This window comes from Pseudomonas sp. ZS1P83, from assembly GCF_054897825.1.
This window is the reverse complement of the sequence record NZ_CM142706.1, coordinates 626,920-682,581: the sequence shown is the minus strand read 5'-3', so window position 1 is coordinate 682,581 and position 55,662 is coordinate 626,920. Positions and strand designations below refer to the sequence as shown.

The 55,662-nt window shown below is 59.3% G+C and carries 54 protein-coding genes and 3 pseudogenes (1 of these 57 only partly in view); 23 read left to right on the top strand and 34 right to left on the bottom strand.

The genetic code is table 11. The features are described 5' to 3' along the window. The first annotated feature begins 330 nt into the window (after positions 1–330). Both ACYZT0_RS03310 and ACYZT0_RS03305 read left to right on the top strand, forming a co-directional pair. Complete coding sequence (locus ACYZT0_RS03310) at positions 331–594, top strand: short-chain dehydrogenase (protein ID WP_462044614.1); 264 nt, start codon at positions 331–333, stop codon at positions 592–594. A gap of 259 nt (positions 595–853) precedes the next feature. After that, a complete protein-coding gene (locus ACYZT0_RS03305; RefSeq protein ID WP_462044613.1) occupies positions 854–1,582 on the top strand; it encodes a class I SAM-dependent methyltransferase in 729 nt (242 codons plus the stop codon). Positions 1,583–1,843: 261 nt separating this feature from the next. Here the strand turns inward: ACYZT0_RS03305 and tam are convergent, their stop codons facing one another. Further along, a complete protein-coding gene (tam, locus tag ACYZT0_RS03300) occupies positions 1,844–2,614 on the bottom strand; it encodes a trans-aconitate 2-methyltransferase (RefSeq protein WP_462044612.1) in 771 nt (256 codons plus the stop codon). Between the two features lie 472 nt (positions 2,615–3,086). On the opposite strand from tam, the pseudogene ACYZT0_RS03295 reads away from it, so the two are divergent. Further along, positions 3,087–3,292, top strand: a pseudogene (locus tag ACYZT0_RS03295) (AidA/PixA family protein); the annotation flags it as partial. A 5-nt stretch (positions 3,293–3,297) separates the two neighbouring features. Then, positions 3,298–3,783, top strand: a complete 486-nt coding sequence (locus tag ACYZT0_RS03290) for an AidA/PixA family protein (protein WP_462044611.1) — start codon at positions 3,298–3,300, stop codon at positions 3,781–3,783. Between the two features lie 62 nt (positions 3,784–3,845). On the opposite strand, the gene ACYZT0_RS03285 is transcribed toward ACYZT0_RS03290, so the two are convergent. Then, positions 3,846–4,931 carry a type I restriction endonuclease gene (locus ACYZT0_RS03285; protein WP_462044610.1) on the bottom strand — a complete coding sequence of 362 codons (1,086 nt, stop codon included), beginning with the start codon at positions 4,929–4,931 and terminating at the stop codon, positions 3,846–3,848. Between the two features lie 511 nt (positions 4,932–5,442). Here ACYZT0_RS03285 and ACYZT0_RS03280 point away from each other — a divergent pair. Continuing rightward, positions 5,443–5,853 (top strand): low affinity iron permease family protein, encoded by a 411-nt coding sequence (locus ACYZT0_RS03280; protein ID WP_462044609.1) that lies wholly within the window; start codon positions 5,443–5,445, stop codon positions 5,851–5,853. A gap of 42 nt (positions 5,854–5,895) precedes the next feature. Here the strand turns inward: ACYZT0_RS03280 and ACYZT0_RS03275 are convergent, their stop codons facing one another. The 5 genes from ACYZT0_RS03275 to fos all read right to left on the bottom strand — a co-directional run bounded on the left by ACYZT0_RS03275 (position 5,896) and on the right by fos (position 9,317). Next, on the bottom strand, positions 5,896–6,399 hold the full coding sequence (locus ACYZT0_RS03275; protein ID WP_462044608.1) for a DUF4142 domain-containing protein: 504 nt from the start codon (positions 6,397–6,399) through the stop codon (positions 5,896–5,898). Positions 6,400–6,472: 73 nt separating this feature from the next. Continuing rightward, a complete protein-coding gene (locus tag ACYZT0_RS03270) occupies positions 6,473–6,631 on the bottom strand; it encodes a stress protein (RefSeq protein WP_462044607.1) in 159 nt (52 codons plus the stop codon). Positions 6,632–6,746: 115 nt separating this feature from the next. Then, positions 6,747–8,096 carry a sensor domain-containing protein gene (locus ACYZT0_RS03265; RefSeq protein ID WP_462044606.1) on the bottom strand — a complete coding sequence of 450 codons (1,350 nt, stop codon included), beginning with the start codon at positions 8,094–8,096 and terminating at the stop codon, positions 6,747–6,749. A gap of 102 nt (positions 8,097–8,198) precedes the next feature. Then, entirely contained in the window at positions 8,199–8,837 is a 639-nt protein-coding gene (locus tag ACYZT0_RS03260) for a LysE family translocator (protein WP_462044605.1), read from the bottom strand. Positions 8,838–8,900: 63 nt separating this feature from the next. Further along, on the bottom strand, positions 8,901–9,317 hold the full coding sequence (fos, locus tag ACYZT0_RS03255; protein WP_462046498.1) for a fosfomycin resistance glutathione transferase: 417 nt from the start codon (positions 9,315–9,317) through the stop codon (positions 8,901–8,903). A gap of 199 nt (positions 9,318–9,516) precedes the next feature. On the opposite strand from fos, the gene ACYZT0_RS03250 reads away from it, so the two are divergent. Together ACYZT0_RS03250 and ACYZT0_RS03245 are read left to right on the top strand one after the other, a co-directional pair. Beyond that, positions 9,517–9,756 (top strand): CopG family ribbon-helix-helix protein, encoded by a 240-nt coding sequence (locus ACYZT0_RS03250; RefSeq protein ID WP_462044604.1) that lies wholly within the window; start codon positions 9,517–9,519, stop codon positions 9,754–9,756. Next, positions 9,746–10,027 (top strand): annotated as a pseudogene (locus ACYZT0_RS03245) (type II toxin-antitoxin system RelE/ParE family toxin); the annotation flags it as partial. The gene ACYZT0_RS03250 and the pseudogene ACYZT0_RS03245, both read left to right, overlap by 11 nt. A 32-nt stretch (positions 10,028–10,059) precedes the next feature. On the opposite strand, the gene ACYZT0_RS03240 reads toward ACYZT0_RS03245, so the two are convergent. Continuing rightward, entirely contained in the window at positions 10,060–10,971 is a 912-nt protein-coding gene (locus ACYZT0_RS03240; RefSeq protein ID WP_462044603.1) for a LysR substrate-binding domain-containing protein, read from the bottom strand. A gap of 77 nt (positions 10,972–11,048) precedes the next feature. Here ACYZT0_RS03240 and ACYZT0_RS03235 point away from each other — a divergent pair, with 77 nt between their 5' ends. Next, the gene (locus ACYZT0_RS03235) at positions 11,049–11,537 is read left to right on the top strand and encodes a DMT family transporter (RefSeq protein ID WP_462044602.1); all 489 of its coding nucleotides are present in this window, start codon (positions 11,049–11,051) and stop codon (positions 11,535–11,537) included. Positions 11,538–11,720: 183 nt separating this feature from the next. On the opposite strand, the gene ACYZT0_RS03230 is transcribed toward ACYZT0_RS03235, so the two are convergent. From ACYZT0_RS03230 to ACYZT0_RS03215, 4 genes are all read right to left on the bottom strand, one after another. Continuing rightward, positions 11,721–13,052 carry an MFS transporter gene (locus tag ACYZT0_RS03230; protein ID WP_462044601.1) on the bottom strand — a complete coding sequence of 444 codons (1,332 nt, stop codon included), beginning with the start codon at positions 13,050–13,052 and terminating at the stop codon, positions 11,721–11,723. Between the two features lie 193 nt (positions 13,053–13,245). Continuing rightward, the gene (locus ACYZT0_RS03225) at positions 13,246–14,172 is read right to left on the bottom strand and encodes a hydroxymethylglutaryl-CoA lyase (protein WP_462044600.1); all 927 of its coding nucleotides are present in this window, start codon (positions 14,170–14,172) and stop codon (positions 13,246–13,248) included. Continuing rightward, positions 14,169–15,362: a CaiB/BaiF CoA transferase family protein gene (locus ACYZT0_RS03220; RefSeq protein WP_462044599.1), complete on the bottom strand. Its 1,194-nt coding sequence runs from the start codon at positions 15,360–15,362 to the stop codon at positions 14,169–14,171. Before ACYZT0_RS03220 ends, ACYZT0_RS03225 begins: the two co-directional genes overlap by 4 nt. A gap of 232 nt (positions 15,363–15,594) precedes the next feature. Next, positions 15,595–16,503, bottom strand: coding sequence for a LysR family transcriptional regulator (locus ACYZT0_RS03215; protein ID WP_462044598.1), 909 nt, complete (start codon positions 16,501–16,503; stop codon positions 15,595–15,597). Between the two features lie 225 nt (positions 16,504–16,728). Here ACYZT0_RS03215 and ACYZT0_RS03210 point away from each other — a divergent pair, with 225 nt between their 5' ends. Together ACYZT0_RS03210 and ACYZT0_RS03205 are read left to right on the top strand one after the other, a co-directional pair. Next, on the top strand, positions 16,729–17,964 hold the full coding sequence (locus ACYZT0_RS03210) for an aminotransferase class I/II-fold pyridoxal phosphate-dependent enzyme (RefSeq protein WP_462044597.1): 1,236 nt from the start codon (positions 16,729–16,731) through the stop codon (positions 17,962–17,964). A gap of 21 nt (positions 17,965–17,985) precedes the next feature. After that, positions 17,986–19,152: a multidrug effflux MFS transporter gene (locus ACYZT0_RS03205; protein ID WP_462044596.1), complete on the top strand. Its 1,167-nt coding sequence runs from the start codon at positions 17,986–17,988 to the stop codon at positions 19,150–19,152. On the opposite strand, the gene yiaY is transcribed toward ACYZT0_RS03205, so the two are convergent. Beyond that, positions 19,149–20,297, bottom strand: a complete 1,149-nt coding sequence (gene yiaY / locus ACYZT0_RS03200) for an L-threonine dehydrogenase (protein ID WP_462044595.1) — start codon at positions 20,295–20,297, stop codon at positions 19,149–19,151. The two genes, ACYZT0_RS03205 and yiaY, sit on opposite strands and share 4 nt — an antisense overlap. Positions 20,298–20,453: 156 nt before the next feature. On the opposite strand from yiaY, the gene ACYZT0_RS03195 reads away from it, so the two are divergent. Further along, positions 20,454–21,473: a DUF4917 family protein gene (locus ACYZT0_RS03195; RefSeq protein ID WP_462044594.1), complete on the top strand. Its 1,020-nt coding sequence runs from the start codon at positions 20,454–20,456 to the stop codon at positions 21,471–21,473. Between the two features lie 117 nt (positions 21,474–21,590). Here ACYZT0_RS03195 and ACYZT0_RS03190 read toward each other — a convergent pair whose 3' ends face one another. The 4 genes from ACYZT0_RS03190 to ACYZT0_RS03175 form a co-directional block, all read right to left on the bottom strand. Continuing rightward, entirely contained in the window at positions 21,591–22,760 is a 1,170-nt protein-coding gene (locus ACYZT0_RS03190) for an IS4 family transposase (protein ID WP_462041955.1), read from the bottom strand. Between the two features lie 128 nt (positions 22,761–22,888). After that, entirely contained in the window at positions 22,889–23,233 is a 345-nt protein-coding gene (locus ACYZT0_RS03185; protein WP_462044593.1) for a YegP family protein, read from the bottom strand. Between the two features lie 57 nt (positions 23,234–23,290). Next, positions 23,291–23,596, bottom strand: coding sequence for a ribbon-helix-helix domain-containing protein (locus ACYZT0_RS03180; protein WP_008025707.1), 306 nt, complete (start codon positions 23,594–23,596; stop codon positions 23,291–23,293). A gap of 14 nt (positions 23,597–23,610) precedes the next feature. Continuing rightward, complete coding sequence (locus ACYZT0_RS03175) at positions 23,611–24,192, bottom strand: DJ-1/PfpI family protein (RefSeq protein WP_258620479.1); 582 nt, start codon at positions 24,190–24,192, stop codon at positions 23,611–23,613. A gap of 281 nt (positions 24,193–24,473) precedes the next feature. Here ACYZT0_RS03175 and ACYZT0_RS03170 point away from each other — a divergent pair, with 281 nt between their 5' ends. Then, entirely contained in the window at positions 24,474–25,364 is an 891-nt protein-coding gene (locus ACYZT0_RS03170) for a DMT family transporter (RefSeq protein WP_462044592.1), read from the top strand. A gap of 74 nt (positions 25,365–25,438) precedes the next feature. Here the strand turns inward: ACYZT0_RS03170 and ACYZT0_RS03165 are convergent, their stop codons facing one another. The 5 genes from ACYZT0_RS03165 to ACYZT0_RS03145 all read right to left on the bottom strand — a co-directional run bounded on the left by ACYZT0_RS03165 (position 25,439) and on the right by ACYZT0_RS03145 (position 30,409). Beyond that, complete coding sequence (locus ACYZT0_RS03165; protein ID WP_462044591.1) at positions 25,439–26,653, bottom strand: class I SAM-dependent methyltransferase; 1,215 nt, start codon at positions 26,651–26,653, stop codon at positions 25,439–25,441. A 471-nt stretch (positions 26,654–27,124) separates the two neighbouring features. Next, positions 27,125–28,183 carry an IS110 family RNA-guided transposase gene (locus ACYZT0_RS03160; protein WP_462046497.1) on the bottom strand — a complete coding sequence of 353 codons (1,059 nt, stop codon included), beginning with the start codon at positions 28,181–28,183 and terminating at the stop codon, positions 27,125–27,127. Between the two features lie 154 nt (positions 28,184–28,337). Then, positions 28,338–28,955 carry a TPM domain-containing protein gene (locus ACYZT0_RS03155; RefSeq protein WP_462044590.1) on the bottom strand — a complete coding sequence of 206 codons (618 nt, stop codon included), beginning with the start codon at positions 28,953–28,955 and terminating at the stop codon, positions 28,338–28,340. Positions 28,956–28,998: 43 nt separating this feature from the next. Continuing rightward, a complete protein-coding gene (locus ACYZT0_RS03150; protein WP_462044589.1) occupies positions 28,999–29,754 on the bottom strand; it encodes a TPM domain-containing protein in 756 nt (251 codons plus the stop codon). 43 nt (positions 29,755–29,797) lie between these two features. Then, positions 29,798–30,409 (bottom strand): LemA family protein, encoded by a 612-nt coding sequence (locus tag ACYZT0_RS03145; RefSeq protein WP_462044588.1) that lies wholly within the window; start codon positions 30,407–30,409, stop codon positions 29,798–29,800. A gap of 237 nt (positions 30,410–30,646) precedes the next feature. Here ACYZT0_RS03145 and bglX point away from each other — a divergent pair, with 237 nt between their 5' ends. Then, positions 30,647–32,938, top strand: a complete 2,292-nt coding sequence (gene bglX, locus ACYZT0_RS03140; RefSeq protein ID WP_462044587.1) for a beta-glucosidase BglX — start codon at positions 30,647–30,649, stop codon at positions 32,936–32,938. A gap of 68 nt (positions 32,939–33,006) precedes the next feature. Here the strand turns inward: bglX and ACYZT0_RS03135 are convergent, their stop codons facing one another. The 9 genes from ACYZT0_RS03135 to ACYZT0_RS03095 all read right to left on the bottom strand — a co-directional run bounded on the left by ACYZT0_RS03135 (position 33,007) and on the right by ACYZT0_RS03095 (position 42,436). After that, on the bottom strand, positions 33,007–34,164 hold the full coding sequence (locus tag ACYZT0_RS03135; RefSeq protein ID WP_462044586.1) for a phospholipase D-like domain-containing protein: 1,158 nt from the start codon (positions 34,162–34,164) through the stop codon (positions 33,007–33,009). A 1-nt stretch (position 34,165) separates the two neighbouring features. Then, entirely contained in the window at positions 34,166–34,756 is a 591-nt protein-coding gene (locus ACYZT0_RS03130; protein WP_462044585.1) for a YceI family protein, read from the bottom strand. A gap of 188 nt (positions 34,757–34,944) precedes the next feature. Then, entirely contained in the window at positions 34,945–35,715 is a 771-nt protein-coding gene (locus tag ACYZT0_RS03125) for an IclR family transcriptional regulator (protein WP_462044584.1), read from the bottom strand. A gap of 83 nt (positions 35,716–35,798) precedes the next feature. After that, the gene (locus ACYZT0_RS03120) at positions 35,799–37,241 is read right to left on the bottom strand and encodes an amidase (protein ID WP_462046496.1); all 1,443 of its coding nucleotides are present in this window, start codon (positions 37,239–37,241) and stop codon (positions 35,799–35,801) included. Between the two features lie 2 nt (positions 37,242–37,243). After that, positions 37,244–38,554: a citrate-proton symporter gene (locus ACYZT0_RS03115; RefSeq protein ID WP_462044583.1), complete on the bottom strand. Its 1,311-nt coding sequence runs from the start codon at positions 38,552–38,554 to the stop codon at positions 37,244–37,246. Between the two features lie 81 nt (positions 38,555–38,635). Then, positions 38,636–39,811, bottom strand: coding sequence for a M20 aminoacylase family protein (locus tag ACYZT0_RS03110; RefSeq protein ID WP_462044582.1), 1,176 nt, complete (start codon positions 39,809–39,811; stop codon positions 38,636–38,638). Positions 39,812–39,956: 145 nt separating this feature from the next. Further along, on the bottom strand, positions 39,957–40,286 hold the full coding sequence (locus tag ACYZT0_RS03105) for an amidase (RefSeq protein ID WP_462044581.1): 330 nt from the start codon (positions 40,284–40,286) through the stop codon (positions 39,957–39,959). Next, on the bottom strand, positions 40,283–41,377 hold the full coding sequence (locus ACYZT0_RS03100; RefSeq protein WP_462044580.1) for a serine hydrolase domain-containing protein: 1,095 nt from the start codon (positions 41,375–41,377) through the stop codon (positions 40,283–40,285). The genes ACYZT0_RS03105 and ACYZT0_RS03100 overlap by 4 nt, the downstream gene beginning before the upstream one ends. 171 nt (positions 41,378–41,548) lie before the next feature. Continuing rightward, entirely contained in the window at positions 41,549–42,436 is an 888-nt protein-coding gene (locus ACYZT0_RS03095) for an acyl-CoA dehydrogenase middle domain-containing protein (protein ID WP_462044579.1), read from the bottom strand. Positions 42,437–42,590: 154 nt separating this feature from the next. On the opposite strand from ACYZT0_RS03095, the gene olsB reads away from it, so the two are divergent. Further along, positions 42,591–43,346, top strand: a complete 756-nt coding sequence (gene olsB, locus ACYZT0_RS03090) for an L-ornithine N(alpha)-acyltransferase (protein ID WP_008152922.1) — start codon at positions 42,591–42,593, stop codon at positions 43,344–43,346. Further along, positions 43,346–44,140: a lysophospholipid acyltransferase family protein gene (locus ACYZT0_RS03085; RefSeq protein ID WP_462044578.1), complete on the top strand. Its 795-nt coding sequence runs from the start codon at positions 43,346–43,348 to the stop codon at positions 44,138–44,140. Before olsB ends, ACYZT0_RS03085 begins: the two co-directional genes overlap by 1 nt. 105 nt (positions 44,141–44,245) lie before the next feature. Here the strand turns inward: ACYZT0_RS03085 and ACYZT0_RS03080 are convergent, their stop codons facing one another. Next, entirely contained in the window at positions 44,246–44,815 is a 570-nt protein-coding gene (locus tag ACYZT0_RS03080) for an acyl carrier protein phosphodiesterase (protein ID WP_462044577.1), read from the bottom strand. A gap of 154 nt (positions 44,816–44,969) precedes the next feature. Here ACYZT0_RS03080 and ACYZT0_RS03075 point away from each other — a divergent pair, with 154 nt between their 5' ends. The 4 genes from ACYZT0_RS03075 to ACYZT0_RS03060 all read left to right on the top strand — a co-directional run bounded on the left by ACYZT0_RS03075 (position 44,970) and on the right by ACYZT0_RS03060 (position 48,123). Further along, the gene (locus ACYZT0_RS03075; protein ID WP_282381682.1) at positions 44,970–45,272 is read left to right on the top strand and encodes an ArsR/SmtB family transcription factor; all 303 of its coding nucleotides are present in this window, start codon (positions 44,970–44,972) and stop codon (positions 45,270–45,272) included. A 34-nt stretch (positions 45,273–45,306) separates the two neighbouring features. Next, positions 45,307–46,473, top strand: a complete 1,167-nt coding sequence (locus tag ACYZT0_RS03070) for an MFS transporter (RefSeq protein WP_462044576.1) — start codon at positions 45,307–45,309, stop codon at positions 46,471–46,473. Positions 46,474–46,494: 21 nt separating this feature from the next. Next, positions 46,495–47,544 carry an alkene reductase gene (locus ACYZT0_RS03065; protein ID WP_462044575.1) on the top strand — a complete coding sequence of 350 codons (1,050 nt, stop codon included), beginning with the start codon at positions 46,495–46,497 and terminating at the stop codon, positions 47,542–47,544. A 354-nt stretch (positions 47,545–47,898) separates the two neighbouring features. Further along, complete coding sequence (locus tag ACYZT0_RS03060; protein WP_462044574.1) at positions 47,899–48,123, top strand: hypothetical protein; 225 nt, start codon at positions 47,899–47,901, stop codon at positions 48,121–48,123. A 198-nt stretch (positions 48,124–48,321) separates the two neighbouring features. Here ACYZT0_RS03060 and emhR read toward each other — a convergent pair whose 3' ends face one another. Further along, complete coding sequence (emhR, locus tag ACYZT0_RS03055) at positions 48,322–48,954, bottom strand: efflux system transcriptional repressor EmhR (RefSeq protein WP_461965565.1); 633 nt, start codon at positions 48,952–48,954, stop codon at positions 48,322–48,324. Between the two features lie 265 nt (positions 48,955–49,219). On the opposite strand from emhR, the gene emhA reads away from it, so the two are divergent. The 4 genes and pseudogenes from emhA to ACYZT0_RS03035 all read left to right on the top strand — a co-directional run. Then, entirely contained in the window at positions 49,220–50,377 is a 1,158-nt protein-coding gene (gene emhA / locus ACYZT0_RS03050) for an efflux RND transporter periplasmic adaptor subunit EmhA (protein ID WP_462044573.1), read from the top strand. Positions 50,378–50,380: 3 nt separating this feature from the next. Next, entirely contained in the window at positions 50,381–53,545 is a 3,165-nt protein-coding gene (gene emhB / locus ACYZT0_RS03045; protein WP_462044572.1) for an efflux RND transporter permease subunit EmhB, read from the top strand. Beyond that, complete coding sequence (gene emhC / locus ACYZT0_RS03040) at positions 53,542–55,002, top strand: efflux RND transporter outer membrane subunit EmhC (RefSeq protein WP_462044571.1); 1,461 nt, start codon at positions 53,542–53,544, stop codon at positions 55,000–55,002. The genes emhB and emhC overlap by 4 nt, the downstream gene beginning before the upstream one ends. A 221-nt stretch (positions 55,003–55,223) precedes the next feature. After that, positions 55,224–55,460: pseudogene (locus tag ACYZT0_RS03035) on the top strand (OprD family outer membrane porin); the annotation flags it as partial. 139 nt (positions 55,461–55,599) lie between these two features. On the opposite strand, the gene pcaC reads toward ACYZT0_RS03035, so the two are convergent. After that, a protein-coding gene (gene pcaC / locus ACYZT0_RS03030; RefSeq protein WP_033060940.1) for a 4-carboxymuconolactone decarboxylase crosses the window boundary here: on the bottom strand, positions 55,600–55,662 show its 3' end. The gene runs 330 nt beyond the window's last position; the window shows 63 of its 393 coding nt (coding positions 331–393); its start codon lies off the right edge, out of view — the gene reads right to left on this strand; its stop codon occupies positions 55,600–55,602.

Sequence of the window (55,662 nt, the reverse complement as noted above, 5' to 3'; positions counted from 1 at the left end):
CCGGCTTCCAGATAGGCAACGTCCTACACGACTCTGGGAATTGTCCGTACACTTGCGCATTGCTGTGCCTTTGTCACGAGGCCTATAGTCCGGTCCACGCCCAAATGGCGTATCGGGTTTGGCGACTCGATGACAACGACCCAGAAGCCTCGGAGTTTTTCGTAGCTTTTCTGACTGCACTTTGCTGCGCTTTTTTGGTGGCTGTGCGTGGGAGACCTTCGGGTCTGCCGGTTTTACCGTTGTCCGGTTCGCCAACCCGCGTACAGCTACCACCCTTTTGTTTGGCGACGATTGAGTGGTAGGTCTTTCACCTACTAACGGTAATCACTCATGAACGAATATATGGCTTTAACCAGCAACGCCGACGACCTTCCCTCGCTGTATGTAAATACCACCCAACCGCTGCATTCACTGCTGAGCACTGCCCGCTACAGAATTGGCGCGGTAACGCAGATCCTGGAAAACCTCGCAATGTGCGGCGACATCACCACCGATTCGGTGATTCTCAGCGACTTCGCAATGCTCTGCTGCATTCCCTTGCGCGATGGCTGCGATGTGCTGGACGTCATCGCTCGTCGCATGGATGCGAAATAGTTCTGACGTGATTCGGGATTGCCCCTTTCGGGGCGTCCTCAATTTGTAGCAGCTGGCGAAGCCTGCGTTCGGCTGCGCAGCAGTCGTAAACCCTGTACGCGCGGACCTCCTGAAGCACCACATCGCCTCATTTCACGTCTGCTTCGCAGCCGAACGCAGGCTTCGCCAGCTGCTACAAAAAGTGTGTGTTGCCTGCAATTTTCCAATCGACCGCACATCAGGTGCTGCCCGTGAACGATCTCAACAGAGCCCCCAAAATATGACTCAAAACATCTACGACGAACCAGAATTTTTCCAGGGCTACAGCCAAATAGCCCGCTCCATTGGCGGCCTCGACGCAGCACCGGAATGGCCTGCGCTCAAAGCAATGCTGCCATCAATGAAAGGCCTGAAGGTCGTAGACCTCGGCTGCGGTTACGGCTGGTTCTGCCGCTGGGCCAGTAATCAAGGTGCCGATAGCGTGCTCGGCCTGGATGTCTCGGAAAAAATGCTGGAGCAGGCACACAACACTACGTCGGCGACGAATATCCAATACGCCCGTGCCGATCTGGAACAACTCGCCTTACCCGCAGCCAGTTTCGACCTCGCCTATAGCTCTCTGGCGCTGCACTACATCAAGGATCTCCCAGGACTGTTCGCCAAAATCCACGCGGCACTTAAACCCGGTTCACGCTTCGTATTTTCGATCGAACACCCGATCTTCATGGCCCCGCGCAATCCGGGTTGGCTGATTGACAGCGAAGGTAACAAGCGCTGGCCGGTGGACAGTTATCAACTGGAAGGAGAGCGTGTGACCAACTGGTTGGCCGAAGGCGTGATCAAGCAGCACCGAACCATCGGCACCTTGCTCAATGCGCTGATTGGCGCAGGTTTCAGGATCCAGCATGTCAACGAATGGGGACCGACCGATGCAGAAATGGCGGCGCAACCGGCCCTGGCTGAAGAACGGGAGCGACCGATGATGATGCTGGTCAGTGTTCAGTGCTGAGTGCCACTTCTGGTACTCGTATATTTTTCGTATAGATCCCCGAAATCCGGTAAAGAAGCAGTAGCGCTGCGTCGGGCCTGACCACAGATACTTTATTCTGCCGGCTCACCTCCCACCTAGAGATCAACATGGACAATTCAGAGTTGGGGATCATGATCATTTCGATGATTGGGTTGTTCGGCTTTGCTTCGTTTATTTTTGAGTACTTGAGTGCCAAGCAAAGGGACAGATAACGTTCAACGTGATCCGTCCCTTTTTGCACTAACGGGTCGCGACGATAAACAACCGCGGGAATGGCAATAGCACCGAACCATCGCTCAGGGCGGGATACGCCTGCTCGATTGCGGCTTGGTACTGCTTGAGGTATTGCGCTTTTTCCGCATCATTCAGCGGTTCGAGAAATGGCAGCAAGCCGCTCCCCTTGAACCACTCGACCACACCGGATGCGCCGCCCGCGAGGGGGTGATGGTAAGTGGTGCGCCACACGTCGACTCGCGCACAGCGCGGTCGCAGCATCGAGTAGTAATCGCTGGCGCTCGCCATTTCCGTGCGTTGCCCGGCGGCGTCCGCCAATTTACTGGCCCACGGCCCATCGGCAGCGACTTCGCGCATCAGCCGATGGGACGGCTCGTTGAGATTGTCGGGCATCTGAATGGCCAGGCTGCCGCCCTGGGTCAGTCGGGCGGCCAGCGAAGGCAGTAACGTCGCGTGATCGGGCACCCACTGCAACACCGCGTTGGCGAAGATCACATCGAACGGACCCGGATCGTTCCAGGTATCGATGTCAGCCGTGTCGAATTGCACCCGCGGCAAGCGCTTGCGGGCTACGGCGATCATATCGGTCGAACTGTCCAGGCCACGCACCGTGGCATCGGCGAAGCGCTCAACCAGCAACTCGGTCGAATTGCCGGGGCCGCAACCGATGTCGATTGCCGAGCGCGCTTCCACAGCAGGTATCGCGGCCAGCAGGTCACGCGCGGGGCGTGTGCGTTCATCTTCAAAAGCGACGTATTGTTTGGCGGACCAACTCATTGCGTTCTCCTGTCGGTGCGTTGTCATGGGCAGGGCAGATAACGGTTCGCTACGATACGCCGACCGATGTGCTCTGCCCTATCCGACCTATGGCGAATGATGTCAATTGACCCAACCCCCTCGTTGCCAATACCAGCCATTATTACGTGGCTCTTAGTGCGGATGTACAACTGGCGCCGACATAACAATGAGAGCGGTTTTAATCGCCAAAATCGTGTGAAATCATAACTAAACCGATCGTTCGTCGAACCAGCATATAAGCGATTTTGACAGCATGAAAATGGCATCTATAGTCCAATCGCGGCCAGTCGGATGGAACCCGACCCATTAATTTTCACGCAGGGAGCAAGGCCAGCTCATACCCGTGACAGGTGGGTTCCGCCCGTAGTGTTTTCGCAACGGCCGCAAGGCAAGCAAGCGTTGTTGTGCCTGGAAAGATGCCAGGCGTTCACTATGAAAATGGAGCGTTACTATGTCTCAAGTCACGGATGTACTTGTTTCCATCGACACTGAAACCATTCTGAAAAACTACCCAAACTTCAGCAAGAATCTTGCGCGCCAACGCTGATCGACGTCAATCATGTGTACATGGTGACCAATCAGAACAACGTGGTCAGCGGCCAGGCCGGCGGCGAACTTAACTTGAGAGCCCAGGTAGGCGACTTGATTCGCTGGCAAATAATGTGCTGCTGATCGTCGATGCCGAATCGCTGCTTTCACGTTATCCGCAGCTCAGTCTAGAGCCGCAAAAACCGACCGAGATTGCGCAGGGATTTGTCTTTGCCATCAGTGGCACCCAAACCAAACAAAGTACAACTAATGACAGCTTAATGATGTTTACCGCCAACAACGGTATGAATTTTCACATCCGTGGCAGAACCGTCAGCCTGCTCGCCGAACACAGCGTGGTGTTCTACGAGATGTCTGTCGGTAAAGCCGGGGTACTTTCACCGCCAGAACTGGTGGTACACGCAAACCTGACGGTCCCCGCTCCCGACCCCGCAAACCCGACCCAACCGGGCAGCCACACGGCCGATGATCATTATTGGCACTGCAAGCAGCTCTCCGCAGGGGTTGAGGCGTGCGTTCTGAATTTCATGCTGATCAATAAAAACTGCGAGCCGTTGGGATACTTCAGTTGGGCGGTGGAAGTGCAGCTGGTGGAGTGAACAGAAATCCAAAAAAAACCGACCTCATGGGTCGGTTTTTCTTCGCCTGTCAGTAAACGTGGCTAGTCGTAATACCCAACAGTCTTCTTCAAGTGATCCGAGTATTCGTAGATATCGTCTATCGAATTTATTGCGTGCCGGGTTTCATTCTTCTCTTCATCAAATATGCCGATGTATTTCTGTGAACGATTGAAGTGCAGACGGCAGATTGGTTTACGGTTGTTATCGTCGAGCAGAATGCCGAAATAACTCTGTGTGTCACGCTGAACAATCCGCTTTGCATCGACAACTGACCGAACCACGGCACGGACGATGTGATATCCCTCCAGCTCTTCCAAGGTTGTCAGAACCTTGTCATCAGACTCGTCCCGAACATCCGACTGCTCAGTACCACCGGAAGAAACCGGCAATGAGGCCAACGCTGGTTGAATCGCACCGCTCATGGCCGACTTGAGCCTGTCGTTGATTTGGTCGTTGAGAAACTGCACCACCGCTTTTCTCGTTAGCTCATGGAATTGCTCACGGACCTTCTGAGTAATCACCCCGTCATATACACGTGAAGCGAACACTTTCACAAAGTCGTCATCAGGTTTGCTGACTTGTGAAGCAATGACCTTTTTGATTTGGCTGACGTACTTCAGCTCACCTGCGGCGCTGATGATCGAATCCACATCGAACGCAGATTTGGTGAGCTTTACCAATTCGGGGACGGAATACTCGTCGATATCCAGAAGGTCGAGCTCAAGAAAGGGTTTCTCGTCCATCTTGTTGGGCGCATCCAGGTCAGTGAAAAACCTGTAGACCTGGCCGTTGGTAAGGATGGAGATTCGGGCGCTGGTGACATGGAAGTAACGAAACAACTGGGAGGCATGATTGATGTGCAGCGGCTCGCCTATTTTTTTACACTCGATGAGGATCTGAACCTCTCCGCCCTTCATGATTGCGTAGTCAATTTTTTCTCCCTTCTTCGTTCCAATATCGCAGACGAACTCCGGGGTCACTTCGGTCGGATCGAAGACATCGTAGCCCAGTACCGTGCTGATAAAAGGCATCACAAAAGCGTTCTTGGTCGCCTCTTCCGTTTGAATTGCAGCGCTCTGCAAACGAACTTTGGCGGCTAAGCTTGATAACTTTTCGAAGAATTCCATGAGTGGCCTCTTATCTGGTTTCGATCCGTGATATTGCATGCTGGCAAATTGACTGCCATTGATACTAGTCACAAACCTTCACAAAGAAAGATTCCTGGCAAAGAATCAGAAAACAATGAGCGCGCCTCGCAAATTGGGACGTCGACCACTCAACAATCCGCGTTCACGACCACTACTTATCTCCCTTCTCCTGCATCTGCACTGAAGACTTGGAGCCATCAGTGTTGTCCTTGGTTTCGTTATCAGAATTGTCGAAGCAGCCTTGCAACGCGAACAGGCAGCAGCAAAGGCAAAGGGTACGGGCTAGGTTCATGTCGTTCTCCGGAGTCTGGGGGTCTGAATGTAGTGACCCACGTCTTGGTGAGTTGGTTGCGCCGGATTGCGCCCGGCGCGATGAGCGTGGATGGTCCCGACAGAAAAGCCGATCAGGATGAATGATTAAATGTAAGCAGAATTTTCATCATGCCCGCGCTGTCACAAATTCAGACGCATCCCTATAAGGAACATGGCAATGAAATTCGCAAAAGTCGCTCAGAAACTGGCCCTGTGGGCGGGCAGCCCCAAGACGTTCATAGGGGCGATTGTTCTGATTTTCCTGTGGGGCCTGAGCGGGCCTGTTTTTCACTTCAACGACACTTGGCAGCTGATCATCAATACTTCGACCACCATCATCACGTTCCTGATGGTGTTCCTGATCCAGAACACTCAGAACCGCGACACGGACATTTTGCACTTGAAGGTCGATGAGTTACTGCGGGTGACGAAGGAGGCGCAGAACGCGATGCTGGGGCTCGAATCGCTGGATCTGAAACAGTTGGAAGCGCTGAGAAAGCAGTATCGGCAACTTGGCGAGGGCGAAACGATTTCACTGGACGGTACCGTCGCCCAGGCCACCAAGAAGCAGGATCTGAATCAGAGTTGATCCAGGATTCGCGGGGGACCAGGTCACCCGCGCACCGGACAACTATCGGCTAGCTTGCAACGCCCTGGCCATTTGCAGGTGGTTCTGCAGTTTGGGCAGGGTTTCCTCGGCAAAGGCTTTGATTTCAGGCACGTCGGTGGTCTGAGCTTCCTGTTGAAGCTGTTCGATGGCTTCCTGGGTGGTTTTCACCTGACTGGTCGCGTAGGCCTGGTCGAAGCTCGCGCCGTCCTTCACTTGCGGCATCAAGGCTTTGGCTTTATCGACGACCTCTTCGCGCGGTGCCACCGGCAAATCGAGTTGCTTGGCGATTTTCGCCAGATGCTGGTTAGCGGTGGTGCGGTCATTGATGACGACGATGGTGTAGTCCTTGACCTCTTTGGATTCGGTTTTCTGGTGCGCCAGGCGGCTGGCTTCGATATCGGCCATGCCTTTGGCCGACACATCGTTGATGAATTCGGCGGGGGACTGGGCAAAGGCACTGCTGGCACACAGGCCCAGTAACGTGGCAAAACTGGCATTGCGTAATCGGGTGGCCATCCGGCTCATGGTCGCGCCCTCCTCGTAAAAAATTCAAACGGGAGCTTACGCTCCCGCCTCTCAATCAAAACTACCTCCACCACTACTTCGACTTCTGATCACCTTTGCGGCCCATATCTGGTTTCGCAGGGTCTTTATCGACAGTCGTGGTGGTAGTTTTCCCACCTTTGCGACCGGCTTCAGACGCCTTCGTTCGATCGTTGGGGGTGTTTCCCGAGTTCGAGTTTCTTGAATTAGGCATGATTCTCTACCTCTTGGTAATGATCGCGGCGAGCAGGAGCCCGCATAAGATCAGAATTTCAATGTCCAAAAAGGTTTAGAAAACCTGGCATCGCCGCGACGAACGGTGACGAAGCTCAGACCCCGGTGCGCAGGTGATGCTGGCGTTTGGCGGTGTACATCGCCTCGTCGGCGTGTCGGAACAACTGCTTCTCTTCGGTGCCGTGGTCGGGGTATCGCGCAACGCCGATGCTCGTCTGGATGATGAGGCTGTGGCCATCCAGGCGCAGGGGTTGAGCCAGGACTTGAAGGATTTTACCCGCCACGCTGTCGGCGTCTTCCGAAGCGTGGATGCTGTGCAACAACACCACAAACTCATCACCGCCGATGCGCGCCACCGTGTCGGTTTCGCGCACGCAGCCTTTGAGTCGATTGGCGACCGCTTGCAGCAGCATGTCGCCCACCGCATGGCCGTGGGTGTCGTTAACTTCTTTGAAGCGGTCGAGATCGACGTACAGCAACGCCATTCGGCCGCTGTCCGCCCGGGCCAGGGCCAGCGAAGCTTTGAGCCGGTCACGGAGCAATTCGCGATTGGGCAGCTGGGTCAGTTGATCGTATTGCGCCATGCGCTGCAGTCGGGCATGCAATTGCTTGCGTTCGATGGCGGTCGCGACCTGGGCGCACACGTATTGCAGCAACTCCTTGTCCTGTTCGGTGTAGCGCTCGCCACCGGGCACGCTTTTAACGATCAGCGCACCGATGGTGCCGTTTTGTGAACTCAACGGCACGCCCAGCCAGCAGGGAGAATGCTGGCTCGCGACCAGCGCCGCAAACCCTTCCGGCAAGTTGTCCTGATCCGGGGTCAGCAGAATCGGCTGGCCACTGCGAATCACCTCGGCGCAGAGACGTCCCGTGATAGTCCCAGGCTGCTCGGGTTGCAGCTCATTGTCATCGACGTGATAGGGGAAGTTCAGCTGCTCGCAGTGTTCGTCATACAGCGCCACGGAGAAATTCAGTGCCGGCAGCCATTCACCGATAATCAAATGGACGCGCTTGAACAGCGCCAGCAAATCTTCCGCCGCGTGGGCGGCTTCGGAGATCGCATACAGCGCCGCTTGTCGAGACTCGGCCTGCTTGCGCTCGGTGATGTCGCGTGCCACGGCGATGCGCAATTGGTCGACCTCCGACCAGCGTGCCGACCAGAGGATGTGCACCACTCGGCCATCCTTGCGCAGGTAGCGGTTTTCGAAATTGAGCTTGGGTTCGCCGCCCATGATCTCTCGCGCGGCGTCGAGGGTGCGCTGACGATCGGCGGGATGCACCAAGTCGATCATCGGCTGGCCGATCAGCTCTTCGGGGGTATACCCGAAAATACGCTCGCAGGCCGCGCTGACAAATACGAAGCGACCTTGTGTGTCGACCGCACAGACGGCGTCCAGCAAGAGATCGATATAACTCGCCGACGGTGCGGAATTTCTGGTTGCCATGGTGCAGGGCGCATGTCCGAACAGTGCAGCATTAAAAACCATCCCTGACCGGTCATACGCCCGTGCGATGACGTTGCAACTGACGCTTCCCTGCGATCAGTTTCAAGCCTTGTTCGCCACCAGTCCCGGCAATGCATGCGCCAGGGCGTTGATGGCGAAACCGATAAACATCACCCCACACAGCCGGGTGATCAACAGCTCATGGCGCTGGTACACATTGCGCACCTGTCGCGCTCCGACAATAGCAATGAGGATAGCGTAGGCCATGAGGCCACCGACGAAGCTCAGGACAATCAACCACGGCAGCATCGACCAATGAAGCAATTCGGCACGGCTGGACAGCAGCGCAGTGAACGTCGCCACCGCCACGGGGTATGCCTTTGGATTGGTCAGGCCAAACAGAATGCCGTGCCAGAACGGCTGCCGCGCCGCCCCCTGTGGCGCCTCGACAATGCTGCGACGAGCGCGAACCGCGCGCAGGCCGAGCCAGAACAGATACAGCCCGCTGAACACGCCAAGCACATCGAACGCGGTACTGCCGATTTCCCGCGCACCGACAATCGCGATCAGCGCAGTGCTGCACCAGACCACATCTCCCAGCAAATGCCCGCAGAGAAACCCCGCCCCTGCCCTCCGACCACGCGCCGCACCGATGCCGAACACCGCTAACACACCCGGCCCCGGCGTGATGCCGTAGATAAAGCCCGAGGCGAGAACGGCCATTAGCAGCGATGGGGTCATGGGGGAGTCCTGTTGAGCTTGGGCGAATGCACGCAAGTCTATCTCAGGTCTCCGGCGATCGACTTACTGATCGTCGAAGAGCTTCATGCCCGCATACGGACGCTCGCGACAGGCTGCCAGCCGAGACGCCAGGTCACCGATGTGGGCTTCGAGTTTGTGGCCGTCCGGGTCGAGAAAATAGAAGGACGCGCCTTCGCTACGGTTGTCGCGCCATTCCTGCACGTTGGCCGATTGCAGGCGTTCGACGAACAAGGGGAAATCCGCTGCGCTGACGGTGAAGGCGTAGTGGGTGTAATCGGCGGCAGGCTTAGAGCTGCGCAGCGGATCAACAGACAGACAAAGCCACAAACCCGACAGTGAAAGATAGGCGCCGGTGTCCCAAGAGGCTTCGAGGCGCAACTGCAACAGATCTTGATAGAACGCCACGCTGGGGTTCAGGTCGGTGACGGCAAGGGTCAGGTGGTTGAGGCCGGTGAGCATGTTGTTGGTAACCTTTGAGTTCTTCAGGCACGACGTAATGTTTGCCATCGTAGCTCAGCGTAATCTGTGTTTTTTTCAGATCTATCCCCGGCTCGGAGTGTCCGTTCAACCAATTGTTACAACAGACGAATGGAGGTAGCGTCCTCCCCTGCACGACGATGTAGTATGTTGTATTACAAACCACTACATCGAGACCGTCATGTCCGTCATGTCTTTACGTCTGCCAGACGAAATCGCCGATACCCTCGCCAATCTTTCCAAGGCCACTGGCCGCAGCAAGTCATTTCTTGCCGTGGATGCGTTACGTGAATACCTAGCACGGGAAGCCTGGCAAATCGAAGAAATTCAAAAAGCTCTGAAGGAAGCAGACGCAGGAGACTTCGCGACACCTGAGGAAGTGAAAGCAATCTCCGATAAGTGGACTGCCAATGCGCGTTGAGTGGTTGCGTACCGCATTAAAAAATCTCGATGACGAAGCTGCTTATATAGCAATTGAGAATCCGGAAGCCGCAGCGGACTTCGTCCAAGCCATCCTTGCCAGCGTCGATCACCTTGCACGCTTCCCGGCAACCGGCCGTGAAGGCCGCCTGCCCGGCACTCGAGAATGGGTCTTGCCAGACCGACCTTATCTAATTCCCTATCGAGTTCGCCAAGGACGCCTGCAGGTACTAAGGGTCTTCCATACCAGACGTCTTCCGCCCACCAGTTGGCAAACACTACAAAATCAGGGCTGGATAGAACGTCATCCGTGCCTAATCCCCTCCCCAATCCGCCCATTCAACCAGTTCAACGCCTGATCCCCGCCCCGCCGCTTGTGCCAAACCAACACAAATGTAAACGACGGGATATGAAACGGCGGCGGAACAACAATCAACGACCGCTCATCAATCTCGCGCAGCCCACGTGAAGCAACGGTAAGAATCAGGTCCGTGCCGCTGATGAATTCCGGGGCGACGCTCCAGTGCGGCAGGCTGATCGCGACTCGGCGGCGTTCACGCAGTGCGGTCAAGGCTCGTTCGATTTCCGGGGTGCCGCTGCCGCGCATTTCCAGCAGAACGTGTGGCCGCGCGAGGTAGGTCGGCAGGTCGAGGACACCATCGGCGGGCAAGCTGTTGCGGTCCACCAGACAGGCGTAGTGCTCTTCGAACAGCGGGGTGCTGCGCAATTCGTTCGGCAGCTCTGGAAAGACGCCTGCCGCCATGTCGATGTCGCCGTTGAGCACAGCATCGAGCATGCCTTCGCGGCTGGCGTGGCTGATTTGCAGGTCGATGCCCGGTGCTTCCCGGCGCAAGGTCCGTATCAACCTCGGCAGGACGATGGCAGCGCCATAGTCGGACATCGCCAGGCGGAAGGTGCGCTTGGCGGTGGCCGGATCGAAAGTATTCGGTGCCAGCAGCGATTGCACCTGAGCCAGGGCTTCGGCCAAAGGCGCCATCAACTCCAGGGCTCGCGGTGTGGGTACGAGGCTGGCGCCCGCCCGCACCAACAAAGGATCGCCGAGCAGATCACGTAGTCGCGCCAAGGCATGACTGACGGCCGGCTGACTCAGGTGCAAACGCTCGGCGGCACGGGTCACGTGTTGCTCGCTGAGCAGGGCGTCGAGAATCACCAACAAGTTGAGGTCGATGCGCCGAAGATCATTCATCTGATGCATGTTCTGGATAGCAATTTGGAATTTAAATCTGCGCGACGAATACTCTAGAGTCCAGAAAAACCTGTTGGAGAATGATCATGAGTACGTTGCATTGGGCTGGGCTGTTGCTGCTGGCCGTGATTGCTGGGGCGGTGGTGCCTTTTCAAAGCGCGATCAACGCCAATCTCACGCGTGGGTTGGGTCATCCGTTATGGGCGACGCTCGCGTCGTTATTGGTGAGTATCGTGGTGGTGTTGCCGATTATGTTGGCGATGCGATTGCCGCTGCCATCACTGGCGTTCATCACCAAGGCGCCGCTGTGGATGTGGGCTGGTGGTGCGTTCGGGGTGTGTTTTATCTCGTTGGCGCTGATGCTGCTGCCCAAGCTTGGGGCGTCGGGCTTTATTGCTTTGGCGCTGGCGGGACAGGTGGTGGCTTCGCTGGTGCTGGATCACTTCGGATTGTTTGGCTTGATGGAACGGCAAATGACGTTGCCGCGGGTGTTTGGGGCGGTGTTGTTGATTGCCGGTGTGCTGTTGGTTCAGTTCGGTGATATGCCGGCCAAAGCGGTGATCGCGACATCCTGATCGTTCCCATGCTCTGCGTGGGAATGCCTCTAGGGACGCTCCGCGTCCAGTGACGCGGAGCGTCACGGGCTGCATTCCCACGCAGAGCATGGGAACGATCAAACCAGATCAAAAAATTGCAGGCTGCACCAACTCCTACAAGGATGCGTGGTCCATGCAGGGGCTGGCGTAGCCTGCGATTTTTTAAAACTTGTCGAGCGTGCGCAGCTTCTGCGGCAACCCCCACATCAGCAGCGCAACGGCGATCAGCGCAGCGACGCCAATGACATACAGCGCCGGCGTGGTGCTGCCCGTCAGGTCCTTGATTCGCCCGACCATGACCGGGCTGACAATGCCGCCGAACTGGCCGAGGGTGTTGATCACCGCGATCCCACCGGCAGCCCCTGCGCCGGCACCGGCCAGCAGTTTTGGCGGCAAGGTCCAGAAGCTCGGGATGGACGCGATGATCCCGGCACCGAGCAAGCCCAGCGCGACAATCAGGAAAGTCGTGTGGTTAGCGAAGATTCCCGCACAGAAGAACCCCACCGCGCCCACCGCGACTAACCCTGCGACAAACTTGCGCCGTTCACCGGTCGAATCGGACAACCGCCCGATCACCACCATGCTGATGGCGCCGCAGATGTAAGGGATGGCGGTCAGCAAACCAATCATCACCGGGCTCTCGGTGCCGGCGCTGCGAATCAGTTGCGGGGCCCAGAAGTTCAAGCCGTAGGACGCCACTTGAATCAGGAAATAGATCAGCCCCAGGGTCAGGAAACCCGGAATCCGCAGCGCGGCGAGCAATGAGCCGCCACTCTTGTGCGGTTCATGGTGAGCGATACGGCTGGCTAGTAACGTCTTCTCCGACGGCGTCAGCCAATGGGCGTCTTCGATGCGGTCCTTGAGCAACGTCAGCACCAGCAAGCCAAGGCCGATGCAAGGCACGCCGCCCAGCAGAAACAGCCAGTGCCAGCCGCGCATATCCATAAAGCCGTCGAGGTGTTGCAACACCAGCCCGGAGAACGGTGCGCCAACCAGTCCGGCAAACGCCGATGACAGAAACAACATCGACGTGATCCGCCCGCGATAGTGCTGCGGGAACCACAGCGTCAGGTAATACAGAACACCCGGCGCAAAACCCGCCTCCATTGCGCCGATGACGAAGCGCAGGGCGTAGAACTGCCATTCGCTGTTGACGAAGACCATGAGGGCGGTGGCGACTCCCCAGGACATCATGATCCGGGCGATCCAGCGCCGGGCGCCGACCTTGTAGAGCATCATGTTGCTCGGCACTTCGAAGATCACATAGCCGACCACGAACAGCCCGGCGCCGAGGCCGTAAGCGGTGTCGCTCAGGCTCAGGTCGGTCTGCAGCTGGAACTTGGCAAAGCTGATGTTGATGCGGTCGAAAAACGCGAACAGGTAGCAGACCATGATCAACGGCATCAGGCGCCAGGCGACTTTGCTGACCAGGGCTTTTTCTTCGTCGTGGCTAACGGACGGGCTCGCGCCCGCCTCCAGTACATTAAGGCTCATGATGTTTCTCCAGGCGGACTTCCCGTGGGTGTCCGATTGTTTTTGTTGTCTGGTTGAGATGCTGCTTTCTGTAGGAGCGAGCGATGCGGCGATCCGACTTGCCCGCGAAGGCGGTTTGCCATTCAGCATTGATGGAGACTGACACACCGCCTTCGCGGGCAAGCCTCGCTCCTACAAGGGTTATTCGGTGTGTTTAAGAAGGTGTCGGGTGCAGATCGCAATTGCGTCCAGCCTTGGCCAACTGACCGGGCACTTCGTGGCCGAGCAGCGCCGGCAACCCTCGGGATAGCTTCAGCAACAGCGGCACATCAATGCCGGTATGAATGCCGATTTCATCGCACAGGTTGACCAAGTCTTCGGTGCAAATATTGCCCGAGGCACCCGGCGCAAACGGGCAACCGCCGAGCCCGCCCAGTGCCGCGTCGAAGCGTCGGGCACCGGCCTCGTAGGCGGCCAGTACGTTACACAGACCGAGCCCGCGAGTGTTGTGGAAATGCAGGGTCAGATCAGCGGGCGAAACTCGCTGCAAGACCCGCCGCACCAGACGATCAACCTGCCGCGGATTGGCCATGCCGGTGGTGTCGGCCAGGGTAATGCCCTGGATCCCGAGTTCCTGATAAGCCTCGACGATTTGCAGCACGCGATCCTCATCGATCTTGCCTTCAAACGGGCAGCCAAAGGTGGTGGCGATGCTGCCGTTGAGGCGCACCTTCGTCCCGGAAACGTATTGCACTATCTCGCCGAACGCGGCCAATGACGCTTCGCAACGCATGCGCATATTCGCCAGGTTGTGGGTCTGGCTGGCGGACATCACCAGATTCAGCTCGTCGGCCCTGGTCGCCAGTGCCCGTTGCGCGCCTTTCAGGTTGGGGATCAACGCGACGTAGATCACCCCCGGTTGCCGGGTGATGCCCTTGAACACCAGTTCACCATCGCGCAGCGCCGGTATCGCCTTGGGGGAAACGAACGAGCCTGCTTCGATGCGGCTGAAACCGGCCAGCGACAGCTGATCGATCAAGGCAATCTTGTCGACGGTTTCGACCCAAGTGGGCTCGATCTGCAAGCCGTCGCGGGGGGAGACTTCCTGAACAATCAGGGTCTCGGAAAAAGCAGTGATCATTGCACCACCCCTTCAGCTTTCAGCCGTTCGATGTCCAATCTCGTGAGGCCAAGCCCCGCGAGGATGCCGTCGGTGTGCTGGCCCAACGTAGGTCCGGACCAGTTCACACCACCGGGGGTTTCGGAGAGTTTCGGCACGATGCCCGGCATCTTCACCGTGGTGCCGCCGGGCAGGTCGGCGTTGAGCAGCATGTCCCGCGCCTGATAGTGCGGATCGGCGACGATGTCGGCCACCGAATAAATGCGCCCGGCCGGTACTTCGGCAGCTTCCAGCGCCGACAACACCTCGTCGATCGGCAGGCTGCTGGTCCAGTGAGTGATTGCCGCATCGAGCACGTTGCTCTTGGCGGCACGACCGTCGTTGTGGGCAAATTCCGGCGCATCGGCCAGATCACGGCGACCGATGGCTTCCATCAAACGCTTGTAGATCGGGTCGCTGTTGCCGGCGATCACAACGTAGGCGCCATCGGCCGTCAGGTACGTATTGGACGGCGCGATGCCCGGCAAGGCTCCGCCGCTGCGTTCACGAACATGACCCAGCATGTCGTATTCCGGCACCAGGCTTTCCATGACGTTGAACACACTTTCAGCCAGGGACACATCGACGACTTGCCCGCCGCCCTGCCCGGTCTTGACCCGCAGCAGCGACATCAAGGCACCGATCACCGCGTGCAACGAAGCCAGGGAATCGCCGAGGCTGACGCCAACCCGCGCCGGCGGTGAACCGGGGGTGCCGGTGGTGTAACGGATCCCGCCCATGGCCTCGCCGATAGCGCCGAAGCCCGGACGATCGCGGTACGGGCCGGTCTGGCCGTAACCGGAAATGCGCACCAGCGTCAGGTTGGGATTGAGGGCGTGCAACACGTCCCAGCCCAGACCGAGTTTCTCCAGGGCGCCGGGGCGCAGGTTTTCGATCAGCACGTCGGCGCTGGTCGCCAGTTGCTTGACCAGTTCAATGCCTTCGGGTGATTTGAGATTCAGTGCGAGGGACTTCTTGTTTCGCGATTGCAGGTACCACCACAGCGACGTGCCTTCGTGCAGCTTGCGCCATTTGCGCAGCGGGTCGCCCTGACCCATGGCTTCGATCTTGATCACTTCGGCGCCGAACTCGGCGAGCATGCGCGCGGCGAACGGCGCAGCGATCAGCGTGCCGATCTCGATCACTTTGATTGCACTTAAAGGGGCAGTCATCGCGGGGTACCTCATGTCGTTCTTGGAATATGAGCCAAGGCTAGAGGACCACGGGGCCAGGAATCCAACCTTCAGTTGGCAACGAACGTTCGCGAAACGCGAACGCCATGGAAAATACCGACCTTGAGGCCGCCTTCGCGGGCAAGCCTCGCTCAGGGGTTTTGTGTACGCCGCAGATCAACTGTAGGAGCGAGGCTTGCCCGCGAAGAGGCCGGCCCTGCCAACACATCTCTCAGACCTGGCCGCACAACTGCTCGAACAACATCCGACTCACCGGCGACAACGCCGCTTCATCGCGCACCACCAGAACCAACGCACGATCCGACCAGTCATCCGTGAGCGGCACCGCATGCAAACCCAACGCCCGGCCAAATAATTCATAGGCCTTTTGCGGCAGGATGCCGATGCCCATGTTGGCCTGGACCATCCGGCACATGGCGTCGAAACCCGGCACATGAATCCGTAACCGCAGCACTTTGCCGGCCTGGCGAGCGGCTGCATGCGTGCGCATGTTGATCGAACTGGCGGAATGCAGACCGACGTAGTCGCTGCCCAGCGTTTCGGCGAAAGCCAGGCTGGAACCGCTCGCCAACGGATGATCGGGCAGCATCAACACCACCAGTTTGTCCTGGCGATAAAGCACGCTGTGCAGACCTTTGACGTCACTGTCACTGGAGCAGATCCCCAGGTCGGCCACGCCATCCAGCACACCCTGAATCACTCCGCTGCTGGGGCGTTCTTCGAGGTCGGTTTTGACCTGAGGGTGACGCTTGGAAAACTCTCGCAGGTCCTCGGGCAGAAACTGAATGATCGCCGACAGGTTGGCGAGCATCCGCACATAGCCGCGCACACCGTGGCTGTGTTCGCCCAGTTCGAGGCCCATTTTCTCGACGTTGAACAGCATCTGCCGAGCATGGTGCAACAAGGTTTCACCGGCCGCCGTCAGGGTCATGCCCTTCGCCTGGCGCACGAACAGGGTGATGCCCAGCGCTTCCTCCAACTCCATCAACCGCTTGCTGGCCGCCGACACGGCGATGGCTTCACGCGCGGCGGCACGGGTCAATGTGCCCTCCTCATGAACGGCGACAAACAGTTGGAGAGTCATCAGGTCGAGGCGGCGGATCAGGCGTTTCTGCAGCATGGGAGGGCTCGATGCTTGGGTTCGGCTGAATCGGCAGGATAGCCCGGTTTCCAAGCAATTAGCCCACAACATCACGAGGCATCGCCCTACACATAAATCTCTTGTAACACTCAGCCGTACCGGAAACAGCCGATTCAAAGCCCCCACCGCGTTCTGTAAAGTCTGGAAACACACACGGACTGCAACACACTCATGGATCGTTTTACTCAAGGAAGTCATCTTCACATGGACCAGACAACACACGCGGCAAACCTCTACACCAACTACCGCAAAGTCATCGCGTTGGCCGATCACGATTGGGAAAGCGCTGAAGCCGGGAAAATTTCGGGGCTTAACGTCGAAATCAAAAGTGCCAACCGGATGCTCGATCAGTATGGGCGCGCTTTTCATCATTTCTGTACGACGTCTTACCTGGGCCTGGATCACCATCCCGATATTCTCGACGGCGCCATGAACACACTGTGGGAAACCGGCACCCTTCGCGTCGCCAATTCAAAGAACCGCTGCAAGCTGGCGATTCTGGAACAGTACGAAACCGAACTCTGCGAGTTGTTCGGCGCCATTTGCCTGAGCACCCTGTCGTGCAGTGCGGCGAGTGCCGCGATTCTGCCATTGCTGGCCAGCGGCGTGTTCACGCAAAACCGCCCTCCAGTGATGGTCTTCGACCGGTTGGCGCACTACTCGATGAACCACCTGAAAGCCGCCTGCGCGGATGAAACCACGGTCGTGACCTGCCCTCATAACGACATGGATTTTCTTGAGAGGCAGTGTCAGCAACACCGCACAGTCGCGTATGTTGCCGACGGTGCGTACAGCATGGGTGGGGTCGCGGACATGGACAGTCTTTTGTATCTGAAGGACCGCTACGGGTTGTTTCTCTATCTGGACGATTCCCACGCGCTGTCCGCCGTCGGAACATGTGGCGCAGGCCTCGTGCGCCCAAGGTTGCATGCCCTGGAGGATGACTGCCTGATCGTCGCCTCGCTGGCCAAGTCGTTCGGCGCCAGCGGCGGTCTGGTGATGCTGGGCAATGAACGGCAGAAGAGGCTCATTGCGCGTTACGGCGGCCCCAGCAATTGGTCGCAAAGCCTGAACAGTGCAGCCATTGGCGCGGGCAGAGCGTCCATCCAGCTTCATCGCACACCGGAATTTGCCGCGTTGCAGGAAAAACTTCAGGCTAATATCCAGCTGTTCGACAGCCTCATACGAACCGATCAACACAACAGCAACATGGCCATTCGGCTGGTCAACTGCGGCGAAGCAGCACAGGCGAACAGCATCGCCATGGAACTGGCCAATCACGGCTTCTTCACCTCGGCAGTCTTCTTCCCGGTGGTCGCACAAGGCAAGGCAGCCATCAGAATTACCCTGCGCGCCGACATGGAGCCGACGCTGATCCGACACTTTTGTGAACTTATCACCGAGCTTTTACGCACTCGAGGCCGGGAAATCGGCTTTTGAACTGAAACCAGGGAAGATTCAATGAAGAGCAGCACCACCCTCCTCGTCACCTGCAGCACGGTTTTTCTCGCTCAATTAGGCATGAGCATTTACCTGCCGGCGCTGCCGGACATTGCCCGGGATCTGTCCGCCGACGCCTCGCAGGTTTCCTGGGGGCTGGCGGTGTATCTGATTGGCATGGCGCTGCCGATGTTGTTCTGGGGCAGCCTGGGCCAGCGCATCGGCCGCAAACCGGTGCTGCTCGCCGCACTCGGCATCTACGGTTTGGGCAATCTGGCGTTGCCCCTGAGCCAGACGCTTGAATCGTTCCTGGCGTTTCGACTGGTTCAGGGCATTGGCGCCAGCGGCATTTCGGTCATGGCGCGGGTGCTGATCCGCGACAGTTTCCGCGGCGACCTACTGGCCAAGGCGTTGTCCTGGATTTCGATTTCCTTCGTGGTGGCGCTGGGTATCGGCCAATACCTGGGGTCGATCATCCAGGTGGCGCTGGGCTGGCCAGCGATATTCTACCTGTTGGGTGGTGTGAGCCTGATGATGGCGCTGGTCGTGGCTCGGGTTACGTTCCCGGTGCTGGCCGAGGGGAATGCCCCGTCATCCGCCTGGCCGAGCTACTGGCGCATCTTGCGTCATCGAACCTTTCTGTTACCGGCCCTCACCGGCGGCCTCGGGTACGGAGTGATTGTCGCGTTCAACACCGCAGCGCCGCTGATTCTACAAGGACCGTTCAACTGGTCGGCCGTGGAATACGGGTTGTTAGGCTGGCCGATCAGCGCGGCGTATTTTCTGGGGGCATTGGGGGTCAATGGCTTTGTACTTCGCACCGGTCAACGCGGGTTGATGACGGCGGGCGTGGGGCTGGTGCTGGCCGGCAGCGCAGTGATGTTGTTGGGGAGTGTGGCGGGCAGTTCAGTGGCCCTGCTGTTCTGGTTGCCCTATTGCTTTGCGGTGTTCGGCCAATCGTTGACCTACCCGATCAGCCTGTCCCTGGCCAATGAAGGTTCGCCGGTCGGGGGGGCGTATGCGATGGCGTTGAGCGGTTTCATTCATCAATTGATGGCCGCCGTTATCGGCGGGATCGCCAGTTTGATCGCAAGCCCGCAGGCCTGGCCGTTGTCGCTGTTGTGTACCTTGCTGGCGTTGGGCGCGATGCTCTGCGTGATGCTCGCGCCCGGTCGCAAACCCTCTTAAAACGCGCTGCGGAAAATCTCCTCGATCTGGCGCTGATCCGCCGCTCGAGGATTGGTCACGCCGCACGCATCTTTCAAGGCATTGGTGGCGAGGATCGGGATGTCGTTGAGCTTGGCGCCGAGCTCACGCAAACCGGCGGGAATGTCCACGTCTCTGGACAGGCTGCGGATCGCCACGATGGCCGCCTGGGCGCCCGCTTCCGGGGTGAAGCCGTGAACATCGACGCCCATTGCAAGGGCGACATCAGTGAGGCGATCGGCGCAAACCAGCGCGTTAAAACTTTGTACGTGGGGCAGCAGTACCGCGTTGCACACACCATGAGGCAAGTCGTAGAACCCGCCCAACTGGTGAGCCATGGCGTGGACATAACCCAGGGATGCGTTATTGAAAGCCATGCCGGCGAGGAACTGCGCGTAAGCCATGTTTTCCCGCGCGGCCATGTCACTACCGTCACGGACGGCCAGGCGCAGGTTGTTGCTGATCAACGTGATCGCCTTCAGAGCGCAGGCATCGGTGATCGGATTGGCCGCCGTGGAAACGTAGGCCTCGATGGCGTGGGTCAGTGCGTCCATGCCAGTGGCAGCCGTCAGGCCCTTGGGCATGGCGACCATCAGTGCCGGGTCGTTGACCGACAGCAGTGGCGTGACGTTGCGATCGACGATGGCCATTTTTACGTGACGGGATTCGTCGGTGATGATGCAGAAACGGGTCATCTCGCTGGCGGTGCCGGCGGTGGTGTTGATGGCGATCAGTGGAAGTTGCGGCTGGGTGGATTGATCGACGCCTTCATAATCGCGTATCTGCCCACCATTGGTCGCACATAACGCGATGCCTTTGGCGCAGTCATGGGGCGAACCGCCGCCCAGGGACACCACGAAATCACAGCGGGTTTCCTTGAGCAGACCCAGACCGCTTTCGACGTTGGCGATGCTCGGGTTAGGTTTGGCGCCGTCGAAAATCACCGAATCGATGTCCTGCAACGCCAGTTTATCGGCAATCAATTTCGCGACACCCGCCTTGGCCAACCCGGCGTCGGTGACGATCAGCGCCTTGCGAAAACCGTACTTGCGAATGGCGTCCATGGCTTCGTCCAGGCAACCAATGCCCATGATGTTCACGGCGGGGATGAAAAACGTGCTGCTCATGAGCGAGTCTCCTGGCTGAGGCCGAATCGGCAGCGCCGATCCAGCGGGTACCCACAGGATCGACCTATCGGTCACGCAGTAACTTGATCTGGCTCAAGTCTTGGCCGTGATAAAGTCGCCGCCCATCAGACCTTTTGCTTTGAGACTTTGACCGCAATGACCGATTTCCAGGATGTTGATGCCCAACTTGAAGACTGGAACGCCTTGCGCGCCACCGCCTCGTTCAGCGGCCTGCTGGTGGGCAACGGCGCCAGCCGCGCCGTGTGGGACGACTTCGGCTACGACTCGCTGTTCGAAAACGCCCGCACCGTCGAAGAAAAGCCTATGAGCCAGTCCGAGCTGAGCGTGTTCGACGCCCTGCAGACGCGCAGTTTCGAGCAGGTACTCAGCGCGCTGAAAACCACCAGCCGGGTCAACAAGGCCCTGGCCGTGAGTTCCGCCGCACCGCGCAATCGTTACTACGCGATCAAGGAAGCGCTGATCAACACCGTGCACACGGTACACATCCCGTGGCGGCTGGTAGTGCCTTCGACGCTGGCGGCGATCAATCAGGAACTGAGCCGCTACCGGACGGTGTTCACCACCAACTATGACCTGCTCAATTACTGGGCGATCCAGTACCAGCCTGATGCAATCACCGACCTGTTCCAGGGTGCGGAGCCCAGCTTCGATCTAAGTGCCACGGCGACCGATAAAACCCGCCTGCTGTACCTGCACGGCGGCCTGCATCTGGTGCGCAATCAGGACGGCACGGCGCGCAAACTGATGTCGACCGAGGGCACGTTGCTCGGCAGTTTCGCGATCAACAACACGATCAAGACCCTCGACGACGTGCCGCTCTTCGTCAATGAAGGTCCGGCGCAGGACAAGCTCAAAACCATTCGCAGCTCGGACTATCTGTCGTTCTGCTACGACCAGCTACTCGATCACGGCGACGGCTTGTGCCTCTTCGGCCACGCCCTGGGTGAGCAGGACAGCCACATCCTCCACGCCTTGCGCCGGGCGAAACCGCGGGTGCTGGCGATCTCGATTTATCCCCGCAGCAAGGCGTTTATTCAGCACCAGAAGCGCCATTACGCGAAGGTGTTTGAGGGCACGGGTGTGGAACTGCGGTTTTTTGATTCGAAGACCCATGCGCTGGGTAGCCCGAAGCTGACGGTGCCGGTCGAAGCCTGAAGATCGTCCCCACGCGCCGCAAAGGAATGCAGCCCGTGACGCTCCGCGTCACTGGACGCGGAGCGTCCCTAGAGGCATTCCCACGCGGGAGCGTCACTAGTGTCCGGTAAACATGCTTCATAGTTGAAGGCTGCCTTGGGCAGCCTTCAACTTTTCTCGCTCCTGCCTTCGTCGATCCCTCAATACTGGGGTTCCGGGCCGTTCAAACAGGACATGAACTATGCGAACCGTCAGTTCGAACAACGAGCCGGTAAATCCTGAGCGACGATGGAGTATTTGCAGTAACAGATAGCTGATCAAGGCACTGTAAATCTGCAAACGCACCGCATTTTCGGAGTAGGCATAAAAGCGTTTGAGCTTCAGATGTTGTTTGATCCACTTGAAAAATAGCTCGATCTGCCAACGATCTTTGTACAAGGACGCGATTTCTTCAGCTGTCCTCGTGAAGTCGTTGGTCACCAGAACTAACGGCGTCGCATGCCCCTCGCGCTCAACCACGACGCGTCTTACCGACTTTTCCCAATAGTCGTTCAGGCGTTTGCCGGCCAAATGCTTTTTGCCAAACTGGACGACTTCATCGGTCATGACCGAGCTTTGCTCAGTCACGGTCGAGTGCTCATGCAGCACTTTGATATTGGCGTTTTTCTTCAGGCGGGTGACGAAAAAAGCACCTTTGGTCTGCAACTCGTGCCACCAGTTGTAATCGCAGTAGCCCTTGTCGAAAACATACGTCATGCCGGTCTGGATCGGCATTTCCAGTGCATCGCTCAGGTCGTTGACGTTGGCAGGCGTAATGTTCACGTACACCGGGGCCAGCTGCGCCAGATCCAGCCCGACATGCACTTTGAGGCCTTGGGTGATGCGGGTTTTCGTCGCGGCTGTCCAGCCATCGAAGTGAGGTCCGCGCAAGGTGATCGACGTGGAGTCAATCAGGCTAACCATGGCCCCGACCTCCTTGCGCTGCTGGCGGCTGACGGCGCTCATCAGGTACCCACAAAGGTCCTGTAATGGCCGGTAGTCACGCTTGTTCAAGGCATCGGACATTGTCGAGCGGGCAATAGGGCCGGCATTAAGATGGTAGCTATGCGGGCCGAAATTTTCGGAGATAGTCGCCAAGGATCGCAGGCTTGAGGCTCGGGTCAAATGGCCGCTGATCAGTGTCACCAGCAATTGCCAGGTCGTGCAGCGTTTGACGTAGCGATCAGCTTGGTGTGTTTCGATGGATTGCTGGAAAAACTGGCGCGGGATCGCACTGAGTAGTTGGCTTAAACGGGTGCTGGAAAACATAAGTCAAAATCGAGTCTGAAAAAACCGATTATGCCTCACAGCCGCCAACAGCAAGGGGGAGCAAGCTCCCCCCTCGTTTTTTACCGGACACTAGTGACGCGGGAGCGTGGGAACGATCAGCGGTGGATTCAGAGCACCGGCAAGGTCTTGTCCTTGATCACCAAGGTCGGCCCATTGGCCTTCACGCTGGCGATGCCTTTATCCATCGCGGCAGCGGAGGCATAAGCCTCGCTGCTGCCGATGATCTCGTGGTTACCAGCCTTGAGATTGAAGTAAGGGTGGCCATCCTTGGTGGTTTTCTTCTCGTAGCGTTCATCCAGCAGGCTGTTGCTCTGAACCGACACGATGCCTTTTTCGGCGGCAGCGCGGGTGGTGTACAGCTCGCTGGTCAGAATGGTTTCCGCATTGGCGGCCTTCAGTAAAAACTTGAACTGACCATTGCTGCTTTTGCTCACTTCATACCATCCAGACATGCTCTTTCTCCTTGGCAATTGAGAGGTTTCGCGCTTCAGAGTAAAGACCAACCTGCCCTACTTCACCACCGCCCGAACCACCGATAATTCCGGCGCCTGCACCCGCCGCTGACTCAGGTACCGCGTACAGCTGACCCGCAAAAACGAGGCGAAATTCACCACCTCGCCGCGGTAGTCCATCACCTCTTCATACAGCTTGGCGATCAACTGGTTGGTGGTCATGCCGTCGACCTCGGCAATTTCGCTGAGGATGTCCCAGAACTGATTCTCCAGCCGCAGGGTGGTGACCACCCCGCAGATGCGCAGCGAGCGGGAGCGCGATTCGTAGAGAATCGGATCGGCTTTGACGTAGAGCTCGCACATGGACAGGTCCCTCGTTACAGCGTGATTTTGGTGCCCAGCAACCCGAGGAAGCCGGCGAGCCAGCTCGGGTGCGCCGGCCAGGCCGGAGCAGTGGCCAGATTGCCTTGAACGTGACCTTCCGTCACCGGGATATCGATGAACGTACCACCGGCCAGGCGCACTTCCGGAGCACAGGCCGGGTAAGCGCTGCACTCGCGACCTTCAAGAATCCCCGCTGCCGCCAGCAATTGTGCACCGTGACACACGGCGGCAATCGGTTTGCCGGCCTTGTCGAACGCTCGCACCAGTTCCAGGACTTTTTCGTTCAGGCGCAGGTACTCCGGCGCACGACCACCCGGTACCAGCAGCGCGTCGTAGTCCGCGGCATCGACCTTGGCAAAATCGAAGTTCAGGGCAAACAGGTGGCCGGGCTTTTCGCTGTAGGTCTGGTCGCCTTCAAAGTCGTGGATTGCCGTGCGAACGGTCTGACCGGCGGTTTTGTCCGGGCAAACGGCATGCACCGTATGGCCGACCATCAGCAGCGCCTGAAACGGCACCATCACTTCGTAGTCTTCGACGTAATCGCCGACCAGCATCAGAATTTTTTTAGCTGCCATGGGAGGACTCCTCTGGGAAATATGGGGTCATGCGGGAGTATTCAAGGTAGTCCTTATCCGCAGGGTCGGGTAATAACCAGCTACTACCTGAAGACCGCGTTATCGTTCTTCGCGGGCAAGCCTCGCTCCTACAAGGGCACCGCAATACCTGGAGCGAGGCTTGCCCGCGATGGCGTCCTCAAACTGTACGGATAACTCTGCGCCTAGCTGTAACAGCAGCAGACGCCGAGTTTATGGCTAGATGAAGACTCTTCCCGCCACCTTCGATTCTGGTTGCCATCATGTCCTCGCGCGAAAACACCGGCATGGCCCTCGGCCTGCTCGGCGTTGTGATCTTCAGTCTCACCCTGCCCTTCACACGGATCGTCGTGCAGGAACTCCATCCGCTGCTCAACGGCCTGGGCCGTGCGCTGTTCGCGGCGGTTCCAGCGGCATTGTTGTTGCTGTGGCGCCGGGAAAAATGGCCGACTTGGAAACAAATCAAAGGCCTGACCCTGGTGATTGCCGGGGTGATCCTCGGCTTCCCGGTACTCTCGGCCTGGGCCATGCAAACCTTGCCGGCGTCTCACGGCGCACTGGTCAACGGCCTGCAACCGCTGTGCGTTGCGCTGTATGCCGCGTGGTTGTCCCATGAACGACCGTCGAAAGCATTCTGGGCCTGCGCCGCACTGGGCAGTGCGCTGGTGCTCGGTTATGCGCTGATCAGCGGTGCCGGCAGCATTCAGGCCGGGGATTTGCTGATGCTCGGGGCAATTGCCGTGGGTGGCCTGGGTTATGCCGAGGGCGGCCGATTGGCCAAGGAGATGGGCGGCTGGCAGGTGATCTGCTGGGCGCTGGTGCTGTCGACGCCGTTGCTGATCGGGCCGGTGGTGTACCTGGCGTTGCAACATCAGGGCGAGATTTCGGCCAAGACCTGGTGGGCCTTCGGTTACGTCTCGCTGTTTTCGCAGTTCATCGGCTTCTTTGCCTGGTACGCCGGGTTGGCGATGGGCGGCATTGCCCGGGTTAGTCAGATCCAGCTGTTGCAGATTTTCTTCACCATCGCCTTTTCGGCGCTGTTCTTCGGTGAACACATCGAGCCGATCACCTGGCTGTTTGCTGCCGGGGTGATCGTGACCGTGATGTTGGGACGCAAGACATCGGTCAAACCCGCGCGGGTCGCCACGGCGTAATCTTGTAGGAGCCAGGCTTGCCGGCGAAGGCGATCGTGAGGACGCTTTCGCCAGCAAGCCTGGCTCCTACAGGATCAGAGGTAGCCGTCGGCTCGGAGCAGGGTTTCGAGGCAATGTTCGCTGATGTGGTAGAAATCCTTCAGTTCCCGAATCTTCACCAACAGCTGAGTCGGGTCCACCCGCTCGGCACGTTTGACCGCCAGGATCATCTTGTTCTTGTTGGTGTGGTCCAGTGAAATGAACTCAAAGACCTTTGTCTCGTAACCGCAGGCCTCAAGGAACAACGCACGCAAACTGTCGGTGACCATTTCCGCCTGCTGCCCCAAATGCAGACCGTATTGCAGCATCGGCTTAAGCAGCGCCGGGCTCTGGATTTGCAGGCGGATCTGCTTGTGGCAGCACGGCGAGCACATGATGATCGAGGCGCCGGAACGAATGCCGGTGTGAATCGCATAGTCGGTGGCGATGTCGCAGGCATGCAGCGCGATCATCACGTCCAGCTCGCTCGGTGCCACGCTGCGCACATCACCGCACTTGAACACCAGCCCCGGGTGCTCGAGCTTTGCGGCTGCGGCATTACACAGGTTGACCATTTCTTCGCGCAGCTCGACACCCGTCACCACGCCTTCGGCCTTCAAGGTGTTGCGCAGATAGTCGTGGATCGCAAACGTCAGGTACCCCTTGCCCGAACCGAAGTCCGCCACCTGCACCGGCTTGTCCAGCGCCAGCGGTGACGTGGTCAGCGCGTGGCTGAAGACTTCGATGAATTTGTTGATCTGCTTCCACTTGCGCGACATCGCCGGGATCAGCTCATGCTGCTTGTTGGTCACGCCGAGGTCGGCAAGGAACGGTCGGCTCAGGTCGAGGAAGCGGTTTTTCTCGCGATTGTGCTCGGCAGACGGCACCTCGCGCAATTGCTGAGGTTTGCTCTTGAACAGCGAAGACTTGCCCTTTTTGCTGTATTCGAGCTGGGCTTCATCAGTCAGCGACAGTAAATGCGCATTTTTGAACGACGCCGGCAGCAGCGCAGCGATAGTCGCTACGCCCTCGGCAATCGGCAGATTCTTGGTGATATCGCGGGTCTTGTAACGGTAGACGAAGGACAGGCAAGGCTGATCCTTGACCGTCAGCTGTTTGATGATCAGCCGCTGCAGGTCCGCCTCAGTGCCGACGTACTTGGCCAGCACCAGTTTGATGAAGGCGATGTCGTCGAGGCTGGATTGCAGCAGGTCGATAAACTGGGCGTGGTGATCCGGCGCGAGGCTGGCGGGAGTGGCGGTGACAGACATGGGAAAAACGGCCTCGGGCGGAGAATGGCGGGTATTTTAGGGGGGATGGGGATTGAGGGCACGGGTAATTTCCCGAACGGTGCGATCTGTAGCAGCTGGCGCAGCCTGCGTTCGGCTGCGAAGCAGTCGTGAATTCAAACGCTGCGGTGTTTCAGGTAAACCATGCCATCCGGTTTTACGACTGCTTCGCAGCCGGACGCAGGCTGCGCCAGCTGCTATGTATGGACTCGCCCCCACTGTCTACCCGCTTTTGAAAAACCGCCGCCCCGTTGCATCTATGTATTAGGCCTATTCGAGGAAGCCGTCTTCGGCTTCTGGCCAAAATTGGAAGAGCTCGTGGTATGCCGATTACAGTCAGGCCTCGAAGGCCAGTAGCAGCTAAGGCATCAATCCACGCCGGTCTTACCTGGGGTCAATTTTTTTTCAGCAAAGGGCCGGACAGTTAGTACCTCGGTGGCAGAACTCTGTCGCTCAGTGGCTCATCGTCGCTTGCTGGCCATCACCAGCCTGGCGACGATAAGTCTGGTCATTCTGTAGAAGCACCCAGACGATTCGCAGGTTGCGGTTGGCTAGCCTGACCGCAGCCTCCTTACGGCCCAGTCGGCTCATCCAGCGCAACAAGCGGCGGTCATCGGGTTGCTGGGAATCAGGTCGTAGTTGTTGCAGTACCGCATGGGCTCCCTGGATCATCAGGCTGCGTAAATAAACATCGCCTCGCTTGGTCATGTCCCCCAGCCGGACCGTCTGCCCGCTGCTGTGCTGGTCAGGCACCATGCCAAAGTACGCGGCAAACTTGCGGGCATTGGGAAATCGCTCAGGCTTGGTTTCCTTGGCCACCAGTGCCGTGGCAGTGACTGGGCCGATGCCGCGCACAGTCATCAGTCGCTTCGCCGTCATGTCGGCGCGGGCGGCCACCTCCAGGCGCCCCGTCAGCACGCTGATGCGTTCGCCCAAATGGCGCCACTCGGCCAACAGTTCGTCGATCAGTTCTCGCAGCAGGCCCGGCACCGGCTGGGTGGCATCTTCCAGTACCCGCGGAATTTTCTGGCTGATCGCAACATCGCCCTGCGCCAAGGCCACGCCGTGCTCGAGCAGCAGACCGCGCATCTGATTACTCACCGCCGTGCGTCGACGCACATAACCTTGGCGGGCGCGATGCAACGCCTGCATTGCCAGCGCCGCAACGCTTTTCACCGGCACTGCGTGGATCTTTTCATCGCGACCAGCCCGCAGAATCGCCAGCGCATCGTTGCGATCATTTTTAGGCCCGCTGCGATGTGTGGCCACCAAACCGGCTGGAAGAATCCGTGCCAGATTGCCTTGGTCTTGCAACTGCCGGGCCCAAGCTTGAGCACCCGGACCGGTCTCCATCAGAACCACGACATGAGGCGGCAACTGGCGGAGAAACTCATAAAACGCCTCGCGCGACTTGATCCGTTGCTCGTAGTGCACCTGGCCGAGGACGTCTTCACCGGCGACCTGAAAGACCTGCTTGGCCAGATCGACCGCCACGGTTGTGCAGGCCGACAAATCGGAAGAAGACAGGGATTGATCAATCGAAGTATGCTTTTTCATGGACTCGCCCTCGCTGTCGTTGGCTAATTAGACTGCCATCGTGGCGCATTGACGCCTCGGCTTGGGCGAGTCCATCCAATTACAAGGTACGAGTCGTTACCGAGGGCTTTTAGCCCAACACCACCAACCGATTCGGCAACTCATTCCTCACATGCGTCACCGGCACATGCACCTTGAGCAGCTCGCCGCACGCCTCCACACACGCCACAAACCCCTGCAACGTCTGCCCCTGCTTCACCTGTTGAGTGAACGCCGCGACAATCGAGTCCCAGTTTTTGTTGTCCAGGCGCTTCGAAATCCCCTCATCGACCAAAATCTCCACATAGCGCTCGGCTTCACAGACAAATATCAGCATGCCGGTGCTGCCCACCGTGTGGTGCAGGTTTTGCTCCAGAAACTGCCGGCGCGCCAGGTTCGAGGCGCGCCAGTGACGCACTGAGCGCGGGATCAGGTGCGTGGTGATTTTCGGAATCCGGAACACCAGGCACAGCACGATGAACGTGATCCACTGCACCAACAGCAAACTGTGCAGGGTCAGCCAGCCCGTGAGGTAATGCACGATACCCGGCACCACCAGCGCCAGCAGGCTGGCCCAGAGCAGCGGGATGTACGCGTAGTCGTCGGCGCGGGCCGCGAGCACGGTCACCAGTTCGGCGTCGGTGTCGCGCTCGACCCGGGCAATCGCCTCGGCGACTTTGCGTTGTTCGTGTTCAGTCAGTAGTGCCATATTTACGAATGCCTGTTCGCTATTGTTATTAACTGCAACGTTGTCACCAGCCGCCCGACGAACCGCCGCCCCCGAAACTGCCCCCGCCGCCGCTGAAGCCCCCGCCTCCTCCACCGCCCCCAAAACCTCCACCGCCGAAACCACCGCTCGAACCGCCTCGGCCGCCACCACCACTGGGCAGGATCCCGAGCATCTGGCAGACAAACATCGTCAGGATGAACAGCATCACCAGAAACACGAATATCCCCGGATGCCGCGAAACGAAGTCGCTTTCCTGATTGCCTCCGGAGTCATACACCGTGGACGGCTCATCCAGCGGATTGCCGCCCAGCACCACGAGCATCGCCGCGACCCCGTCGCTGATGCCCTTACTGAAGTTGCCGGTTTTGAACGCAGGGGTGATCACCTGATTGATGATCACAGAACTCTGCGCATCGGTCAGACGATCTTCCAGGCCATAACCGACTTCAATCCGCAGCTTGCGATCGTCACGCGCAACGATCAGTAGCGCGCCGGTGTTTTTGTCCTTCTGGCCGATGCCCCAATAGCGCCCCAACTGATAGCCGAAGTCCGCAATGTCGGTGCCCTGCAAATCCGGCAACGTGACCACCACCAACTGCTCGCCGGTGGCTTTTTCATGGGCCTGAAGCTGTTGCGTCAACTGCTCGCGCACCGCAGGCTCGATCATCTGGGCGTTATCCACCACCCGCCCGGTCAGTTCCGGAAACTTCAACCCGGCCTGGGCCGTCAGGGCAAACACCCAGAGCAACAGCACCAGGCCAACTTTCAACACGCGCATTGGCAACCTCATCCGTGGTGATGCTTAAAACCCGTCCCGGCGCTTACTGGAACTTCACTTGGGGCGCTTTTTCCGCATCGGGGCTGGTGGCCTCGAAGGTTTCGCGGATCGGCAAATCGCTGTACATCACGGTGTGCCACAGGCGACCGGGGAAGGTACGGATTTCCGTGTTGTATTTCTGCACGGCGAGGATGAAATCACGACGCGCCACCGCGATGCGGTTCTCAGTGCCTTCAAGTTGCGATTGCAGGGCCAGGAAATTCTGGTTGGCCTTGAGGTCCGGATAACGCTCGGACACCACCATCAAACGGCTCAAGGCACCGGTCAGCTGATCCTGCGCCTGCTGGAACTGTTTGAGCTTTTCTGGATTGTCCAGCGTGCTGGCGTCCACCTGGATCGACGTGGCCTTGGCCCGGGCTTCGATCACGGCGGTCAGGGTTTCTTCTTCGTGCTTGGCGTAGCCCTTGACGGTTTCCACCAGGTTGGGGATCAGGTCGGCGCGGCGTTGGTACTGGTTCTGCACCTGGCCCCAGGCGGCCTTGGCCTGTTCGTCGAGGGTCGGGATCGTGTTGATGCCGCAGCCCGCCAGCAGTGTGGTCAGCAACATCAAGGCTGCAACCTGCAGGTTCGACCGATAGTGGTGTCGTACATTCATCTGGTTGACGCTCCCTTGCACATTCCGTTGAAAAACGACCATCGAACTTTGAACCCGGCTCTTCGGGCATAATCTGCGCCGCCACTGGATTGCATCGAGCCAATGGGCTAAAAGATGCCCCAGCGCTAAAACACTGCGCAAGTGTGCCTGCATTTACCTGAACAACAATAGTCGCTCCCTAAATTTTGGCTGACCGGCGCGTATTCACTGCCGTTTAGGCTTTAGAGAAAACCATTCATGAAGAAGCTGTGTTTGCTGGGCCTGCTCGTCAGCCTGGCCAGTCATACCGTATTGGCCGCCACGACGCCCGCACCTCTGGAAAACAAGGACGCGTTCATCAGCAACCTGATGAAGCAAATGACCCTCGATGAAAAGATCGGCCAGTTGCGCCTGATCAGCATCGGCCCGGAAATGCCTCGGGAGCTGATCCGCAAGGAAATCGCTGCCGGCAACATCGGTGGCACGTTCAACTCGATCACCCGCCCGGAAAACCGTCCGATGCAGGACGCGGCCATGCGCAGCCGGTTGAAGATCCCGATGTTCTTCGCCTATGACGTGATCCACGGCCATCGGACCATTTTCCCGATCCCGATAGCCCTGGCCTCGAGCTGGGACATGGACGCCATCGGCCTGTCCGGGCGCATCGCCGCCAAGGAAGCCGCGGCTGACAGCCTGGACATCACCTTCGCGCCAATGGTCGACATCTCCCGTGACCCGCGTTGGGGCCGGACTTCCGAAGGCTTCGGCGAAGACACGTATCTGGTTTCGCGCATCGCCGGCGTCATGGTCAAAGCGTTCCAGGGCACAGGCGCGAACGCGGCCGACAGCATCATGGCCAGCGTCAAGCACTTTGCCCTGTACGGCGCGGTCGAGGGCGGTCGCGACTACAACGTCGTCGACATGAGCCCGGTCAAGATGTTCCAGGACTACCTGCCACCGTACCGTGCGGCTATCGACGCCGGTGCTGGCGGGGTGATGGTCGCGCTGAACTCGATCAACGGCGTGCCAGCCACCGCCAACACCTGGCTGATGAACGACCTGTTGCGCAAGCAATGGGGTTTCAAAGGCCTGGCCGTCAGCGACCACGGGGCGATTTTCGAGCTGATCAAACACGGCGTCGCCCGTGACGGTCGCGAAGCCGCGAAGCTGGCGATCAAGGCCGGCATCGACATGAGCATGAACGACACCCTCTACGGCAAAGAACTGCCTGGGCTGTTGAAGGCGGGAGAGATCCAGCAAAGCGACATCGACAACGCCGTGCGTGAAGTGCTCGCCGCCAAGTACGACATGGGCCTGTTCAAGGACCCGTACCTGCGCATCGGCAAGGCTGAAGATGATCCGGCCGACACCTACGCCGAAAATCGCCTGCACCGCACCGAGGCCCGTGATGTTGCGCGCCGCAGCATGGTGTTGCTGAAGAACCAGGGCGAAACCCTGCCGTTGAAGAAAACTGCAAAAATCGTCCTGGTCGGCCCGCTGGCCAAGGCACCGATCGACATGATGGGCAGCTGGGCCGCCGCCGGTAAACCCGCGCAATCGGTGACGCTGTTCGACGGCATGACGAGCGCATTGGGCGCACAGTCGACGCTGATCTACGCCCGTGGCGCCAACATCACCAGTGAAAAGAAAGTCCTCGATTATCTGAACTTCCTCAACTTCGATGCACCGGAAGTGGTGGACGATCCGCGTTCGGCCCAAGTGTTGATTGACGAAGCCGTGAAAGCCGCCAAGGACGCAGATGTAGTGGTCGCAGCGGTCGGCGAGTCCCGTGGCATGTCCCACGAATCGTCGAGCCGCACCGACCTGAACATCCCGGCCAACCAGCGCGATTTGATCAAGGCCCTGAAGGCCACCGGCAAACCGCTGGTGCTGGTGTTGATGAACGGCCGTCCGCTGTCGATTCTCGAAGAGAAAGAACAGGCTGACGCGATTCTGGAAACCTGGTTCAGCGGTACCGAAGGCGGCAATGCCATCGCCGACGTGTTGTTTGGCGACTACAACCCGTCGGGCAAATTGCCGATCACCTTCCCGCGCTCGGTGGGTCAGATTCCGACCTACTACAACCACCTGAGCATTGGCCGACCGTTCACCCCAGGCAAACCGGGCAACTACACCTCGCAGTATTTCGATGACACAACCGGGCCGCTGTTCCCGTTCGGTTTCGGTCTGAGCTACACCGACTTCAGCCTGAGTGACATGGCCCTGTCATCCACTACGCTGAACAAAACCGGCAAGCTCGACGCCAGTGTCATGGTGCAAAACACCGGCAAGCGCGACGGCGAAACCGTGGTGCAGTTGTACATCCAGGACGAGACCGGCTCGATGATCCGTCCGCTCAAGGAACTGAAGAACTTCCAGAAAATCATGCTGAAGGCCGGCGAACAGAAAGTCGTGCACTTCACCATCACCGAAGATGACCTGAAGTTCTTCAACGCCCAGCTCAAGTACGCTGCGGAACCGGGCAAGTTCAATGTGCAGATCGGCCTGGATTCCCAGAACGTTACGCAGCAGAGCTTTGAATTGCTGTAACTCTTCCAGGCAACACATAACCACTGTGGGAGCCGAGCTTGCTCCCACAGTGGTGTTTGGTGTGAGGACTATCCGCGGCGATCCAACAAGTTCACCACCAGTCGATCCACCCACCCCCACACCCGTTGCTTCATCCGCCGCCACAGCGGTCGGCGTTTCCATACCTCCAGGCTGACTTCCTGGCTCTGCGCAAAGTCCTTCTCAAAACTCGCCGCCACTGCCCGCGTCAGCCCAGGGTCCAGCGCCTCAAGATTGGCTTCCAGGTTGAAACGCAAATTCCAGTGATCGAAATTGCACGAGCCGATGCTGACCCAGTCGTCGATCAGGACCATTTTCAAATGCAGGAAACACGGCTGGTATTCGAAGATCTTCACCCCGCCCCTGAGCAATCGCGGGTAGTAGCGATGCCCTGCATAACGCACCGACGGGTGATCGGTGCGCGGCCCGGTCAGCAGCAGTCGCACGTCAATACCGCGCGCAGCCGCCCGACGCAATGAACGACGGACTTTCCAGGTCGGCAGGAAGTACGGCGTCGCCAGCCAGATCCGCCGTTGGCCGCTGTTCAGTGCGCGAATCAATGATTGCAGGATGTCCCGGTGCTGGCGGGCGTCGGCATAGGCGACCCGGCCCATGCCCTCGCCCATGGACGGCACGCGTGGCAGACGCGGCAAGCCAAAATGCGAAGCGGGTTTCCAGGCACGTCGATGCCGGTTGGCGATCCATTGGCGGTCGAACAGCAACTGCCAGTCGATGACCAAGGGGCCGGTGATTTCCACCATCACTTCGTGCCATTCGCTGGTGTCTTCGCCCGGCGTCCAGAATTCATCAGTCACCCCGGTGCCGCCGACCACCGCCATGCTTTGATCGACCAACAACAGCTTGCGGTGATCGCGGTAGAAGTTGCCCACCCAGCGCCGCCAGCTCAGGCGATTGTAGAAACGCAGCTCCACACCCGCCGCCGCCAAACGCTTACGCAAGGTCAGGGTGAACGCGAGGCTGCCGTAATCATCGAACAGGCAGCGCACGCGCACGCCACGTTCGGCAGCCTGGACCAACGCCTGAACCATCGCCTCGGCACAGGCTCCCGCCTCCACCAGGTACAGCTCCAGCTCGACCTGTTCTTCGGCACGGGCAATCGCGACCAACATCCGAGGGAAAAACTGCGGACCGTCGATCAGCAGTTCAAAACTGTTGCCTTCACGCCAGGGGAAAATTGCACCAGCCATGTCAGCGCGCCGTGAAAATCAGTACCGCGCTCACCGGCACCGACAAACTGATGGCCGACAAACCGGCGACGTTGCGCAAGTTTTCCAGGCCGGGTGCCAGGTCGAAATGCGCGGCATTGATCACTAACGGCTCGAGGGTCACCACCTGGAAGCGTCGGTCATCGAGACGGGTTGCCAACAGTTCGGCGGTGTATTCGTGTTGTTTGCCATGGAGGTTGACGGTCAGCGGCAGGCGCAATTCAAGTTGCGCACCGGGCGCCAGATCGTTGATCGGCCGCAGATCAATTTGCGCGGTGATCAGTGCTTCAGGGAAGGTCTGGATTTCAAACAGGTCCTTGCGCATGCGTTCATCGCGCAGCGGGATGCCGCTGTTGACCGAGTCCACCTCGACTTCGACCTCGGCCAGGCCCTTGGGGCTGACCTTGCCGTGCAGCACCAGAAAGCGCTGCACTTCGGAGATGTTGGTGTTTTTGGTACTGATGAACGACAGCCGCGAGGACTCGCCGTCCAGATACCAATCGGCATGGGCCGACAGGGCGGCACCGGCCAGCAGCAGGAAGGCGAGGGTTTTGCAGAGGGAGCGGTTGAACATAGAGACTCGTGGGGCAGATAAACCTGCACGAACCTTAACCGCCCGGGAGCGCATTGCAAACCGCGAAGATCAAAAGATCGCAGCCTGCGGCAGCTCCTACATGGGATTGCATTACGGCCATGCAATCGCGTCCCCACGAATGGAACCCGATCCTGTAGGAGCTGCCGAAGGCTGCGATCTGTTATGCCTTACGCCAACGCGTGCTGCACATCGCCGATGGTGGCGGCCAAACTGTTCAGGTGCAGGCTCAGTACCCGTTCCACCGGTGCCTGATCCATCGGCCAGTGCAGCGCCATGCTGCCAACCAGTCGGCCGTCGGCGCGGATCGGCAAGGCCACCGCCCGAATCAGAAACGGCAGGCGCACCGGGTATTCCCAGTAACCTTCGGTGCGCTGGCCGAAGCCCTGATGCAACGCCTGCTCGCTGGCGCTGAATAAGCTCTCATCGGTCAGCCGTTCACGACCGGCCAGTCGTTCCACTTCATGGGAATCCAGCTCGCCCAGACACGCCCGGCCCATGGCCGAATGAAACAGACTGGCGTGCTGGCCGACGATTTGGCAGTTGTTCGGGTAACGCTTGCGCAGCACCGTGGGGATCGCGCTTTCCATGACTTCCACCCGCTCGCCATCGAAGCTCGACAGGTCCGCCACCAGCCCGGCGCGCTCGCTCAACTCCAGCAACAGCGGTGCGGCACTTTCGACCAGTCGCCGCTTGAACCGCTGCTGACTGTCGCCAAACAAGCGCTTGGCGCACAGCCGATAACGCCGGTCGCTCAAACCACGATAAATCCAGCCTTGCTCCTGCAAGGTCAGCAACATGCGCGACACCGTGGCCTTGGGCAGGGTCGTCAGGTAGTGCAACTCTTCCAGACCTAACGCCTGATGCTCACCCAGCAGTTCGACGATGGCCAGGGCCCGTTCTACGGAACGTACGCTGCCGGTTTCTGCCTTGCTGTCCATGGTTTCGATCTCCCTAAGCCCTAATGGGATAGCCCGGATGGATGATCGCTTTATGCAGCAAGATGCGGGCCCGCTCAGTGAGTTCAGGCATTTTGCAGACAGCTCGGAGGCCGGCGCTTGACCCATTGAGTCAGTTGCTCATGGGCGTAAGCCAGTTGCAGCACCGCCCGATCGGCCTGGGCCGGGCCGATGATTTGCAGGCCCATCGGCAACCCGGCCGGGCTGAATCCCACCGGCACATTCATGCTCGGCAAACCGGCCAGGGTCGGCCCGATCACCACCTCCATCCAGCGGTGATAGGTGTCCATGGACTGCCCGCCGACGATGCGCGGCCAAGGGGTGTGTGCATCGAAAGGGAACACTTGGGCGGTGGGCAACAGCAGAAAATCGTAACGTTCGAACAACTCGTTCAAGGCCAGATACCAATCGCTGCGACTGACCGACGCCTGGTAAACATCCGCCGCCGTCAGGCGCAGGCCACCCTCGATTTCCCATTGCGCCTCGGGTTTGAGCAGGTCGCGTTTTTGCGGGTCGGCATACAACGCGCCGAGGCTGCCCTGCACCAGCCAGTGGCGGTGCACCAGCCAGGTCTGCCACAGGCGTGCCATGGAAAAGTCCGGCTGACAGGCCTGGACCCGGCAACCCAGCGCTTCGAAATCCTCGAGTGCCGATTCGCACAGGCTCAACACGCCCTCGTCCATTGGCAGATAGCCGTTGTAGTCCCCCAGCCAGCCCAGCCTTACGTCACTGAAATCCTGCAGCAGCGTGTCGCCAAAAATATCCGCGCTCTGCGTGAGCGACAACGGTACGCGCGGGTCATAACCGGCCTGAGTGCCGAGCAAACGGGCGACATCGGTCACGCTACGGCCCATCGGCCCTTCGGTGGCCAGTTGCTGGACAAATACATCCGGCGCAGGCCCGTGAGGCACGCGACCTTGTGATGGACGAAAACCGAACACGTTGTTGAACGCCGCCGGGTTGCGCAACGAGCCCATCATGTCGCTGCCGTCGGCCACCGGCAGCATGCGCAATGCCAGCGCCACCGCCGCTCCGCCGCTGCTGCCGCCGGCGATCAACGTCGGGTCGTAGGCGTTGGTGGTGGTGCCGAACACGCTGTTGTAGGTCTGCGAGCCGAGGCCGAATTCCGGGACGTTGGTCTTGCCAATGATGATCGCCCCGCAGTCACGAACCCGCGCCACGCTGATCGCGTCGTGTTGCGGGATCTGCATGGCAAACAGCGGCGAGCCCATGGTGGTGCGCAAACCGGCGGTGGCCGCCAGGTCCTTGATGGCTTGCGGCATGCCGTGCATCCAGCCGCGGGACTGGCCCTGATCCAACTGCCGGTCGCAGACGTCAGCTTCGGCCAGCAACTCATCGGCCGGGCGCAGCGAGACCAGCGCATTGACCTGTGGATTGAAGCGCTCGATCTGCGCCAGATACGCCAGCATCACTTCACGGCAGGAAACCCGGCGGGCATGAATCGCCTGCGACAACGCATCAGCGTCCATTTCAACAATCGGATGAATGCTCAAGGTTTCACCTCAAGGTTAAGTGCAGCGGATTTCTTGCTGCGGGGTGCTTCGTGCATGCAGTAAGTGCCCAATAGCGTCAGCACGCAAGCGAACAGGACATAGAAGGCCGGCGCCACGGGCGTCGCCAGCACCTTGCTGAGCCAGGTGACGATCAACGGGGCGAAACCGCCGAAGACCATGACCGCAACGTTGTAGGCCACCGACACCCCGGTGGAGCGCACTTCGATCGGGAACTGTTCGGCCAGCGCTGTCGGGGCCGGACCGAAGAACCCGCCGATTGCGCTGCATAACAACAGTTGCATCACCAGCAGACGTTCCACCGATGGCGCCGCCGCGACCCACACGTACAGCGGATACACCATCACGAAAAACGCCAAGGTAAACGCCATCAATACCGGGCGCCGGCCGAGCCGGTCCGACAGCGCGCCGGACAGCGGAATGACCACGGTCATCACCGCCACCGCGAGCATTTGCACCAGCAGGACCTGGTCCAGCGGCAGGCCGAGGTTCTTGTGGGCAAAGGTCGGCATGTTCACCAGCACCACGTAAAACGACACCGTTGCGCCGCACGCCAGGCCCATCGATACCAGAATGCTGCGCCGATGTTCGCGGATCACTTGCAGCAAGCTCGGACTCGCCCCTTTGGCCTGTTTGCGCGCCTCCAGAAACTCTTCCGGTTCCTCCATGTGCTTGCGAATCCACAGGCCCACAGGGCCGATCAACAAACCGAGGGCAAACGGAATCCGCCAGCCCCAGCTGTCCAGCGCCTCGGGGGTAAACAGATGCGTGACCAACGCCACCATCCCGGCCCCGGAAAACACCGCCAGGCATTGCCCGACCAACTGCCAGGACCCGTACAAACCCTTTTTATTCGCGGGTGCACTTTCCACCAGAAACGCCGTGGCGCTGGCGTATTCGCCGCCTGTGGCGAAGCCCTGGAGCATCCGTGCGACCACGATCAGTAACGGCGCGCCCATGCCGATAGCGGCGTAGTTCGGCGCGAACGCGATCAGCGCGATGGACACCGTCATCAGGCGGATGATCATCTGCATCGCGGCCTTGCGCCCTTTGCGATCGGAATACATGCCCAACAAAATGCCGCCCACCGGGCGCATGAAAAACCCGACGCCAAAGGTCGCCAGCGCCATCAGCAGCGACGCGTATTCGTCCTCGGACGGGAAAAACTGCCGGGCGATGATGCTCGCCAGGAAGCCATAAACGATGAAGTCATACCATTCCAGGGCGTTACCGATAACGGCGGCGACCACCTGCCGGGTGCGCGAAACGCCTGTGCTCGAAGTCTGCATGGGGAACTCTCCAAAAACCTGTTGGGCGATAACGGGCGCGGCGTGGCGCGCCCGGTCCGGCGGCAGTAGAAAGTGAGGTCGTCAGGCGGGCTTGAGCCAGCGCTCGGTCAGCGCCCCCCAATACGCCGCGCCCGTCAGCAGGATGTCGTCGTTGAAGTCGTATGACGGGTTGTGCACCATCGGCCGCGAAACGCCATTGCCAATAAACAGGTACGCGCCAGGACAGCGTTGCAGCATCCAGGCAAAGTCTTCGCTGCCCATGAGTTTTGGCGTGTTGCCGTCCACCGCGTCGGCACCGAGCAGCTCGACGCCGACCTGCCGGGCGAACTCGGTTTCAGCCGCATGGTTGACCAGCACCGGATAGGCCGGGCGATGTTCGATCCGCGAACTGCAACCGAAGCTGCGGGCCTGGGATTCGATGATCGCTCGCACGCGTTCGAGGGTTTTCTCCCGAATGTCGGCGTTCAGGGCGCGCAGGCTCAGGCGCAAGATTGCTTGCTGCGGGATGACGTTGGCGGCCTCCCCGGCCTGCAATGCACCGACGGTCACCACGGCGGCCTGCTGTGCGTCGATGTTGCGCGCGACCACGGTTTGCAGGGCCATGACCACACTCGCCGCCGCCACCAGCGGATCCACCGCCAGATGCGGCATCGAGCCGTGCCCGCCGACGCCCTCAATGGAGACCGTGAGCAAATCCTGCGAGGCCATCATCGGCCCTTCGCGAAAGCCCAAGTGCCCTGCAGGAAGTCCCGGCATGTTGTGCATGCCAAACAATGCGTCGCAGGGAAAACGTTCCAGCAAGCCATCGGCGAGCATCGCTTCGGCGCCGCCCTGCCCCTCTTCGGCGGGCTGGAAAATCAGGGTCAGGGTGCCGTCGAACTGACGGGTCGCCGCCAGGTAACGCGCCGCTCCCAGCAGCATCGTGGTGTGGCCGTCATGACCGCAGGCGTGCATGCAACCCTGATGCCGACTGCTGTAAGCCGCGCCGGTATTCTCGATAATCGGCAAGGCGTCCATGTCCGCCCGCAGCCCCAGTTTGCGTGAACTGCTGCCGTTGCGCAGGACGCCGACCACGCCGGTCTTGCCGATCCCGGTGTGAACTTCATAACCCCACTCTTCAAGGGATTTGGCCACCAGCGCCGAGGTACGGTTTTCCTCGAAGCCGAGTTCCGGGTGGGCGTGGATGTCCTGGCGCGTGGCGTGCAGGTCGCTGGCCACGTCGTTGAGCCAGGCAAGAATGTGCTGATGTCGGGTCATGACGATTGTCCTCGGGCCGGGTGTATTCCCGTTCTTTTTGTTCGCAGTGATTTCGCGACACATCAAGGCAGGTCGCGCTCACCGCTAGATAACCGCGAGTTCGGCGCGAGGACAATCGAATGTGGTTCCACTGCGTGGAACCTACTCAGGGATTCAGGCGGCAGCCTTGGCGCTCGCCGACCCACTCAGCGCTGTTGCTGCGACCCATGCCGCTGACGGTGACGCGCTTGCTGGCGGCGTCATCGGTAAAGCCACTGGTCGGCAGCCATTGCTTCACATAGCTGTGGCAATACTCGGTTGGATTGTTCATCACGTAACGGCACGAGCAATATTCCTTGGCGGTGTAGGCGCTGATGATGTCCGGGAACGCCCACAGCGCGACGCGTTCCTGCCAGATCCAGCCGAGCAAGGCGATCAGCAGGATCAACAACAGCGTGCTGAACGGTCGGTGACGAACAAGGCTGCGGCGGTTCATGGCTGCACCTTCGCGGCAAATGCCTTGAGCGCGAGTTTGAGCAACTCGTTGTGCTGGTAGCTGGCGTCGCGGTCATCGCCATAGCGCACGATCACCAGGTTTTCGCCGGGAATCACGTACATCGCCTGCCCCCAATGGCCCAACGCGGTGAAGGTGTCGTCGGGGGCATCGGGCCAGGGTTTTGCCGCGCCACCCGCCGCGCGGTTAAGCCACCAATGGCCGCCGGGCACGGCGTCGTCCTGATTGGCTTGATAGTGAGCGAACGGTTCGCGGTTGAAAGTGGTCCAGTCCTTGGGCAGCAATTGGCGCTCGCCCCAACGGCCGTCGCGCGCCATCAGCAGACCGACTCGGGCCAGATCCCTGGCGGTAAGGTAGGCATAGGATGACGCGACGAACGTGCCCGTGGCATCGGTTTCCCAGACGGCGTGACGAATCCCCATGGGTTCGAACAGAGCGGTCCATGGATAGTCCGGATAGCGGGTCGGGCCGACGATGTTTTTCAGCGCGGCGGCCAACAGATTGCTGTCGCCACTGGAGTAACGGAATGCCTGACCGGGTTTGGCGTATTCAGCGTGATCGGCGGTGAACGCGGCCATGTCCTGGTGTCCACGGGTGTAGAGCATCGCGACCACCGAGGATTTCAACGGCGCGTATTCATAGTCTTCCTGCCAGTCCAGGCCCGAGGCCCAGTGCAGCAGATCGGCCATGGTCATCGTCGGGTGCTTTTCCAGCGATGGATAAAACTTCAGTACCGGGTCCGTGAGCTTGAACAGGCCTTCGCCATAAGCCACGCCGAGGACTGTGGCCATCAGGCTTTTGCTGATGGACCAGGTCAGGTGCGGGGTGTCGGCGGTGGTGGGGTCGGCGTAGCGTTCGTAGATCAACTGACCGTCGCGGATCACCAGCAAGGCGTCGGTGCGGATGCCTTTTCGGGTGGCATCATCACGGGGTGGGAAGGCGTAAGTCTCCAGGGCTTGAAGCGCCGGCCCGGTGACTGTCGGGGCGGTCGACCATTGCTCGGCAGGCCAGTTTTCGGCCTGGACCGTGAGGCTGAACAACAGCCCGAAAATCAGCGACAAGCCTTTGAACATGGTGGGCGCTCGGGGGGATGGACCTGCTGAGCCTAGTCGAGATAGATGACAGTCTGGAATGTGTGTCGCCAATGAGGCCGCCTTCGCGGGCAAGTCGGGTCGCCGCACCGCTCGCTCCTACAGAATTTGCGCATACCTTGTAGGAGCGAGGCTTGCCCGCGAAGGGACCCGTCAATTCAACGAAGATCCCGCGAGTGCCTTGGTCAACCGTTTGCCCCGCGCACCCGCCGCCAAATCCATCACGCCCTGATCGCGCTGCCACATCGCGGCCCAATGCTGCGGGCCATCGGCCAGTGCCTGAGTCACCTCAGCCTTGAGCCCATCGAACTGCGCAAACAAGCCACCGAGCAATACATGCCCGGACGGATTATTCGGCGCCTGCCGGCTGACTTCCGCACACCCGGCCAGCAGCGCCAGCAAACGCAGTTGCAAGGCTTGCGGCCAGTCGCTGTCCTGACCGATGCCGTACAGCCAGGCGGTCATGGCGCTCAGCACATAGATGTCCTCAAGGGTACGGAACGGTTTGATGTAAGCCTCCCAGCCATCCCCCGCCAACAATTCGCACTGAGCGTTATCGAGAAACAGTCGACCGTGGCTGATGTCCGGCATCAACGCGATTGCCGGGAGTTTTTCCAGGCGCACGCCCGGTTCATCGGGATAGACCACCGCCAGGCTCAGGCGCGGTTTTTCTTCAGTTGCTTCACTGCGGGCAGCGATCAGCAGCCAATCGGCGGCATCGCCTGCAGTGACAAAATCCTTGCGCCCGCTCAGACGCAAATCGCTGAGACGGGTCTGCATGTCCGCCACTCGCAGGCTGCGTTGTTCGGTCGCGCATAACGCGCCGAGGCTCAGCGGCGCGCTCGGCCAGAGCATGCGCAACGCCGCCTGATACCCCACCAGAAACGCCAGCCCCGGCGTCGACATCAAACGCCCGCCAGCCACCGCCAGTTCGAATGGCGTGACGTTGCCCAACTGATGCAACAAGGTCGCGAACCCCTCGCCCAGGTCCGGGTTGGCGGGCAGACGATCGCGGCGGCGCAACAGGTTTTGCCAGGGCATAAGGGGCTTCTCAAAGGCTGTCATATAAGCATCACCAAAGCTTCATGGCGATGACACTGGGGCTACATAGCCTGACTTTGCACAACACGGCTGCATAAAGAAAGTCGATCGGCTGCAACCCAAGACGGGTGACCGGCCCGTACGGAGATTCGCAATGACTCAGATCGCCCGCATCAGCGACACCGGCAATGAACGCCGCCTGCAAGCCGAACGCCTGGTGGGCGCCGAGGCCTTGCAGGAAGCCCAGGCCCTGCGCTTCAACGTGTTCAGCGGCGAATTCAACGCCAAGCTGAAAGGCGCCGAGCTGGGTCTGGACATGGATGACTATGATGTTCACTGCGCCCACATCGGCGTGCGTGACTTGAACACCGGGCGTCTGGTGGCGACCACCCGTTTGCTCGACCACACGGCCGCCAGCAGCCTGGGCAAATTCTACAGCGAAGAAGAATTCAGCCTGCACGGCCTGGTCCACTTGAAAGGCCCAATCCTGGAAATCGGTCGCACCTGCGTCGACCCGGCCTACCGCAACGGCGGCACCATCGCCGTACTTTGGGGCGAACTGGCCGAAGTGCTGAACCAGGGTGGTTACAGCTATTTGATGGGTTGCGCGAGCATCCCGATGCAGGACGGCGGCATTCAGGCCCACGCGATCATGCAGCGCCTGCGCGAACGCTACCTGTGCACAGAACACCTGCGGGCCGAACCGAAAAAACCGCTGCCAAGTCTCGACATCCCGTCCAACGTCATCGCCGAAATGCCACCGCTGCTCAAGGCCTATATGCGCCTTGGCGCGAAGATCTGCGGCGAGCCGTGCTGGGACGAAGACTTCCAGGTGGCCGACGTGTTCATCCTGCTCAAGCGCGACGAACTCTGCCCGCGTTACGCCAAGCACTTCAAGGCGGCCGTTTGATGAGCCGGTTACGGGTGTACGCGCGGATTGCGCGAGTGCTTGTGGTCGTCGCGCTGGGGTTGAGCATGGCCGGAGTGTTCGGGCTGTTCGAACGTTTGGGGATCGCTCATTCAATGGTCCGTCGACAACGCTGGTCGCGGTTCTTCATGGCGCGCTTGAGCAATGCCCTGCCCTTTCGCGTAACCGTGCAGGGTCAATTGCCGAAAGCGCCGATGCTGTGGGTCAGCAACCACGTGTCCTGGACCGACATTCCACTGCTGGGCATGCTCACGCCGTTGTCGTTCCTGTCCAAGGCCGAAGTGCGCACCTGGCCGGTGGCGGGCTGGTTGGCGGCCAAGGCCGGCAGCCTGTTTATCCGTCGCGGTTCAGGTGACAGTCAGTTGATCCGCAAACAAATGACCCGTCATCTGGAGCAGGAACATCCGCTGCTGATGTTCCCGGAAGGCACCACCACCGATGGCCGTTCGCTGCGTACTTTTCATGGTCGCTTGCTGTCTGCTGCGATCGATTCCGAAGTAAAGTTGCAGCCAGTGGCGATTCGTTATCTGCGCGACGGTGAGCTCGATTCGCTGGCGCCGTTCATTGGTGATGACGATTTGCTCTCGCACTTGATGCGCTTGTTTGCCAATGATCGGGGTGAGGTGGAGATTCATCTGCTCAAGCCGATTGCTTGCGAAGGTCGGGAGCGTGCAGCGCTGGCGTTCGAGGCACAGCAGGCGGTGCAGAAGGCGTTGTTTGGGGAAGTGGCGAAACCTGCAGAACCGCGACGTGCCGGCGAACTCATCGCCGCATAACGCTTTTGTAGGAGCGAGGCTTGCCCGCGAAGGGAACGCCGCGGTGTACCTGAGACACCGCGTTATCGTTCTTCGCGGGCAAGCCTCGCTCCTACAAGGATCGTGTCAGCGGTTCTGGGCAAAGTCCTGAAGCTGCGGATAGAACAATCTGAAGTCATCACTCAACGGCTCATACAACACCCGCAACTCCTGCATCGCTGCGGCCAGTTCCTCCGGCCGCGTCAACCGCCGCGAAATCCCCCGCAGCACCTGCTCCAGCACCGCGAACTCCCGGTAAGAACCCAACCAGTCATTGGCCATCATGTGCGGCGCGATCTGCGCCAGACGTTCCGGCAATTTCGGCTCGGCGGACAGAATCCGGTACACGTGCGAAGTAAATTGCTCCAGCGGCCGGTCGGCGTACAGGGTCCAGTCACGCGCCAGGCAATGGTCGAAAAACACGTCGAGCACGATCCCGGCGTAACGCCTGCGGGTCAGGGAAAACCGCGACAACGACACGTCCACCAACGGATGGCGGTCGGTAAAGACATCGATGCTTCGATGCAGCTGGATGGCCGCTTCGATCTCCGGATCGAACTGCCCTTGCAGTCGCCCTTTGACGAAATCGCCATACAGACTGCCGAGCAATTGACCGGGGCGCTGGCCACCGAGGTGCAGATGTGCGAGATAGTTCATGCGCGCAGCTTAGCACTGCGCTTCAAATATCGTTATAACCCGATATACCGAATCATGAGCGGATCAGAGCCAAATCATATTTGTGTATCGCGAAATAACGATTTAAAGTTCGCCTCATCGCGATATAGCGTTTTACTCATCACGAGCCCACACCATGACCATCAATCTCGACGAAATAATAAAAGCCCTGGCACACCCAGTACGGCGAGACATTCTGCACTGGCTGAAAGACCCGACCGTCGAATTCCCCGACCAGTCCCACAGCAACGAGCACGGCGTCTGCGCCGGGCAGATCGATCAACGTTGCGGTTTGTCTCAGTCCACGGTGTCCGCTCACCTGGCGACACTGCAACGCGCCGGCCTGATCAGCAGCCGCAAAGTCGGCCAGTGGCATTTTTTCAAACGCAATGAGGAAACCATTCAGGAATTCCTCAGCACCTTCAGCAAAGAGCTCTGACCCTTTACGTCAGTACGCCGATAAGGAATCAACAATGCCCCTCTCGCTACTCATTCTGGCCTTGAGCGCCTTCGCCATCGGCACTACCGAGTTCGTCATCATGGGCTTGTTGCCCGACGTGGCAGCTGACCTCGGCGTGTCGATCCCTGGCGCCGGCTGGCTGGTGACCGGTTACGCGTTGGGCGTGGCCATCGGTGCGCCGTTCATGGCACTGGCCACTGCCAAATTACCGCGCAAGGCTGCACTGGTAGTGTTGATGGGCATCTTCATCATCGGCAACCTGCTCTGTGCAATGGCGACCGACTACAACGTGCTGATGTTTGCCCGCGTGGTCACCGCCCTCTGCCACGGTGCGTTCTTCGGTATCGGTTCGGTGGTGGCGGCAGGTCTCGTTCCGGCGAACAAACGCGCTTCGGCGGTAGCTTTGATGTTCACCGGCCTGACCCTGGCCAACGTGCTGGGCGTTCCGCTGGGCACCGCGCTCGGTCAGCAAGCCGGCTGGCGGTCGACCTTCTGGGCTGTGACCGTGATGGGTGTGATCGCATTGATCGGCCTGATCCGCTTCCTGCCGGCCAAGCGCGATGAAGAGAAACTCGACATGCGCACCGAACTGCGCGCCCTCAAAGGCGCCGGGATTTGGCTGTCCCTGAGCATGACCGCACTGTTCGCCGCGTCAGTCTTCACGCTGTTCACCTATGTCGCACCTCTGTTGGGCGAAATCACCGGTATCTCGCCACGCGGCGTGACCTGGACCCTGATGCTCATCGGCCTGGGCCTGACGGTCGGCAACATCATTGGCGGCAAGCTGGCAGACAGAAGCCTGGCTGCAACGCTGATCGGTGTGTTCATCGCCATGGCGGTGGTTTCCACCGTGCTGACCTGGACCAGCGTTGCAGTGATTCCGACCGAAATCACCCTGTTCCTCTGGGCCACCGCGTGCTTCGCCGCCGTACCCGCCCTGCAAGTGAATGTCGTGACCTACGGCAAAGCGGCACCGAACCTGGTGTCGACCCTGAACATCGGCGCTTTCAACATCGGCAACGCACTCGGTGCCTGGGTCGGCGGCAGCGTTATCGCCCACGGCTACGGCCTGACTAGCGTGCCGCTCGCGGCCGCCGTACTGGCGGTGCTCGCCCTGCTGGTGACCCTGATTACTTTCCGTCAGAGCGGCGATCCCGAGCTGGCCCCTGCTACCCACTGATCTCTACAAGAGAGCTATTTCATGACGACTATTTTCGATCCAATCAAACTGGGCGACCTCGAATTGTCCAATCGCATCATCATGGCGCCACTGACCCGCTGCCGCGCCGACGAAGGCCGCGTGCCAAACGCGCTGATGGCCGAGTACTACGTCCAACGCGCCTCGGCCGGTCTGATCCTCAGCGAGGCCACTTCGGTCACGCCGATGGGCGTCGGCTACCCGGACACGCCGGGCATCTGGTCCAACGATCAGGTGCGTGGCTGGGCCAATGTGACCAAATCAATCCACGGCGCGGGCGGCAAGATTTTTCTGCAACTGTGGCACGTCGGCCGGGTTTCCCACGAGTCGTACCTGGGCGGTGAAGCACCGGTCGCACCGAGCGCCATTCAGCCAAAAGGTCACGTCAGCCTGGTTCGCCCACTGGCCGACTACCCAACGCCGCGAGCTCTGGAAACCGCTGAAATCGCCGACATTGTCGAGGCCTACCGCGTCGGTGCCAAGAACGCCAAGGCGGCCGGTTTCGACGGCGTGGAAATCCACGGCGCCAACGGTTACCTGCTCGACCAGTTCCTGCAGAGCAGCACCAACCAGCGCACCGACAACTACGGCGGCTCCCTGGAAAACCGTGCGCGCCTGTTGCTGGAAGTGACCGACGCCGCGATCGAAATCTGGGGCGCCGGACGCGTCGGTGTGCACCTGTCACCGCGCGCCGATTCCCATGACATGGGCGACGACAACCTGTCCGAGACCTTCACCTACGTCGCTCGCGAAATGGGCAAACGTGGCATCGCGTTCATCTGCTCCCGCGAGAAAGAAGCCGGCGACAGCCTCGGCCCACAATTGAAAGAAGCGTTCGGCGGACCGTACATCGTCAACGAACGCTTCACCAAAGACAGCGCCAACGCCTGGCTCGCCAGCGGCAAGGCCGATGCCGTGGCGTTCGGCGTGCCATTTATTGCCAACCCGGATTTGCCGGCACGCTTGAAGGCCGATGCGCCGTTGAATGAAGCGCGTCCGGAATTGTTCTACGCCAAAGGTCCGGTTGGCTACATCGATTACCCCACGCTCTAAGTAACAACTAAAACAATAAAGCTCTGACTCAAAAAGTCGGGGCTTTTGTTTTCAGCATTAAATATCCAGTACAACTTCCAGGCTTTCAAGACCCCTTCAAACTCTTCATATTTGGCAACAGGCTTAACAACCTGCCAATAAGTTAAAACTTGGGAGAGGCAGAGGATCAAGGCAAATCAGACACGCCTCATCGTCAAACTAAAAAACAATACCTCCCATGCTTTTGACGTTGGCGAAAACAATCTTTCGCTGACCGCTGATGAGCGAGACTATATAAAAATACTCCCCCGCGAAATTAAAGCATTCCATTGCGACTTCGATTACTCCAGGCAATTAGGAACACCCAGCAAGGACATGTTCAAGCACTCTATTTTATTCGGCGACCAGCGTCTCGGCTTCCGCGTTGACTTCGGGTTGCGCGTCAATGCTACTTTTGGTGTTTTTAGTCCGACACTGGCACCTGTTCGTACAAATAATGTTGTCTCCATTGGCGCCACCTCGATCCAATGCACGAGCCGAATTACTCGTGCGGAAGATGACGGCCCCTACAGCTTTAGCGTAGAGATCACACTGGATTGAGAATGCTGCCCCGTGGTTTTTTTGACGGCCATTCACATACCTTCACAAACGCTCAACAAAATCCCTACAAAATTCACAATTGTTTGCCTATCAACACAGACCGCATCGGTTTATAAAGGCCGTCGCGCCACAGAGCGTGAGCGATAGCATTGCTACGCTCACTTGATTAGTGACACAAACCGATTTCTGTATGTTGTTTCATTTGCGCAGGCTGGGGCTCAAGCGCAGCATGTCCAACCCTGTATCGACCCAGCGCTCGGCATCGATGTGCAGTTCAAAGCTGTCGGGCGCCAACAGCCACTGATACAGGATGCCGTCGATGTATGCATGCAGGCTGATGGCCGCGCGGGCCGTATCAAGGCTTTCCGGTAACTGTCCCCTATTGACCGCATTACTCAGGGCCAAGGCGATTCGCACGTTGCAATCAAGACTGACCGCTCGGCGCTGCTGGCGCAGGTCGCACATTTCATCGGTGAATTCGCACTTATGAAACAGAATCTCATTGATGCGTCGGGTTTTCGGGTCCAGGGCAACTTGATGAAACAAATGAATCAGCAGCTTGCGCATGCAACCCAAGGGGTCGAGTTCATCTTCGCTTTCACTGGCCTTGGCCATTTCATCCAGCGGCTCTTGCAAGGTATCCAGCATGGCCTGCACCAGATCCGCTTTGTTGCTGAAATGCCAGTAGATGGCGCCGCGCGTGACCCCCGCCAGGGTAGCGATATCCGCCAGTGTCGTGCGCGCCACGCCTCGCTCAAAAAAGGCTTTTTCTGCCGCTTCGAGTATCTGGCTACGGGTTTCTTGAGCTTCCTCTTTGGTACGACGAACCATGGCAGTACAACCTCAATCAGGATGCTTCAGCGATTTCTGACTATTCGCTGAACAAAAGTGGGGCAAGCGCTCTTAGGCGTCGTCCCCGGCCTACAATTCGGATCTTTGAACAGCTTTCGTGACGGTGTGGATACAAAGTCAAGGTGTTTACAAACAACCATGAACGTAAGTATATTGCTTAGCAAGCTACTTATCCACTCAGCGCACATTTTTTACCTTTCCACCTTTCGAGTGCGCAATTTGCGCGCCTGACCCGAGGATTTTCATGCAATTCAAGCCAGCTGTTACCGCTCTGGTCACTGCCCTCGCCTTGGCATCGCTGCTCAACGGATGCAAAAAGGAAGAGGCGGCACCTGCCGCACCACCCCCTCAGGTCGGCGTCGTTACTCTACAACCTCAAGCCTTCACCCTGACCTCCGACCTTCCGGGCCGTACCAGCGCGTACCGCATCGCCGAAGTTCGCCCTCAGGTTAACGGCATCATTCTCAAGCGACTGTTCAAGGAAGGCGGCGACGTCAAGGCCGGCCAGCAGCTGTATCAGATTGATCCGGCGGTTTATGAAGCCACCCTGAAAAGCGCCGAAGCCAACCTGCAGCAGACCAAATCGATTTCGGATCGCTACAAGCAACTGGTCAACGAACAGGCTGTTAGCCGTCAGGAATACGACACGGCCCTGGCCAACCGGTTGCAATCGGAAGCTACCCTGCAAACCGCGCAGATCAATGTGCGTTACACCAAGGTCTACGCACCGATCTCCGGTCGCATCGGCCGCTCGAACGTGACCGAGGGCGCGCTGGTCAGCAACGGCCAGGCCGATGCCATGGCAGTGATCCAGCAACTGGACCCGATCTACGTCGACGTGACCCAGTCTTCCGTGGAGCTGCTTGAGTTACGCCGCGAACTGGAAAGCGGTCGTCTGCAAAAATCTGGCGACAACGCGGCCGCGGTCAAGCTGACTCTCGAAGACGGCAGCCAGTACAAACAGGAAGGCAAACTCGAGTTCTCCGAAGTCTCGGTGGACCAGACCACCGGTTCCGTGACGTTGCGTGCGGTATTCCCCAACCCTGATCACACCCTGCTGCCAGGCATGTTTGTACACGCCCAATTGCAGGCCGGTGTGAACAGCGCGGCGATCCTCGCTCCGCAACAAGGCGTGACCCGCGACCTCAAAGGCACCCCGACCGCGCTGGTCGTCGGTGCGGACAACAAGGTCGAACTGCGTCATCTTAAGGCCAGCCGTACTGTCGGCAGCCAATGGCTGATTGAAGACGGTCTGAAGGCAGGCGATCGCCTGATCACCGAAGGGCTGCAATTCGTCAAACCTGGCGTCGAGGTCAAGGCCAACGAAGCGACGAACGTTGGCGCAAAGAACCCGGCCCCCGCACAGGCAGCTAACAAGGCTTCCAGCGGTAAAGGGGAGTAAACCATGTCGAAATTTTTTATCGACCGTCCGATTTTCGCCTGGGTAATTGCCCTGGTGATCATGCTGGTCGGGGCTCTATCGATCCTCAAGTTGCCGATCAACCAATACCCGAGCATTGCGCCTCCGGCCATTGCGATCCAGGTGACCTACCCGGGCGCGTCCGCACAAACCGTGCAGGACACCGTGGTGCAGGTCATCGAGCAGCAACTCAACGGTATCGACAACCTGCGTTATGTTTCCTCGGAAAGTAACTCCGACGGCAGCATGACCATTACCGCGACGTTCGAACAAGGCACCAACTCTGATACCGCGCAGGTTCAGGTCCAGAACAAACTGAACCTGGCCACCCCGCTGCTGCCGCAAGAAGTGCAGCAACAGGGGATTCGCGTCACCAAGGCAGTGAAGAACTTCCTGATGGTGATCGGCGTGGTCTCGCGCGACGGCAGTATGACCAAGGACGACTTGGCCAACTACATCGTGTCGAACATGCAGGACCCGATCTCGCGGACCGCCGGTGTCGGTGACTTCCAGGTCTTCGGTGCCCAGTACGCGATGCGGATCTGGCTCGACCCGGCCAAGTTGAACAACTTCAACCTGACCCCTGGCGACGTGAAAACCGCCATCGCCGCGCAAAACGTGCAGATTTCCTCCGGTCAGCTCGGTGGCTTGCCTGCAGTGGCCGGTCAGCAGTTGAACGCGACGATCATCGGCAAGACCCGTCTGCAAACCGCCGAGCAGTTCAAGGCAATACTGTTGAAGGTCAACAAGGACGGCTCGCAAGTGCGTGTCGGCGATGTGGCGGACGTCGGTCTGGGCGGTGAAAACTACTCGGTCAGTGCCCAGTTCAACGGCAGTCCGGCCTCCGGTCTGGCGGTGAAACTGGCCAACGGCGCCAACGCCCTCGACACGGCGAAAGCCCTGCGCAAGACCATCGAAACCCTCAAACCGTTCTTCCCGCAAGGGATGGAAGTGGTGTTCCCGTACGACACCACGCCCGTGGTGACCGAATCGATCAAGGGTGTGGTTGAAACCCTGGTCGAAGCGATCGTGCTGGTGTTCCTGGTGATGTTCCTGTTCCTGCAAAACTTCCGCGCCACCGTCATCACCACGATGACCGTGCCGGTGGTGTTGCTGGGTACCTTCGGGATCCTTGCGGCATTCGGTTTCAGCATCAACACCCTGACCATGTTCGGTATGGTGCTGGCCATCGGCTTGCTGGTGGACGACGCCATCGTCGTGGTGGAAAACGTCGAACGGGTCATGAGCGAAGAAGGCTTGTCACCCAAGGAGGCCACCAAGAAATCCATGGGGCAGATCCAGGGTGCGCTGGTCGGTATTGCGCTCGTACTGTCGGCGGTACTGCTGCCGATGGCATTCTTCGGCGGTTCTACCGGTGTGATCTATAAGCAATTCTCGATCACCATCGTCTCGGCCATGGCCCTGTCGGTACTGGTCGCGCTGATCTTCACCCCGGCACTCTGCGCCACCATGCTCAAGCCGATTCCGAAAGGCGAGCACGGCGTTCCGAAACGCGGATTCTTCGGCTGGTTCAACCGCAACTTCGACCGTAGCGTGAAAAGCTACGAACGTGGCGTTGGCAATATTCTGCGCAACAAGGTGCCGTACCTGCTGGTCTACGTGATCATCGTCGTCGGCATGATCTGGCTGTTCATGCGCATCCCGTCCTCGTTCCTCCCGGAAGAAGACCAGGGCGTACTGTTTGCCCAGGTGCAAACCCCGGCCGGCTCCAGTGCCGAGCGCACGCAAGTGGTCGTGGACGAAATGCGTGAGTTCCTGCTGCGTCCGAGCAAGGATGGCGGTGAAGGCGACGCGGTAGCCTCGGTGTTTACCGTGACCGGCTTCAACTTCGCCGGCCGTGGCCAGAGCTCGGGTATGGCGTTCATCATGCTCAAACCGTGGGGCGAACGTAACGCCGACAACAGCGTGTTCAAACTCGCGGCCCGTGCCCAGCAGCACTTCTTCACCTTCCGGGACGCCATGGTGTTTGCCTTCGCCCCACCGGCGGTACTGGAGCTGGGTAACGCCACCGGTTTCGACGTGTTCCTGCAGGACCGCGCCGGTGTCGGTCACGACAAGCTGATGGCAGCGCGCAACCAGTTCCTCGGCATGGCGGCGCAGAGCAAGGTGCTGTCACAAGTCCGTCCGAACGGTCTGAACGACGAACCGCAATACCAACTGGAAATCGACGACGAGAAGGCCAGCGCCCTCGGCGTGACGCTCACCGACATCAACAACACCCTGTCGATTGCGCTGGGCAGTAGCTACGTCAACGACTTCATCGACCGCGGTCGGGTGAAAAAGGTGTACGTGCAAGGCCAGCCGGGTTCTCGCATGAGTCCTGAAGACGTCAAGAAATGGTACGTGCGCAACAGCGCCGGCACCATGGTCCCATTCTCGGCGTTCGCCAAGGGTGAGTGGATTTACGGTGCACCGAAACTGTCGCGTTACAACGGCGTAGAAGCGATGGAAGTCCTTGGCACCCCGGCACCGGGTTATTCCAGCGGTGAAGCCATGGCCGAAGTCGAAGCCCTGGCGAAGAAACTGCCGGCCGGTGTCGGTATTTCCTGGACTGGTCTGTCGTATGAAGAACGACTGGCAGGCTCTCAGGCGCCGGCGCTGTTCGCGCTGTCGATCCTGATGGTGTTCCTGTGTCTGGCGGCTTTGTATGAAAGCTGGTCGATTCCGATTGCGGTGGTGCTCGTGGTACCGCTGGGGATTATCGGTGCGCTGATGGCGACCAGCCTGCGCGGTCTGTCCAACGACGTGTACTTCCTGGTGGGTCTGTTGACTACCATCGGTCTGGCGGCGAAAAACGCCATTCTGATCGTCGAGTTCGCCAAAGACCTGCACGAACAGGGCAAGAGCTTGCAGGAGGCAGCCATCGAGGCTTGCCGCATGCGGTTGCGCCCGATCATCATGACGTCCCTGGCGTTCGTCCTCGGCGTGGTGCCCCTGGCCATTTCCAGCGGTGCTGGCTCGGGCAGCCAACACGCCATCGGTACCGTGGTCATTGGCGGTATGATCACCGCCACGATCCTGGCGATCTTCTGGGTCCCACTGTTTTTCGTCACCGTATCGGCCATGGGGCAGCGTAAAACCGCTGACCAGGACGACGCTATTGAACCTTCTAAAGAGGCTGGCTTATGAGCAAGTCGCTACTCTCCCTGGCTGTTGCCGCCTTCGTGCTCGGCGGCTGCTCGCTGATACCCGATTATCAGCAGCCTGAAGCACCGGTGGCGGGCCAGTACCCGCAAGGTCCGGCGTATTCGTCGGCCCAGGCGCCTGCGCAGGCTGCCGCCGAACAGGGCTGGAAGCATTTTTTCCACGACCCGGCGCTGCAACAGCTGATCCAGGTCGCCCTGGAAAACAACCGTGATCTGCGTGTCGCGGCGCTGAACATCGACGCCTTTGCGGCTCAATACCGCATCCAGCGTGCCGATCTGTTCCCGGCGGTGTCGGCCACCGGCACCGGTAGCCGTCAGCGCGTCCCGGCTCGCGCCTCGCAGACCGGCGAAGCGGGTATCACCAGTTCCTACTCGGCCACGGTCGGCATCAGCGCCTATGAACTCGACCTGTTCGGTCGGGTTCGCAGCCTGAGCGAAGAAGCCCTGCAGAAATACTTCGCCACTGAAGAAGCACGCCGCACCACCCAGATTAGCCTGGTGGCCAGCGTGGCCAATGCCTACCTGACCTGGCAAGCCGACAAGGAGCTGCTGAAACTGACGCAGGACACCCTGGGTGCATTCGACGAGAGCTACAAGCTCACCGCCCGCAGCAACGAAGTGGGTGTAGCCTCGGCCCTCGACCTGGCCCAGTCGCGTACCTCGGTGGAAAACGCCCGCGCGCAACAGGCCAAGTACACACGTCAAGTCGCCCAGGATGAAAACAGCCTGGTGCTGCTGCTCGGCACCGGTGTCCCGGCCAACCTGCAAGTGGCCAAGCCGCTGGCTGACGACCTACTGAGCGACGTGCCGGCCGGCCTGCCATCGGATTTGCTGCAACGTCGTCCGGACATCCTCCAGGCCGAATACAACCTGAAAGCCGCCAACGCCAACATCGGCGCGGCACGGGCTGCGTTCTTCCCGAGCATCAGCCTGACGGCCAATGCCGGGAGCCTGAGCCCGGACCTGTCCGGTCTGTTCAAGGGCGGTTCGGGCACCTGGTTGTTCCAGCCGCAGATCAACCTGCCGATCTTTAATGCCGGCAGCCTGCGCGCCAGCCTGGATTATTCAAAAATCCAGAAAGACATCGGCGTGGCGAATTACGAGAAGTCCATTCAAACGGCCTTCCAGGAAGTCGCCGACGGCCTGGCCGCCCGCCAGACCTACACCGATCAGTTGCAGGCCCAGCGTGATTTCGTCACCGCCAACCAGGACTACTACCGTCTGGCCGAGCGTCGTTATCGCATTGGTGTCGACAGCAACCTGATCTTCCTCGATGCCCAGCGACAGCTGTTCAGTGCCCAACAGGTACTGATCACCGACCGTCTGGCGCAACTGGTCAGTGCCGTGAATCTGTACAAGGCACTGGGCGGTGGCTGGAACGAGCAGACGGCGAAGAACGAGACGTTGAAAGAAGAAGCGCCGAAGCTGAAGTTGTTCTGATAGCGCTGTAAAACAAGAAGCCCACCGATTGGTGGGCTTTTTTGCGTCGGACAAGATATTTTGCCGTTCGATAATCGCCCAAAACCCGCTTTCCCCGATTGAACCATCTGGTACATACCCCGCACCATTCGTCGCACAGGACCAATAACAACAGGTTCGACACCATGCCACCGCGCCCGGTCCTGTCCGGCTGATCCAATTCGTTTTTGTCCTGATTGCGGGGGCTGTACTCGGTGAAGCTCGATGGCGGTAAAGGCACTGGCGGTACGCAGTTGCTGCCGCTGGATCATGACGGTCGCCCGGCGGACAACTTCGGTCGCATTAACGTAGCGTTCAAGGCCAAGCTGTCGCAGACCGAAGTGAAGGTTGGCGAATGGATGCCGGTGCTGCCAATCCTGCGTTCGGACGACGGTCGATCCCTGCCGCAAACGTTCCGTGGTGGCCAGATCACCTCGAAGGCATCAGCGGCGACAACGTCAGGCGCCATAGTTACAACGGTGACCACTCACCTGTAGCAGCGGAAAAGTTGGCGGCGTGAGAACCGAAAAAAATGTCCAAAATTACTGGACCAGTTCAAGCCCGCTTGTGTCTTGCCAATCACTCCCGCGATTCAACCCCCAGCTCATCCCACACCGACTCCGCCAGATGGAACGTCGCATT

Bases quoted from the DNA above. Each gene is read 5' to 3' on its own strand.
- ACYZT0_RS03210 (WP_462044597.1), top strand. From the start codon at position 16,729: ATGGACCAGACAACACACGCGGCAAACCTCTACACCAACTACCGCAAA.
- ACYZT0_RS03165 (WP_462044591.1), bottom strand. From the start codon at position 26,653: ATGTCTGTCACCGCCACTCCCGCCAGCCTCGCGCCGGATCACCACGCC.
- ACYZT0_RS03230 (WP_462044601.1), bottom strand. From the start codon at position 13,052: ATGAGCCTTAATGTACTGGAGGCGGGCGCGAGCCCGTCCGTTAGCCAC.
- olsB (WP_008152922.1), top strand. From the start codon at position 42,591: ATGACTCAGATCGCCCGCATCAGCGACACCGGCAATGAACGCCGCCTG.
- ACYZT0_RS03215 (WP_462044598.1), bottom strand. From the start codon at position 16,503: ATGCTGCAGAAACGCCTGATCCGCCGCCTCGACCTGATGACTCTCCAA.
- ACYZT0_RS03060 (WP_462044574.1), top strand. From the start codon at position 47,899: ATGTTCAAGCACTCTATTTTATTCGGCGACCAGCGTCTCGGCTTCCGC.
- ACYZT0_RS03275 (WP_462044608.1), bottom strand. From the start codon at position 6,399: ATGAGCCGGATGGCCACCCGATTACGCAATGCCAGTTTTGCCACGTTA.
- ACYZT0_RS03190 (WP_462041955.1), bottom strand. From the start codon at position 22,760: ATGTTTTCCAGCACCCGTTTAAGCCAACTACTCAGTGCGATCCCGCGC.
- ACYZT0_RS03115 (WP_462044583.1), bottom strand. From the start codon at position 38,554: ATGCAGACTTCGAGCACAGGCGTTTCGCGCACCCGGCAGGTGGTCGCC.
- ACYZT0_RS03130 (WP_462044585.1), bottom strand. From the start codon at position 34,756: ATGTTCAACCGCTCCCTCTGCAAAACCCTCGCCTTCCTGCTGCTGGCC.
- tam (WP_462044612.1), bottom strand. From the start codon at position 2,614: ATGAGTTGGTCCGCCAAACAATACGTCGCTTTTGAAGATGAACGCACA.
- ACYZT0_RS03100 (WP_462044580.1), bottom strand. From the start codon at position 41,377: ATGTTCAAAGGCTTGTCGCTGATTTTCGGGCTGTTGTTCAGCCTCACG.
- ACYZT0_RS03075 (WP_282381682.1), top strand. From the start codon at position 44,970: ATGACCATCAATCTCGACGAAATAATAAAAGCCCTGGCACACCCAGTA.
- ACYZT0_RS03070 (WP_462044576.1), top strand. From the start codon at position 45,307: ATGCCCCTCTCGCTACTCATTCTGGCCTTGAGCGCCTTCGCCATCGGC.
- ACYZT0_RS03110 (WP_462044582.1), bottom strand. From the start codon at position 39,811: ATGACCCGACATCAGCACATTCTTGCCTGGCTCAACGACGTGGCCAGC.
- ACYZT0_RS03305 (WP_462044613.1), top strand. From the start codon at position 854: ATGACTCAAAACATCTACGACGAACCAGAATTTTTCCAGGGCTACAGC.
- fos (WP_462046498.1), bottom strand. From the start codon at position 9,317: ATGCTCACCGGCCTCAACCACCTGACCCTTGCCGTCACCGACCTGAAC.
- ACYZT0_RS03310 (WP_462044614.1), top strand. From the start codon at position 331: ATGAACGAATATATGGCTTTAACCAGCAACGCCGACGACCTTCCCTCG.
- ACYZT0_RS03235 (WP_462044602.1), top strand. From the start codon at position 11,049: ATGAGTACGTTGCATTGGGCTGGGCTGTTGCTGCTGGCCGTGATTGCT.
- ACYZT0_RS03105 (WP_462044581.1), bottom strand. From the start codon at position 40,286: ATGAACCGCCGCAGCCTTGTTCGTCACCGACCGTTCAGCACGCTGTTG.
- emhC (WP_462044571.1), top strand. From the start codon at position 53,542: ATGAGCAAGTCGCTACTCTCCCTGGCTGTTGCCGCCTTCGTGCTCGGC.
- ACYZT0_RS03225 (WP_462044600.1), bottom strand. From the start codon at position 14,172: ATGATCACTGCTTTTTCCGAGACCCTGATTGTTCAGGAAGTCTCCCCC.
- ACYZT0_RS03085 (WP_462044578.1), top strand. From the start codon at position 43,346: ATGAGCCGGTTACGGGTGTACGCGCGGATTGCGCGAGTGCTTGTGGTC.
- ACYZT0_RS03250 (WP_462044604.1), top strand. From the start codon at position 9,517: ATGTCCGTCATGTCTTTACGTCTGCCAGACGAAATCGCCGATACCCTC.
- ACYZT0_RS03095 (WP_462044579.1), bottom strand. From the start codon at position 42,436: ATGCCCTGGCAAAACCTGTTGCGCCGCCGCGATCGTCTGCCCGCCAAC.
- ACYZT0_RS03195 (WP_462044594.1), top strand. From the start codon at position 20,454: ATGACCGATTTCCAGGATGTTGATGCCCAACTTGAAGACTGGAACGCC.
- ACYZT0_RS03170 (WP_462044592.1), top strand. From the start codon at position 24,474: ATGTCCTCGCGCGAAAACACCGGCATGGCCCTCGGCCTGCTCGGCGTT.
- bglX (WP_462044587.1), top strand. From the start codon at position 30,647: ATGAAGAAGCTGTGTTTGCTGGGCCTGCTCGTCAGCCTGGCCAGTCAT.
- ACYZT0_RS03260 (WP_462044605.1), bottom strand. From the start codon at position 8,837: ATGACCCCATCGCTGCTAATGGCCGTTCTCGCCTCGGGCTTTATCTAC.
- emhA (WP_462044573.1), top strand. From the start codon at position 49,220: ATGCAATTCAAGCCAGCTGTTACCGCTCTGGTCACTGCCCTCGCCTTG.
- ACYZT0_RS03270 (WP_462044607.1), bottom strand. From the start codon at position 6,631: ATGCCTAATTCAAGAAACTCGAACTCGGGAAACACCCCCAACGATCGA.
- ACYZT0_RS03240 (WP_462044603.1), bottom strand. From the start codon at position 10,971: ATGCATCAGATGAATGATCTTCGGCGCATCGACCTCAACTTGTTGGTG.
- ACYZT0_RS03125 (WP_462044584.1), bottom strand. From the start codon at position 35,715: ATGGACAGCAAGGCAGAAACCGGCAGCGTACGTTCCGTAGAACGGGCC.
- ACYZT0_RS03135 (WP_462044586.1), bottom strand. From the start codon at position 34,164: ATGGCTGGTGCAATTTTCCCCTGGCGTGAAGGCAACAGTTTTGAACTG.
- emhR (WP_461965565.1), bottom strand. From the start codon at position 48,954: ATGGTTCGTCGTACCAAAGAGGAAGCTCAAGAAACCCGTAGCCAGATA.
- ACYZT0_RS03065 (WP_462044575.1), top strand. From the start codon at position 46,495: ATGACGACTATTTTCGATCCAATCAAACTGGGCGACCTCGAATTGTCC.
- ACYZT0_RS03150 (WP_462044589.1), bottom strand. From the start codon at position 29,754: ATGCGCGTGTTGAAAGTTGGCCTGGTGCTGTTGCTCTGGGTGTTTGCC.
- emhB (WP_462044572.1), top strand. From the start codon at position 50,381: ATGTCGAAATTTTTTATCGACCGTCCGATTTTCGCCTGGGTAATTGCC.
- yiaY (WP_462044595.1), bottom strand. From the start codon at position 20,297: ATGAGCAGCACGTTTTTCATCCCCGCCGTGAACATCATGGGCATTGGT.
- ACYZT0_RS03185 (WP_462044593.1), bottom strand. From the start codon at position 23,233: ATGTCTGGATGGTATGAAGTGAGCAAAAGCAGCAATGGTCAGTTCAAG.
- ACYZT0_RS03155 (WP_462044590.1), bottom strand. From the start codon at position 28,955: ATGGCACTACTGACTGAACACGAACAACGCAAAGTCGCCGAGGCGATT.
- ACYZT0_RS03205 (WP_462044596.1), top strand. From the start codon at position 17,986: ATGAAGAGCAGCACCACCCTCCTCGTCACCTGCAGCACGGTTTTTCTC.
- ACYZT0_RS03180 (WP_008025707.1), bottom strand. From the start codon at position 23,596: ATGTGCGAGCTCTACGTCAAAGCCGATCCGATTCTCTACGAATCGCGC.
- ACYZT0_RS03220 (WP_462044599.1), bottom strand. From the start codon at position 15,362: ATGACTGCCCCTTTAAGTGCAATCAAAGTGATCGAGATCGGCACGCTG.
- ACYZT0_RS03265 (WP_462044606.1), bottom strand. From the start codon at position 8,096: ATGGCAACCAGAAATTCCGCACCGTCGGCGAGTTATATCGATCTCTTG.
- ACYZT0_RS03175 (WP_258620479.1), bottom strand. From the start codon at position 24,192: ATGGCAGCTAAAAAAATTCTGATGCTGGTCGGCGATTACGTCGAAGAC.
- ACYZT0_RS03145 (WP_462044588.1), bottom strand. From the start codon at position 30,409: ATGAATGTACGACACCACTATCGGTCGAACCTGCAGGTTGCAGCCTTG.
- ACYZT0_RS03080 (WP_462044577.1), bottom strand. From the start codon at position 44,815: ATGAACTATCTCGCACATCTGCACCTCGGTGGCCAGCGCCCCGGTCAA.
- ACYZT0_RS03280 (WP_462044609.1), top strand. From the start codon at position 5,443: ATGAAATTCGCAAAAGTCGCTCAGAAACTGGCCCTGTGGGCGGGCAGC.
- ACYZT0_RS03285 (WP_462044610.1), bottom strand. From the start codon at position 4,931: ATGGAATTCTTCGAAAAGTTATCAAGCTTAGCCGCCAAAGTTCGTTTG.